Source organism: Micromonospora arborensis, assembly GCF_003205615.1.
GTDB classification, from domain to species: Bacteria; Actinomycetota; Actinomycetes; order Mycobacteriales; family Micromonosporaceae; genus Micromonospora; species Micromonospora arborensis.
Window position 1 is genome coordinate 303170 of the sequence record NZ_PYBV01000011.1, and the last position, 55037, is coordinate 358206.

The following is a 55037-nucleotide window of genomic DNA, read 5'->3' on the forward strand; positions in this document are numbered from 1 at the left end:
CCGCGTTTCTCCGGGTGCGACCGGTGGACGTCCCGGCAAGCCCGGGTCACCGAGGTCCGACCGGCATGCCGGCGGCGCCTCACCTCCGTGGTGTCACAATGCCGCCCGGTCGTCGGCAACGACGGCGGCCGACCGGCCGTGACCAGCGAGAGGAGGTGCCTGCGGTGGACGACATCCTCTTCTCCCGCCGGCGCGCCGAGCGCTTCGCGCAGCTTCTCGACGAGGCCAACGGCGCTCGGCGACACCACGTGCGATCCCGGGTGGACGGTCAACTCGCGCCGCTCGTCGCAGTGGGTCAGCGGCTCAGCGTCGACCCCCCGGCTGTCGAGGTGGACCAGGACTTCCGGACCGGCCTGCGGGCGATGCTGCTCGCAACCGCCGAACGGGAAGGGATGGGCACCGCGCCGGCGGCCAGCGAACCAGCCACCACGACCGCCCGTGGGCGGCTGCTGCCGGCGGTCACCGCCCGCCGGGCCCGAGCCCGGGGCGCGATCCTGGTCGGCATCGCCGCCGGTGCCATCGCCGTGTCCGGCATCTCCGCCGCCAGCGAGAACGCGGTGCCCGGCGACGCGCTGTACGGGATGAAGCGCTCGACCGAACGGGCTCAACTCGCCCTGGCCAGCTCCGACATCAGCCGAGGCCAACTCTTCCTGGACTTCGCCCGGACCAGACTCGGCGAGGCCGCCAAGCTGCGCGGTGACCGGATCGGCTACAGCGCGGTCCTCGACGACATGGACGCCGACACCCGGCAGGGCGTTCGCCTGCTGACCACCGCTGCGGTGCAGCGGGCCGAGTCGGGCAGCCTGGACACGCTCAACAGCTTCGTCACGAGCCAACGCCGGGCGGTCAGCGGCCTGGTGGACGGGAGCACCCGCGCCGACCGGGACCGGACCCAACGGTCGCTGCACCTGCTGGACAGCATCCGGGAACGCTCGGACGAGCTGCGCGAGGCGATCGCCTGCGGCCTTCCGGTGCCGAGCGCCAGCGATGCCCTCGGCCCCGACCCGAGCACCTGTCCCGGGGCTCGCTGACCCCCTATACCGCACGTCCGACCGGACGCGCCTCAGTTCGCTGTGTGCCCGGCCGGTCGACCGTGTGCGGCGGCTACCCTCGCTGGAGGCATCCGTCGTACCGGTGAGAAAGGGAGTCGCGTGGCGCGCAGCCGTAAGGTGACGGTCAGTACCGACGCCGAGGGGCACACCGCCGGCTGGGCGGAGACCGACCTGGCCCCGGCCACCGCCCCCGCACCGGACCCGACGGCCGCGGCGTTCTTCGACGTGGACAACACGATGATGCAGGGCGCGTCGATCTACTGGTTCGCCCGTGGGCTCGCCTCCCGAAACTACTTCACCACCGCCGACCTGGCCCGATTCGCCTGGCAGCAGCTCCGGTTCCGGCTGCTGGCCCGGGAACACGCCGGGGACATGTCCCTGGCCAAGGAGGCCGCGCTGGCCTTCGTCGAGGGCTGGCGGGTCGACGACGTGGAGCGCCTCGCCGAGGAGATCTTCGACGAGATGATGGCTCCCCGGATCTGGGCCGGCACCCACCAGCTCGCGCAACGTCACCTGGACGCCGGCCAGCGGGTCTGGCTGGTCAGTGCCGCCCCGGTGGAGATCGGCCGGGTGATCGCCGCCCGGCTCGGCCTGACCGGTGCCATCGGCACGGTCGCCGAGGTGGTGGACGGGGCGTACACCGGGCGGTTGGTGGGTGATCTGATGCACGGGCCGGCGAAGGCCGAGGCGGTCACTCAACTCGCCGCGGTGGAAGGGCTCGACCTGAGCCGCTGCGCGGCCTACAGCGACTCGGCCAACGACCTGCCGCTGCTCTCCGCCGTGGGCAGGGCGGTGGCCGTCAACCCCGACGGCAACCTGCAGCGCCAGGCCCGCCAGCACGGCTGGGAGGTGCGGGACTTCCGCACCGGCCGTCGGGCGGTCAAGATCGCCGTACCGTCGACCGCGGCAGCCGGGCTGGTCGCCGGCGCGGTCACCGTCGGCCTGGCACTCCAGCGCCGCCGCCGCGCCGGCTGACTCAGCCGCTCAGGGGCCGAACGGGTCGGGCCGCCGCTCCAGCAACGTGTGCAGGGTCTGCTGGATGGTCTCCCGCACCTGGTCGGCGAGGTTGAAGACCACCAACGGGTCGTCCGCCGAGTCGGTCAGGTGGGCGGTGGGGATCGGTGGGCAGAACTCGATCAACCACTTGCTGGGCAGCGGCACCATGCCCAACGGGCCGAGCCACGGGAAGGTCGGCGTGACCGGGAAGTACGGCAGCTTGAGCAGCCGCGCCAGGGGCTTGATGTCGGCGAGCATCGGGTAGATCTCCTCGCCGCCGACGATGGCGACCGGCACGATCGGGGTGCCGGTGCGCAGCGCCGCCGAAACGAACCCGCCGCGCCCGAAGCGTTGCAGCTTGTACCGCTCGGCATAGAGCTTGCCGATGCCCTTGAAACCCTCGGGGAACACACCGACCAGGTCGCCGCCACCGAGCAGCCGCTCGGCATCCGGGTTACAGGCCACCGTGCCGCCGGTCTTGCGGGCGATCTCGGAGACCACCGGCATCCGGAAGACCAGGTCAGCGCCGAGCAGCCGCAGGTACCGGTGGGCGGGATGCTTGTCATGCAACGCCGCCGAGAGGATCAACGCGTCCAGCGCCACCGTCCCGGAGTGGTTGCCGACCACCAGGGCGGGGCCGTCGACGGGCAGGTGCTCGATCCCACTGACCTCGGTACGGAACCAGTCGCGGTAGAGCAGCCGCAGAAGCGGGTGGAAGATGGCGTCGGTCAACTCCGAATCGAAGCCGAACTCGTCGACCTCGTAGTCGCCGGAGAGCCGTCGGCGCAGGAACGCCAGGCCGTTCGCGACCTTACGGTCCCAGTGGTCCCCCGGCTGGTCCGCCACCGCCGGCTCCGCCGGGGGGATCTGCGCCGCCGGTCGATGTCCGTTGCGCCGCGCCGGCTCCGGATCCGGTGCGGGTGACTGCTGCGGTACGTCGAAACGCTCGACCCACTGCGGGTCGCGCCCTTCCACTGGCCCGGTCAAGATGCCCGCTCCCGCACTGCGGCGCGCACCTGCCGGATGCCGTCCAGGACGAGTTGCTCGGCGGCGGCCAACTGCCCGCGCGTGACCACCACCCCACCGTGGTGGGCACGGATGAAGTCCTCGAAGGCTTCGGCGGTGGAGCGGGGCGTGAAGTCGTACTCCTGCTCGAGCCGGGTGGTGTCGACCACCCGGCCGTGCACGAAGAGGTCGACCTGGTCCAGGCCGTAACGGCCGAAGCCCATGGTGCGGGCCAGCGCGGCGGCACCGGAGAGACTCGGCTCCAGCACCGGCACGGCCACTCGACCGGCTCGCCGGATCGCCTGGGACAGCGACAGAACCCCCGGGCCGGCGACGTTGTAGGTGCCGGGATGGTCCTCCACGATCGACCGGTGCAGCACCTCCAACGCATCGTCGAAGTGCAGGAACTGCAGACGGGGGTCCCGACCGAAGACGGTCGGCACGAACGGCTGCGCGAAGTAGCGGGTCAACGTGGTGTCGGCGGTCGAGCCGATGAACGGGGCGAAGCGCAGCACCGTCGCCGTGACGTCGGACCGGCGACGCCGGAAGCCACGGACGTACCCCTCGATGTCGAGGATGTCGCGGCCGAAACCGCCACGCGGCACCTCGCGGGGCTCGGTCTCCTCGGTGAAGACCGCCGGGTCCCGGAACGACACCCCGTACGCGGCGGTCGACGAGCGGACCACGAGCTTGCGCAACCGGGGTGCCCGCTGGCAGGCGGCGAGCACCTGCATGGTGCCGATGACGTTCTGGTCCTTCATGGCGGACCGGCCACCGTGCTGCGGGTCGGCGGAGCTGACCAGGGCGAGGTGCACGACCGCGTCGACGTCCAGGTCGGCGAGGAGGCCACCGAGCGAGCCGGAGTCGACGCGGATCCGTTCGACCCGGTCCAGCAGGTCGGTGAACTCGGTGCCGGAGTCCGGCGCGTCGACTCCGATGACCCGTTCGATGCGCGGGTCGGCGGCCAGTCGGGCCGCCACGTGGGCACCCAGGTAGCGGCCCACCCCGGTGACGAGGACGACCCCCGGAGCACCTGAGGTGCCACCGGGGGTCATCTGACGCACCTACCCCGGCAGGGAGGACCGAGCCGGGACGACCACGGCCTGATCACCTGAGCCTCCGGGGGTCGACAGTTAGGCAAGTGCCGCCGAACGCCGGGCGTTGAGCCCGGCGGCGATCACTTGCCGAGACGGCGACGCTGGACGCGGGTCTTGCGCAGCAGCTTGCGGTGCTTCTTCTTAGCCATGCGCTTACGGCGCTTCTTGACCACCGAGCCCATACGACAGCCTTTCGATACAACGTGCGGGGCGGACCGGATGACACCACGCAGGTGGCGACGGCGACCGCTTGCGGACAACGGACCGGACCAGTCTGGGCGGCGGGGCGCACCGGTGGGGTCTCGGTCGGGCTCCAGGGTAGCCGGAGGGCGTCAGCCGGACCAACGCGCCCCCGTCGATGCCGGTTAGGTGGCACCCGGAGGGCGCTGCGGTGGCTCAGGCGGTCTCTTGAAAAGCACCCCGGAGATATTCGTGCACCGCATGCTCAGGCACCCGGAATGACCGGCCGACCCGGACCGCGGTGAGCTCACCGCTGTGCACCAGGCGATAGACCGTCATCTTCGACACCCGCATGACCGTCGCGACCTCTGCGACGGTCAGGAACCTGACCTCCGACAACCGTCCGTCGGACTGTGACCCGGCCATGGCTCACCAACCCATCCCATGCCCGGCGCGTGCCAACCCGACGGATGCTCCGGGCCGGGCGGCGACGCGCGTGTTACCAGTACGGTAGCGGGGCGGCTGTGACCGGCGCGATCCCTTCGTACAACTGATCATGGTTCTCCGGCCGGTTCACCCGATCCGTGCTTCCGGTATCTCCCCACCTGCGCCCGACGTCCCGGTTGCCGCCACGCTGCCGCTCACCGTCCCGGCCGCGCCGGCGCTGTTCACTCGGCGCGCAGCGCGACCACCGGGTCGAGTCGGCCGGCCCGCTGCGCGGGGACGACCCCGAAGACGATGCCCACCACCGCCGACACGCCGAAGGCGAGTGCCAACGACCACCAGGTGATCGCGGCCGGGATGGGCGACAGCGCGTCGACCAGTAGGGCGGTCCCCACGCCGAGCGCCATCCCGGTGATCCCACCGATCGTGGTGAGCAGCACCGCCTCCAGCAGGAACTGCACCCCGATGTCGCGGGGGCGCGCACCGACGGCTTTGCGCAGCCCGATCTCCCGGGTCCGCTCCCGGACGCTGACCAGCATGATGTTGGAGACCCCGACACCGCCGACGAGCAACGAGATGCCGGCGATGGCGGCCAGTACGCCGGTGAGGACGCCGAGGATGTCGCCGAGCACGCCGAGGATCTGCTGCTGGGTGACCGCGCTGAACTCGGTGTCCGGGTGGCGGCGGGTCAGCTCGGCGACGATCCGCTCGCCCAGCTCCTCGATCCGCTCACGGTCCGGTGCCTTCACCGCGATGCCGTCCACCCGCTGGGTGCCCCAGAGCCGCTGCGCGGCGGTGACCGGCACGTGCACCTCGTCGTCCCGGTCGACGCCGAGGCTCTGCCCGAGTGGCGCGAAGACGCCGATCACCCGGAACCGCACCCCGGCCAGCGCCACCTGCTGGCCGAGCGGGTCCCGGTCGGGGAAGAGCGTGCGGGCCACCGCGTCGCCGAGCACCGCCACCCGCCGACTGGTGTCCACGTCGGTGCCGGTGAGGTAGCGACCGCGGGCCAGCGACCTCGTGAACACCGCCGGGGTGGTCTCCAGCACCCCCTGCACAGTGGTGAAGTCGGAGCGGTTGCCGGCCCGCGCGGTCGCCCCGGAGGCGACGGTGACCGCCACCCGGTCGGGGTCGCCGACCACCCGGCTGACGGCGTCGGCGTCCTTGAGGGTCAACGGCGAGACCACCGGGGCGTTGCCCACCTCGATCCGGCCGGGGACGACCAGCAGCAGGTTGGAGCCGAGGCCCTCGACCTGTTGCTCGACCTTCTGTTTGGTGCCGGTGCCGATGGCTACCAGCAGGACCACCGAGGCCACTCCGATGATCACCCCGAGCATGGTCAGCGCGCTGCGCAACCGGTTGGCCCGCAGGGCGTCCAACGCCACCCGCCACGCCTCGGCGAGCCTCACGCCGTGCCTCCCGGCCGCTCGACCCCGGGTCTGCCCTGGTCGACCTCCCGCGGAAGGCGCCCGGTGGCTCCGGCGGCGCCACCGGAGCCACCGGACGGGTGCCCCGGGCCGCTTCCGGACGCGGACCGGGGCTCCGCGCTGGGAGCGGGGACCAGTGTCGCAGGTCGACCGTGATCGACGGACGGCGGTCGATCATGCCGGTTGTCGCTGTCCGCCACGACCACTCCGTCGCGCATCGTGATCCGGCGCTGGGCCCGGGCCGCCACCTCCTGGTCATGGGTGACCAGCACCAGCGCCACCCCGGACTCCACGTTCAACTGCTCCAACAGCTCCAGCACCGCCGCGCCGGTGACGCTGTCCAGGTTGCCGGTGGGCTCGTCGGCCAGCAGCACCGTCGGTTCGGTGACCAGCGCGCGGGCGATCGCCACCCGCTGCTGCTCACCGCCGGACATCTGGTTGGGCCGGTGGTCCAGGCGGTGCCCCAGGCCGACCCGGCCGAGCATCGCCGCCGCCCGCGTCCGACGCTGCCGAGCCGGCACACCCCGGTAGACCAGCGGCAGCGCCACGTTCTCCACCGCCGACGTACGCGGCAACAGGTGGAACGCCTGGAAGACGAAGCCGATCGTCTCGTTGCGCAGGGTGGCCATCTCCGGCGGGGCGAGGGCGTTGACGTCCCGCCCGCCGATCACCAGCCGGCCACCGGTGGGCCGGTCCAGTCCACCGAGGAGATGCATGAGGGTGGACTTGCCCGAGCCGGACGGGCCGACCAGGGCCACATAGTCCCCCGGTTGCACGAGCAGCGACACCCCGCGCAACGCCTCGACGGACACCCCGTCCAGTTGGTACGTCCGGGACACGTCCACCGCCTCGATCGCCGGTGGTGCGCCGGTCACCGCACCTCCTGGCCGTCGCGCACCTGATCGGTGCCGCGCACCACGATCCGGTCGCCCGGCTGCACGCCGTTGAGGATCTGCACCAGATCCGACCCCTGGACGCCCACGGTGACTGCCGCCCGGCCGGCCTTGCCGTCGCGGACCACCCAGACCGCGTCCCGGCCGTCGGCGGAGAACACCGCCGAGGCGGGGACGGTCACCGCGTCGGCGGCCTCGCGTACCCGCAGGTGCACGATCGCGTTCATGCCCGGCCGGGGGTTGGGGGCCGGCTCGTCCTCGGCCAGCTTTCCGGCGCCCAGTGCGAGGCGTACCCGGTAGGTGACCCCGCCCTGCGCCGAGTTGGTGGGCAGCACGTCCACCGAGCGGACCGTCGCGTCGTAGCTGGCACCGGTGACGGCGTCCAACTCGACGGTGGCGGTCACGCCGGCCTTGACCAGCAGCACGTCGGTCTCGTCCACCTCGGCGAGCAGCCCCAACTGCCCGGTGTCCACCACGGTCAGCACCGGTGTGCCGGCGCTGACCTGGCCGCCGAGCACGACCGCGTCGTCCACTCCGGCGGGCGGCCCGCCCTGGCTGGGGGCCAGCACGGACGGGTCGAGGCCGGCCGCCTGTGCGCCACCGGCCTGCTCCAGCAGCCCCGCGAGGCCCCCCGTCGAACCACCGCCGGCCCGGGTGCCACCCGGCTGCACCACCCCGGCGATCGGGGTGCGCAGGGTCAGCGCGTCGACTGTCGCCTTCGCCAGGTCGTACGCCTGCTGGGCCTGCAACCGTTGCGCCGCGGAGAGCGCGCCGACGGCGGAGTTCAGCCCGCTGAGTCCCCGCTGCACCGCGCGAACGGCCTGATCGGCGCTGCGCGCGGCGGCCGCGTACTGCCGTTGCGCGGACGTCACCTGGGTCAGCAGCGCGTCCCGCAGTTGGGCGTCGGCGATCTTCTCGGCGGCCTTCCGGGCGGCGTCGAACGCCTCGCCGGCCGCCTTGTCGGTACCGCGCCGGCTGCCGGTCAGGTCACCCGTGGAGACACCTCGCCCGGCGCGCTTCGCCGCCTCCAATGCCTGCTTCGCCTGACGAAGCCGCTGCTGAGCCGGGGGCGAGTCGACCACGGCGAGGATCTGACCACGCTTCACCTGCTGTCCAGGCTGGACACGCAGGCTCGTCAAGGTGCCGTCGGCGGGAGCGGTGAGCGTGGCGGCGGCCCGGGCGGTCACCGTCGCCGGCGCGTCGATCACCTCGCTGACCTGGTTACGGGCCGCTGACGCCAGTGCGAGGTCGGGGTCGTCGTCGCCGCACGAGGCGGCGGTGGTGACGGTGAGGACGGCGACGGCGGTCAGGGCGGTGAGCAGGCGGGGCCGCGTGACGCTGGGCGGCCGCGGCGACTGGGGGCGGCGCACCCATCGATGGTACGGCTCACCGCCGCACCGCCCAGGAGTCCGTCAGGCGGTGGCGGCGCGGACGTACGCGACGCACTCGTCGTGCAGCGTCGACCACTGCTCGCCGAACGCCTCCTCGGCGGCCACGTCGAGGGTCTTGCGCTCGTGCACCACGGCCTTGAAGAAGGCGAGCAGCCGCTGTGGCCCGTACCGGTCGACGAGGTGCCGGACAGCCAGGTAGCCGACGCCGTAGCTGCCGCTGACCTGCTCGGCGGAGGCGTCGTCGGCGGGGTTGATGCCCGCCAACTTGCCGTCCCAGTTGCCCCGGACCAGTTTCCGCACCTCGGCGAGCCCCTCGTACCGGTCGACCGCCTGACCGCCGGCGCCGGCGAACTCGGCCAGCCCTTCCACCAGCCACCAGGTGGTCTTGCCCGGGTAGCCGCGCTCGGGCAGTGCGGCCGCGTGGGTCAACTCGTGTCGGAGCAGGTCATCGGTGCCGCTGCTGGTCAGCCCGTCGGCGTTGAGCACCACCTCGTGGTGACCGCCGCCGACGGTCACCGCGTAACCGCCGGTCCATTCCGGTCGCTCGCCGCCGTACCAGCGTTGCCACTCGGTGCGGCCGGCGTAGAAGATCCGGTAGCGATCCGGCGGCGAGCCGGCGACCACGTACCCGTCGGCGACCTTCGCCGCCGCTTCGGCCTGGGCGAGCAGGCCGGGCAGCTTGCCGCGCAGCGCCGGGGTGGTGGCGACGATGGTCCGCGCGCCGATCGCGACGGCCAGGTCGCTGATCTCCCACGGCCGGGTGCCGGTCTCCACCGACTTGGACTCTTCCATCGCGACCAGGCGGGGCTGCTCGCCGTTCTCCCGCCAGCGCGTGCCGATCAGCACCGGGCTGGGCCGGCAGTTCGGTGCGACGAAGCAGTACTGGAAGCGCACGAGCAGTCGCCACTCACCCGGCTTGCCGACGAGCGGCGCGGGCAGACCGCTCGGCTCCGCCCGCCAGACGGTGACCTTGAGCGCGCGCAGCGCGGCGAAGCGGCGGCGCAGGTCGGCCTGAGCGGCGGGCTCCGCGATGGCGAGGAAGCCGGCGCGGTCGCCGCCGAGCAGTGCCGTGCCCTGGCGGTCGAGCTGCGCGGTCATCCGGTCGGCCAGCCGTCGGGCCGCTGCGGTGGCCGGGTCGTCGGTCGTCGAGGCGCCGACCCGGCTGATCGTCGACCGGGCACCGCTCTCCCGGACCACACCGACGACGAGCAACGCCGGCAGGCCGCAGCCCAGCAGCAGGACGACCACCACGAGCACCGTCCACAGCGGCCAGAGCCGCCGTGGTTCGGGCTGCTGCACCCCGTCAGTCACCCGGCGAAGGGTACGACCTGCCGGCCGATCGGGCGAGGCCGGCATGACCCCGACCCACTCCGCGGACCACGGTCAGGGATGCCACTCAGGCCTGGCGGCCGGCGCGACGGAGCAGGATGGTGACGACCGCCCAGACGATGACCAGGGCGAGGCCGAGCCACGGCTGCCCGAGCAGGGCGAGCATCCCGCCGCCCAGCACGAACCAGCCGGCCTGGAAGGCGTGCTTGGCCGGTGGGCGCAGCGGGACCCGGGCACGAGGTGAGCCGAGGACGCCCCAGAGCCCGGCGAGCAGCAGCGGCACACCTACGGCGGCGAGCAGTCGGACGGCGGTGGGCACGTCCAGGGACCAGCCCCACCGAGCGCCGACGGCCAGGACGGCCAACTCCAGCAGGAAGACCAGGAGCAGCCCGAACGCCCGGATCACTGCTGGTCCGCCTGGTCGACGGTGCCGCGAGGGCGGGGCCAGGAGCGGAACGCGACGTCCATGCCAGCGACGAGCTGGTGGTACGAGCGGTCGACGTCGCGGGGCAGGCCGAAGCCGCCGGCGGCCTCGAGGGAGACGAAACCGTGCAACGCGCTGCGGAGGGCCCGGGTCGCGTCCACCGCGTCGTCGTCGGTGAGCCCGTACCCGCGCAGCACCGCAAAGATGGCACCGACCGCGCGCTCGCCCGCCGCGACGTGCTCCGGGTCGGCCGGATCGGGCACCCGCTGGGTGGCCGGGTAGCGACCGGGATGCCGGTGGGCGTAGCCACGGTAGGCGTCGGCCATCGCCCGGAGCGCGTCGCCGCCGGCCCGGCCGACGGCGGCGGTGGTCATCTCCGTGGCCAGCTCGGCGGTGGCCAGAGCGGAGAGCTTCTGGTCCAGCGCGTCCGCTCCTCGCACGTGCTTGTAGAGGCTGGGCAGCGCGACGCCGAGTCGGCTGGCGAGCGCGGCGAGGGTGAGCTGCCGGTAGCCGACCTCGTCGGCCAGCCGGGCCGCCTCCCGCACGACGGTCTGCTGGTTGAGGCCGACCCTAGGCACCGGCGCACACCGACAGAAAGCCGAGCAGTTCGTCGGCGGTGCGCTGCGGCCGGTCGGCGTGTGGGTAGTGGCCGGACTCCTCGATCATCCGCGCTTCGGCGGTGCGGAAGAGCCGGCGGGCGGCCCGCGCCTCGGCGCCCGGGTCGGGAAAATCCGGGTCCTTGACGCCCATCAGCACCAGCACCGGTTGCCGGACCTGCGGGGCGCGGGCGGTCCAGTGTGGCTCGACCGGTGCGATCACGCCACGGACCGCGGCCATCCGGCCGGGCTCGCGCAGGTTGGTCACCATCGACTGGCGGTAGGCCGCGTCGTCGGCGGCCCGGTGCACCGGGAAGAGCGTGTTGTGGAACATCCCGAAGAGTCGGGGGCTGCGCAGCACGGACCACATCGCCATCCGCAGCAGAGGGTTGAGCTTCGGCTGACCGACGAACGCGCCGATCTGCACGATGCCGGTGACCAGCTCGGGCGCGTCGGTGGCGGCGAAGACCACCGCCGCCGCGGCGGACGAGCTGCCGACCAGCACGGCCGGCCCGGCGTCGAGGTCGCGGACCACGGCCAGCAGGTCGGCGCCGACCTCCGCCGGGGCGTACGTCGACCATCCGACGCTGGACTCGCCGTGCCCCCGAACGTCGACCGAGGCGACCCGGTGGCCGGCGGCCACCAGCAGGGGCACGAGGTGCCGGAAGCTCGCCCTGTTCTCACCCATGCCGTGGGCGAGGACGACCAACGGCCCCTCGCCCTGCACCTCGTACGCGATGTGTCCGCCGTCCCGCCGCACCTGGCTAGCTGTCATAGCTTTAAAGCTAGCCATATTAGCCAACGTTGGCAAGTCGGGTACGCGAAACGGGCCGGCGGTGACCCGAGGGGTCGCCGCCGGCCCGTCGACCGAACCGGAGCGGTTACTTCTTGGAGATCAGGGCGCGGCCGAAGAACACCAGGTTGGCCGGGCGCTCGGCGAGACGACGCATCAGGTAGCCGTACCACTCGTCGCCGTACGGGACGTAGGTGCGGACGGTGTAACCCTCGCCGGCCAGGCGGGCCTGCTCCTCGGGGCGGATGCCGTAGAGCATCTGGAACTCGAAACGCTCCGGGCCCCGGTCGAACCAGCGGGCCCGGTCCTCGCCGATGGCGATCATCCGAGGGTCGTGGGTCGCCAGCATCGGGTAGCCGTCGCCGGACATCAGGATGTTCATGCAGCGCACGTAGGACTTGTCCACCTCGCGGGCCGACTGGTACGCCACCGACTCCGGCTCCTTGTAGGCCCCCTTGCACAGCCGCACCCGCGACCCCGCCGAGGAGAGCTCCCGGCAGTCCGACTCGGTCCGGCGCAGATACGCCTGGAGCACCGCGCCGGTCGACGGGAAGTCCTTGCGCAGCCGGCCCAGCACCTCCAGCGTCGAGTCGGTGGTGGTGTGGTCCTCCATGTCCAGAGTGACCGTGGTGCCCGCCGCATCGGCCGCCACACAGATCGCCCGCGCGTTGTCGTACGCCAACTGCTCGTCGAACATCTGACCGAGAGCGGAGAGCTTCACGCTCACCTCGGCGGCCGGGGTGAGCCCCGCACCACCGAGCATCTTCAACAACTTCAGGTATTCGTCGCGCGTGGCGGTGGCCTGCTCGGGAGTGACGGTGTCCTCACCCAGATGGTCGAGGGTGACCGCGAGACCGTCGTCGACGAGCCCGCGGGTCGCGCGCAACGCGTCGTCGGTGGCGGCGCCGGCGACGAACCGGCGAACGACGTCCCGGGTGTACGGGGCAGTCGCGACGAGCCGCTCGACCTGGGATGACCGGGAGGCGGCGAGGATGACGGAACGGAGCATGAGCCGAGCGTAACGCCCCTGCCAGGGCCTCCGCCGAGGGGCGGCCGGGGCACCCCGGACCCCGGGGCGGGGGTGCGGGAGAGCGCCAGCCTGAGCAGCGACGGATACGCGCGCTTCCTACCGCACTACATCGACGCGGCGCGCACCCCATGAGTCGTCTACCGTTGGGGGCGTGAACTTCGACGCGTACGCCCGGACCGGCGTTGACCTGGTCAACGCCCGCCTGGACGACCTCGACGACCTGCGTGCCCTCTTCCCCGACGACAACGCCTGGATGCGCGACGAAGTCGCCGACCGGGACGTCGCGATCTTCCGACGGGCGCAGAAGCGGTTGCGGGACGTCTTCGAGTACGGCACCTCGGGTCGTGACGCTCAGGCGGTCACCGAGCTGAACGCGCTACTCGAGGCGTTCCCGGTGCAGCCGCGCATCTCCGGGCACGACTCCAGCGACTGGCACATGCACGTGACCAGCCGGGGCGCCTCGGTCAGTGCGGAATACCTGGCCGGCGCGGTCTGGGGGCTGTCGGTCTGGCTCTGCGAGTACGGCAGCGCACGGTTCGGGGTCTGCGCCGACGAGCGGTGCGGCAACGTCTACCTGGACACGTCGTCCAACTGCTGCCGGCGGTTCTGCTCGGAGCGCTGCGCCACCCGCTCGCACGTGGCCGCGCACCGGGCCCGCAAACGGGCGGCGGTCGGCGAGCAGGTGACGGTCGCCGCGCAGCCGACCGCGAGCGTCGACTCACTCTCGCCGGTCAGCTGACACCGCCCCGCCCTGTCGCGGGGGCGGGGCAGGTCAGACGTCGACCGGGGACGGCGCGGTCAGGTGCTGACGGGCGAACTCCAGTGCGGCGCGCAGGTCCGCCTCGCGCACCGCGCGGCTCTTCGCGCCCCGGGTCGCGACCTCCACCGCCACCGCCCCGGTGAAGCCGCGCCCGGCCAGCGAGGAGAGCAGCTCACCGCAGGGTTGCGTGCCGCGGCCGGGCACCAGGTGCTCGTCGCGGCCCTCACCGGTGCCGTCGCCGAGGTGCACGTGGGCCAGCCCGGCACCCATCCGGTCGGCCATCGCGAGCGGGTCGCTGTGCGAGGCCGCGCAGTGCGACAGGTCCAGGGTGTACGACGGGTAGCCGGAGTCGGTGGGATCCCAACCCGGCACGTACGGGACGAACCGCCGACCGGCCATCCGCACCGGGTACATGTTCTCCACCGCGAACCGCAGCCCGGTGAATCGCGCCTCGACCGTGGCCAGCCCCTCGGCGAAGTTGCGCGCGTAGTCCCGTTGCCAGGTGAACGGCGGGTGCACCACGACGGTCGGCGCCTCCAGCGTCTCGGCCAGCTCGGCGGCCCTGCGCAGCCGCTCCCACGGGTCCGGGCTCCACACCCGCTGGGTGACCAGCAGGCAGGGTGCGTGCACCGAGAGCACCGGCACGCCGTAGTGCGTGGAGAGGCCGCGCAGCGCGCCCGCGTCCTGGCTGACCACGTCGGTCCAGACCATCACCTCGACGCCGTCGTAGCCGAGTGCCGCAGCCAGTTGGAACGCCGCCGCGGTCGGCTCGGGAAAGACCGACGAGCTGGACAGGAGCACGGGAACGCGGGAAGTCACATCAGTCAGCGTAGCCCGGCAGCGCCGGGGGCATCGTGACGAGCGCCGGCAAATCAGCCGAAACCGCCTGCCCGGTCAGATCGGTTCAAGTTGATCGAGTCGGCGCAGAATGACGCCTTCCCGCAGCGCCCACGGGCAGATGTCCAGCGAGTCCAGATCCAGGCGGCGCATCACCGCCTCGGCGACCACCGCGCCGGCCAGCAGCTGGTGGGCCCGGGCCGAGCTGACCCCCTCCAACTCCATCAACTGGGCCGGTGGGATGTGTCGGATGAAGCCGATGACCTGCCGCAGACCGGGGCGGGTCAGTTTCCGCCGCGCCCAGAGCCCGGCACCGGACGGTGCCGCCCCGGCCAGCCGGGCCAGGGTGCGGAACGTCTTCGAGGTGGCCACCGCGCGACCCCAACCCACCTCGGTCATCTGGTCGACCACCTTGTCCAGCCGACCCTCCACGTACTCCCGCAGCTTGTCGACGGCCTCGGCGGACGGCGGCGCCACGCTGCCCGGGTCGACCCGCAGCCGCTCCCGGGTCAACCGCCCAGCGCCGAGCGGCAGCGAGATCGCGGCGTCCGGGTCCTCGTCGATGCCGGCGGCGATCTCCAGTGAGCCGCCGCCGATGTCGAGCACCAGCAGCCGCCCCGCCGACCAGCCGAACCAACGCCGTACGGCCAGGAACGTCAGCCGCGCCTCGTCGGCGCCGGAGAGCACCGCCAGGCGTACGCCGGTCTCGTCGCGGACCCGGGCCAGCACCTCGGCCGCGTTGGTGGCGTCGCGCACCGCGGACGTGGCGAACGCGATCAGGTCGTCGGCCTCCAGCCCGGTGGCGGCCACCTTGGCCATGCTCACCGCCTTGACCAGGCTGTCCGCGCCGGCTTCGGTCAGCGCACCGTCGGGGCCGATCTGCTCGGCCAGCCGGAGCACCACCTTCTCGGAGTGCGCCGGCCACGGGTGCGCGCCGTGGTGCGCGTCCACCACAAGGAGGTGCACCGTGTTGGAACCGACGTCGAGGACACCCAGTCGCATGGTGAAGACCCTAGGTGCAACATGTTTGCGCGGCTCGCCGGCCCGCGGTCGTCACCGCGCGTACGCTGGTCCGGGTGACGATGGAGCTCCGTGTGCTGGTGGACGACCCGGGCGACCCGCGTAGTCGCGAGGTGCCGTTGGACTTCCCCCGGGAGTGGATCGAGTTCACCGACCCGGCTGACGAGGCGCACCTGATCCGCGCCGACCTGACCTGGCTGCTTTCCCGCTGGACCTGCATCTTCGGCAAGGGCTGCCACGGCATCATCGCCGGGCGGGCCGCTGACGGTTGCTGTTCGCACGGTGCGTTCTTCACCGACTCGGACGACGAGAAGCGGGTCCGCAACGCCGTCAAGCGGCTCAACCCGTCGACCTGGCAGCACTTCCAGCGCGGGTTCAAGAACTGGACCGACGAGGACACCATCGACGGCAAGAACCCGGCCCGCCGCACCGCCACCCAGGGCGCCGACGGTCCGTGTGTGTTCCTCAACGACGCCGACTTCGTCGGCGGCGGGGGCTGCGCGCTGCACGCCCAGGCGTTGCGCGACGGGGTGCACCCGTTGGAATACAAGCCGGACGTCTGCTGGCAGTTGCCGATCCGCCGAGATCAGGACTGGGTCAAGCGGCCGGACAACTCCAAGGTGCTGGTCTCCACGCTGTCCGAGTTCGATCGGCGCGGCTGGGGAGCCGGCGGGCACGACCTGGACTGGTGGTGCACCTCCTCGACGGACGCGCACGTCGGCACCGAACCGATGTACCTGTCGTACGCCCCGGAGCTGACCGCGCTGATCGGCGCTGCCGCGTACGAGCGGCTGGCCGAGTTGTGCGCGGCGCGAACGAAGCAGGGCATGGTCGCCCCGCACCCCGCCGACGAGTCCTGAGCGCCGCTCAGCTCAGGGCTTCGTCGACCAGGGTGCGGGCGCTGCGCCGGGCCGCCTCGGCGATCGCCGGGTCTCCGTCCAGCACACCGCTGGCGAGCCCGCCGTCCAGCAGCAGGGTGAGTTGCCGGGCGAGCAGTTCCGGGTCGGCGGCGCCGGCCTGCCGGGCCAGCTCAGTCACCCAGGCCCGTACCACGGTCTTGTGCTCGACCGTCCGGGCGTGCACCGGGCCACCGGCGGACGATTCGGCGGCGGTGTTGATGAACGCGCAGCCGTGGTAACCCTCCCGGCGGCAGGCGCCGGCCAGAGCGTCGAACATCCCGACCAGCTGGTCGCGCGGCTCGTCGCCGGCATCCCGGGCCGCGGCGCGCAACGCGCCGAACCACGCCTGGTCGACCCGATCGAGGTACGCCAGCACGAGATCGTCCTTGCGCGGAAAGTGCTTGTAGAGCGTCGCCTTGGCCACGCCCGACTCGGCGATCACCGTGTCCACCCCCACGCCGCGCGGCCCGTGCGCGTAGAAGAGCCGGAACGCGGTGTCCAGGATCCGGTCTCGGGCCGAGCCGGCCGGAGTGCGGGGCGCGGGCATCGGTACTCCCTCGATCTGCTGGTGGCGGAACAGATCCTACAGACAGGTCCGTCTACATCCGCTTACTGCGGACCTCCACTGCCAGCCTCCGGTCAACCGCCCACCGTCCAGCGCCACCGACCCACCCTGGGCAGCCCCTGTAGAGCTGCCCCAGAAATGGGGCGATCCTCCGGACGGAGCGAGACGAGTCCGAGCAGGAGAAGCCGAATCCGAGCAGGAGGAGGCGAGTCCGAGCATCAGGAGGCAAGTCCGAGCAGGCGGCACGCGGGCGCCCAGCAGACGGCACCCGCCCCGCAGCAGACGGCACGCGGGCACCCAGCAGACGGCACCCGCCCCGCAGCAGACGGCACGCGGGCACCCAGCAGCCGGCACGCGAGCAGCCAGCAGCCCTTCCGAGGGCCGCGTCGGTTGAGCCGCCCCATATTTGGGGCAGCTCTACAGGCGCAGGAAGACCACCCACCCGCCCGCCCGCCCGCCGGGCAAGCCCCAGCCGGTGACATCGGGCGCGCACGACACCTCTTCAAGGCCATCGATTTCAAGGCCGCCACTAGACAGACCTGTCTGTTAGTCTGCTCGCAATCGGCACGAGCCCACTCGATGTCCCGACGGAGGATCGATCGACATGCGTATCGCAGTTCTCGGCACCGGCTCGGTCGGTCGAGCCATCGCCGCCCGTGCGGCGGAGTTGGGTCACCAGGTGAGCATCGGCACCCGCGACGTCGCGGCCACGCGGGCCGGCGAGTACGCCGCCTGGGCGGCGCAGCACCCCGAGGTCGGCCTGGCAACCCTCGCCGAAGCCGCCAGCGCCGCCGAGCTGGTGGTGAACGCCACCAACGGCAACGGCTCGCTACCCGCGCTGACCTCGGCCGGCGCACCGAACCTGGCCGGCAAGGTTCTGCTCGACATCGCCAACCCGCTCGACTTCGGTGCGGGCTTTCCGCCCACCCTGTCGGTGCACAACACCGACTCCCTCGCCGAACGCATCCAGCGCGAGTTTCCGCGGACCTTGGTGGTCAAGTCACTCAACACGCTCACCGCCGAGCTGATGGTGCATCCGCGTCAGCTCGCCGGCGGTGAGCACAGCGTCTTCGTCTCCGGTGACGACGCGGAGGCCAAGCGGATCGTCACCGGACTGCTCATCAGCTTCGGGCACACCGACGTGATCGACCTCGGTGACCTCTCCACCGCACGGGGCACCGAGATGCTGCTGCCACTCTGGCTACGGCTCTACGGCCGGCTCGACACCGCCATCTTCAACATCAAGGTCGTCCGCTGACCAAGCGCGAACAGCCCGAAGGGGGCCTGCGCCGAACGCAGACCCCCTTCGGGTACGCCGATCACGGCTCGAACTTGTAGCCCAGGCCCCGGACGGTGACGATGAAGCGCGGCGCGGACGGCTCCGGCTCGATCTTGGAACGCAGCCGCTTGACGTGCACGTCCAACGTCTTGGTGTCACCGACATAGTCGGCGCCCCAGACCCGGTCGATGAGCTGGCCACGGGTGAGCACCCGGCCAGCGTTGCGCAGGAGCAGTTCCAGCAGCTCGAATTCCTTCAGCGGCAACTGCACGGCCCCGCCATCGACGGTCACCACGTGCCGTTCGATGTCCATCCGCACCGGCCCGGCGGCCAACGTCGGAGCACCCGTTTCGGCCACCTCCGGGCTCTGCCGGCGCAGCACCGCCCGGATCCGGGCAACCAGTTCCCGCGGCGAGTACGGCTTGGTGACGTAGTCGTCGGCGCCGATCTCCAGCCCGACCACCTTGTCGATCTCGCTGTCCCGGGCGGTGACCATGATGATCGGCACGGCCGACCGCTGTCGCAGTTGCCGGCAGACCTCGGTCCCCGACATCTCTGGCAGCATCAGGTCGAGCAGCACGATGTCGGCGCCGGTCCGGTCGAACTCGGTGAGGGCGTCGGTGCCGGTCGCAGCGACCGAAACCTCGAAGCCCTCCTTACGGAGCATGTACGACAAGGCGTCGGAGAACGACTCCTCGTCCTCGACCACCAGAACGCGGCTCAACGGGGACTTCCTTTCCATTTGCTGTCAGACCTGCCGTAGCCCAGCCGGACCGGACTCGATCCCAACCGGCGGCAGTGTCGCCAGCAGGTCATCCGGGGGGCTGGCAGGCAGCCGGAGGGTGAACGTCGATCCACCACCAAGAGTGCTCGACACCTCGACCCGTCCGCCATGGTTGCTCGCGATGTGTTTCACGATCGCCAGGCCGAGCCCGGTGCCGCCGGTGGCACGCGAACGGGCCTGGTCTGCCCGGTAGAACCGCTCGAAGATGCGGTCCACGTCGGTAGGGGCAATGCCGATGCCCTGGTCAGCGACCGCGATCTCGACGTGCTCGTCGTCACCGCGGAGCGTGACCCGCACAACGGTGTCCTCGCCCGAGTAGTTGATGGCGTTTTCCACGAGATTCGCCACCGCCGTGGCGAGTTGGGAGTCGCTGCCGTACACGGTGAGGCCACGCTCACCGTCGACGCTCACCTCGACACCGCGGGCGGAAGCCGTGGTGCGGGTCCGGTCGACCACCTCGGCGATCACCCAGTCCAGCGCGACCGGCTCGGGTGGCGGCTGCGGTTCGGCGCCCTGCAACCGGGTCAGCTCCAGCAACTCCTGCACCAGCCGGCCCAGCCGGGTCGACTCGTGCTGGATCCGTTCGGCGAACCGGCGGGCGGCCACCAGGTCCTCGGAGAGGTCGGGTGCCGCGGCGTCGGCCGGCTCGGTCGCGTCCAGCAATGCCTCGGCGAGCAGTTGCAGCGCCCCGATCGGGGTCTTCAGCTCGTGGCTCACGTTGGCCACGAAGTCACGTCGTACGCGGGTCAGACGGTGTGACTCGGTCACGTCGACCGCCTCCACCGCGATGAAGCCATTGCCGAGGCCCATGGCCCGCAGGTGCACGCCGAGCGGGTTCTCCCCCGCGCTGTCGCGACCTCGGGGCAGATCCAGTTCGATCTCGCGCCGCACACCGGTGCGTCGTACCTGGCCGGCAAGGGTGCGGATCAGCGGGTGCGCGGCGATCGAGCCGGGGAGACTGCCGGTACGCAGAAGCCCCATCGCACGCGCGGCCGGGTTGATCAGCACGGGCAGGTCGTCGTTGTCCAGTACCACGACACCGGCCCGGAGCGAGTCGATCGTCCGGCGGCCGAGCCCGGCCTGCTGCTCGTCGGCGATCGCGGGCCTCCCCCTGCTCCAGCGGGAGCTCGCGCTCCCCGTCGACGTGGAGCGACCGTCCCGCGCTCGCAGGAACCGGGGCAGCACGAAACCGGCGGCCAGCCCGGCCACCAACGCCACGGCCACCACGACCGCCACTGCCCACTCCACCCGGCGATCGTAGGGTCATTGTTAACCTGGCTACCACACAGACCGGGACGAACCACCCTCACTTTCAGAATTGTTCACCCCCGCGCCTGGCGTCGTTCACCGTGGTTCATCCGGGGTCCGTCCGCGCCCCCTACCGTTGGCGTCGCACCTGCTCAACCCCCCTGCGCCGGCACCCGTCGGCGGCGACCGACCACAGGACGTGATGATGCGCGACGAGTTCCGGGCCGACCTCCAGATCGTCAGCCAACTGCTGGTGGACATGGCGGAGGGCGTCCGCGCCGCCATGCGCCAGGCCACCCGGGCCCTGCTCACCGCCGACCGGCAGGCCGCCGAGACGGTCATCGAGCGGGACGCCGAGATCGACGACCTCTACCGGCACGTCGAGGAGCGGGTCTGTGACCTGCTCGCCCGACAGGCGCCCGTCGCCTCCGACCTCCGAGCAATGATCACCGCGCTGCACGTGGCCGCTGATCTGGAGCGGATGGGCGACCTCGCCGATCACGTGGCGAAGACCGCGCTGCGCCGGCACCCCTCCCCCGCCGTCCCCGCCGAGCTGCGGACGGTCTTCACCGAGATGTCCGAGATCGCCGACCGGATGGCCGTGAAGATCGGCTCCGTGCTGGCGAAGCCCGACGCCGACCTTGCCGGCGAGCTGGACCGGGACGACGACGCCATGGACGAGCTGCACAAGAACCTGTTCGCAGTGCTGCTCGGCGACGACTGGCCGTACGGGGTGGAGACCGCGATCGACGCCACCCTGCTGGGCCGCTTCTACGAGCGCTTCGCCGACCACGCGGTCAACGCCGGCGAGCACGTGATCTTCCTGATCACCGGGGAGAACACGCCCAGCGGCAACTGACCCAGTGCGAAGAAGGGGCCCCTCGTCATCGCTCACGCGCTGACGGGGGGCCCCTTTCAGCAGCTCAGCGGCCCTGGTTCGCCACCGCGGCGGCGGCTTCCTTCGCGGCGGTCGGGTCGAGGTACGTGCCACCCAGGGTGAGCGGGCGCAACTGCGGGTCGAGGTCGTAGCGCAGCGGAATGCCCGTCGGGATGTTCAGCTTGGCGATCGCCTCGTCGGAGATCTGGTCGAGGTGCTTGACCAGGGCGCGCAGCGAGTTGCCGTGCGCGGCCACCAGCACCGTCCGGCCGGCCAGGATGTCCGGCACGATCGAGTCGTACCAGTAGGGCAGCATCCGCTCGACGACGTCCTTGAGGCATTCGGTACGCGGCATCAGCTCGGTCGGCAGCAGCGCGTAGCGGGGGTCGCCGACCTGCGACCACTCGTCGTTGTCGTCGATCGGCGGCGGCGGGGTGTCGTACGACCGGCGCCAGAGCATGAACTGCTCCTCGCCGTACTCGTCGAGGGTCTGCTTCTTGTTCTTGCCCTGCAGGGCGCCGTAGTGCCGCTCATTGAGCCGCCACGACCGGCGCACCGCGATCCAGTGCCGGTCGGCGGCGTTCAGCGCCAGCTCGGCGGTGCGGATCGCACGGCGCATCACACTGGTGTGCACGACGTCCGGCAGCAGGCTGTGCTCGCGCAGCAGCTCGCCACCGCGCCGCGCCTCGCCCTCGCCCTTTTCGGTCAGGTCGACGTCCACCCAGCCGGTGAAGAGGTTCTTGGCATTCCAGTCGCTCTCACCGTGCCGCAGCAGGACCAGCGTCCCGACGGTGGGCCCTTCGCTCGCAGTCATGCGGATCATCCTGCCTCAACCGCCCCTGGGACACGCGGGCGGCCGTCGTGACGACCACCACGTGAAAATGCGGGTGACCAGCGGATCCGCCCCCGGCTAGGGTTGTAAGGCACGACAGTCATATCAGTCATTACTTTCAAGCGGGGCGCCAGAATGCGGACGATGCGGAGTTGGTTCCGGGACACCACCGGCGGCCTGCCGACCACCTTCTGGTACCTGTGGTCGGGCACCCTGATCAACAGGCTCGGCTCGTTCGTCCTCGTCTTCCTCGCCATCTACCTGACCCAGGAGCGCGGCTTCTCGGCCTCCCAGGCCGGCCTGGTGATCGGCCTGTGGGGCGTCGGTGGGGCGTTCGGCACCACCGCCGGCGGCACCCTCGCGGACCGGTGGGGTCGCCGACCGACGCTGCTCACCGCACACGTGGGCGCGGCCGCCATGATGCTCGCGCTCGGGCTGGCCCGGGACCTCTGGGCGGTGGCGCTGGGCGCCCTGCTGCTCGGCATGTTCGCCGAGGCGGCCCGGCCCGCGTTCGGGGCGATGATGATCGACGTGGTGCCGGCGAAGGACCGGCTGCGCGCCTTCTCGCTCAACTACTGGGCAATCAACCTGGGCTTCGCCTGTGCCGCCGTCCTCGCCGGCCTCGCCGCACAGGCCGACTACCTGCTGCTGTTCGTGGTCGACGCCGGCACCATGCTGGTAACCGCGCTGATCATCTTCACCCGAGTACCGGAGACCCGGCAGGCCGGTCCTGCCAGCACCGCCGCGGCGAGTGCCCCACGCGGTGCCCTGCGCACGATCCTCACCGACCGCGTCTACCTCGGCTTCGTGGCCCTCAACCTGTTCTCCGCGCTGGTCTTCCTCCAGCACATCTCGATGCTGCCGATCGCCATGGGCGACGACGGCCTGAGCCCAGCCACCTACGGCACGGTCATCGCGCTCAACGGCATCCTCATCGTGGTCGGCCAACTCTTCGTGCCCCGACTGATCAGGGGTCGGAGCCGCTCACACGTGCTCGCGCTGGCGGCCGTGGTGATGGGTGTCGGGTTCGGGCTGACCGCGTTCGCCGGCACCGCCTGGTTCTACGGGCTGACCGTGCTGATCTGGACCGTCGGCGAGATGCTGAACTCGCCGTCCAACTCCACGCTGATCGCCGAACTCTCCCCGGCCGAGTTGCGCGGTCGCTACCAGGGCGTGTTCTCCCTCTCCTGGCAGATCGCCGGAGCCAGCGCACCGATCCTCGGCGGCGTGATCCGCGAACACGCCGGCAACGACACACTCTGGTACGGCTGCGCCGCGCTCGGCGTCCTGACCGCGGTGGCCCACCTGGTGTCGGGGCCGGCCCGGGAGCGGCGTGCCGTCGCGCTGCGCCGCTCCGGCGAAGCGCTGACACCGGTCAGCGCCAACCGGGGGCCCCAGCCCGCCGAGGCGGCCGCCTGACGACAGGCCCGAAGATCAGGAACCGACTGGCGCAGCGGGGCCCCGACTTCCTACCGTGCAGAGGAAACGGTTAGGAAACCGAACTGTCGGGAGGTCGGGTGCACGCCCTGCGGCGCTGGTGGCACGACACCGCCGGCGGTCTCCCCGCCACCTTCTGGTACCTCTGGGCCGGCCTGCTGATCAACCGGGCCGGCGCGTTCGCCATGCTGTTCCTCTCGCTGTACCTCACCGACGTACGCGGAGCAAGCGTTGGGCTGGCCGGCACGGTGGTCGGCGCGTACGGAGCCGGCGGGGCAGCCGGTGTGCTGCTCGGCGGGGTGCTGGCCGACCGCTGGGGCCGCCGGGCAACCCTCCTCGCCGCGCACCTGGTCACGGCCGGCCTGATGGTGACGCTCGCCTTCAGCCGGCCGCTGCTCCTGATCGCGGTGCTCTCCGCGCTGATCGGCGTGGTCCACTCGATGCCCAGCCCGGCCTTCGTCGCGGCGATCGTCGACGTGGTGCCCGCCGAACGACGCTCACGCGCGTTCAACCTCCAGTTCTGGGCGTTCAACCTGGGGATGGCGGTCGCCTCGCTGCTGGCCGGGGTGCTAGCCGAGGCGAGCTTCACCGCGCTGTTCCTGGTCGACGCCGGCGCCACACTGACCGCCGCCGCCGTGATCGGCTGGAAGGTGCCGGAGACCCTACGCGCGGCCACGCCGACCATCGAGCTTCAGCCGGCGGCACACTCGGTGCCGGAGCCCACCCGTCCCCGCCGACCGGGGCTGCACACCGCGCTCACCGACCGCACCTTCCTGGTCTTCGTCGGGCTCACCTTCGTGCTGGCCGTGCTCACCATGCAGACCTCGACGATCATGCCGCTGGCGATGAGCGCGGACGGGCTGGGCCCATCGGCGTACGGGTCGGTGGTGGCGCTCGGCGGCGCACTGATCGTTGTCGGGCAACTGTTCGTGCCCCGGCTGATCGACCGGCACCGCAAGGACGTCGTGCTGGCCGCCTCCACCGCGCTGCTCGCGATCGGCTTCGGCGTACTCGCCGTCGCCGACGAGTTGGCCGTCTACCTCGGCGCGGCAGCCGTCTGGACGGTCGGCTCGATGCTCGCCGCCCCGCCGAACGCGCAGATCAACGCCGATCTGGCACCGCCCCAGCTACGCGCGCGGTACCAGTCGGTCTTCTACCTGACGTTCCCGGCTGCGGCGTTCGTCGCCCCCACCCTCGGCGGGGTGAGCCTGCAACACCTCGGCGACCGGCACTGGCTGATCGTGGGTGGGCTGGGCCTGGTGGCCGCGATCGGGCATCTGCTCGCCGGACCACCCCGGGAGCGACACGTGGCCGCGCTCCGCCGGGCCGACGAGCAGAAACCGACAACCCGCGCCGAGGACCGTGCGCCAATCACATAAAGGCGCTCTGCTCGACATTTTCAGCAATGTTTTACGCAAAGCGCCCACCACGTCCCTAAGGTCGTGGTGGGCGCTCGCCGGTGGGGCCGGCGGCGGCGGGCAACACTCACCCCCGTAAGCATCGCCCGCTCAGCCGCCGGTCCAAACAGGTGGGTACCGTCCCCCAACGGTAAATCCACCCGTCCCCTCGCGCCTCGCCTGGTGCGCGGATCTGATCGATCCGCCGCTCCCCCGAACGTTTCCAAGCGCGGCGCGGTGCAATAAAGCTAGTTCGCCCGGATTCTGGATTCAACCCAGAACGCTGTCTCGCCGGTCACAACTGGCGAGTATCCGCTACTCCGGCCTCGCTGTTTGGCAACAGCCGCGTACCCGTCGTCCATTCCCGCAAACACCTCAACCGTCTTCCCGATCGGGTGACTCGGTCCGGAAGAAGTTGCTCTGCCGGCCATCACGCAGCTGTTCCTGATAAATCAGGTTCAGCCGGCGCAGGTCAAAGGTGTAAAACCAGTCATCCCAGGTGATCTCGCGAATTCGGCTGCTTTCCCGATATCCGGGAATGTTGAAGGTCAGAACCCCCGCCCGGCCGTCCCGCTCGGTGCCGGCGATGGTCGCCGGCTTCGCCCCACGCTCCCGGGCCCAACGCTGAATCACCTCATGATTCGCCGTAATCAGGCTCCGCCCCGGACGCTCCGGCCGATCCGACACCGACGAGATCACCTGCGAGCTGCGGACCGACCGTCCGGTTCCCCGTCCAGTCCGGATCCCAACAGCACCCGCGCCACTGCCGGCCGACGGTGGTGCCGTGCGCTTGGCGGGCACCGCACGCTTCGCCGCGGTGCGTTTGGCGGGCGCCGCACGCTTCGCCGCTGGGCGCGCGGGTGCCTTCTTGGCCGGAGCCTTCCGCGCAGGTCCGGTACGGGCGGTCGTCGACTTGGCCGCCGCCGTCGTCCTGCGCGCGGCGGTCGACCTGGTCGCGGGCGCCGTCTTGCGCGCCGCCGTCGACTTCCGCACGGCTGTCGCCTTCTTCGCCGCAGCCGTCTTCTTCGCCGCGGTCGCTCTCGTCGCCGCTGTCGTCTTCTTTGCCGCTGTCGTCTTCTTGGCGGCGGTCGTTCTCTTGGCTGCGGTCGTCTTCTTAGCTGCGGTCGTCTTCTTGGCGGCGGCCCGCTTCGCGGGGGCGCTCTTGTTCGCCGGTGCGACCTTCGCGCGGCTCGGTGCCGCCCTCGACGCCGACTTCTTCGTCGCGGAGGCCCGGCCGGCCGATGCCCTGGTGCCGGTGGCCCGACCAGCCGGTCCGGTGCTGCGCCGGCCCGCGCCACCGGCATCGGAACGTAGCGAGCGCACCAACTGTTTCACCAGGTCGGGCTTGCGCAGCGCGGAGATCCCGGAGACCCCGCGTTTACGCAACTGCCCGCGGATGTCGTCCACCCGCATCCGGGAAATCTCCGACTCGGAGATCCCGGGGGTACCCGGCGTCTGGTTGCCAGCCTGTCGTTTGGTCCTGGTCGCAGTCCCGCCGCGACCTGAGCTGTTCCGCTGAGCCATGGGACGCTCACGCTCCTCGACACTCCGTCCTCGGCGCGCGGGGGTCCCTTGCCGCACCGCGCGGTGCGGCATACCCGTCAGGAGCAGTCCGAACCACCGTCAGCTCGCCATGATCGTGCTGGATCAAGGATCCAGTGGCATCCCCGCGTCGCCGAGGCCACTACTTCCAGGTTCGAGCGCGATCTTTGCGTCGGGGCGCGAGGCGCGCGAGGCGCGAGGCACGCGAGGCGCGAGGCACGCGAGGCGCGAGGCACGCGAGGCGCGAGGCACGCGAGGCGCGAGGCACGCGAGGCGCGGGGAGCGAGGCGCGCGGGGAGCAAGGCGCGCGGGGAGCAAGGCGCGCGGGGACGGGCGCAGCCGGGGGTCAGGCTGGGTCGGGGCCGGGGCCGGAGGGCTCGAAGAGATGGGTGAACGCGGCCAGGTTGGCGGTCGACTCGCCACGCTTGACCCGCCACTCGTACTCGCGTCGGATCGAACTGCCGAAGCCGATCTCCAGCATCGTGTCGAACGACTCGTCGGCGTACGTGAGGACGGCACCGAGCAGGCGGTCCAACTCGTCGGCGTCCACGCCGGCCGGGTTGACGCGCCCGGTCAGGTACACGTCGCCGACCGCGTCGGTGGAGAAGGAGACGCCGTACATGCGGGCGTTGCGCTGCAACAGCCAGGCCCACAACTCCTCACGGCGCTCGTCCGGTTGGCGCATCACGAACGCCTCGACCCGCAGCGCGTGGTCGCCGACGATCAGGTTGCAGACCGTCTTGAGCTTGTGGGTGCCCGGCAGGGTCACCGCGTACGAGTTGGGGCCTGTCGCCTCCCAGGCCAGGTCCCGCTCGGCACAGACCGACTCGATCAGGGTGGCAAGATCGCTCTTCGGGCTCACCGGGCCCACTCTACGACCGACCCGGCCGGCGCACCGGTCGGCGACCGACGCCACCGGCCACCAGGTCACTAAGCCACCGGCCGCCAAGCCACCAGGCCACCGGCCACCGGCCACCGGCCACCGGCCACCGGGGACCGGCCACCGGGGACCAGGCCACCACGCCACCGGACGCTGCCGGCGACCGGGCGGCCGACGCCCCTGGTTACCAGGAGCAGGAGAGGGCAGGATCACCCGCGAGGTCGGCGGCGAGCCGGGCGCGGTGCGCGGCGATCGCTTCGCCGTAGACGCCGAGCAGACCGGCGACCGTACGGTCCCAGGAGAAGTGCTGGGCGTGCTGCTCGGCGCCCCGGGCGAGTACCGCCCGGAAGGCCTCGTCCGGCAGCAGCCGGCCCAGTGCCCTGGCCCAGTCGACCGGGTCGTGCCCGTCGATCAGTACGCCGCTCACGTGATCCCGCACGGCGGTGACCAGCCCTCCGACGGCGGCGGCCAGTACGGGCGTACCGCAGGCCTGTGCCTCCAGGGCGACCAGCCCGAACGATTCGTTGTGTGACGGCACCGCGACCAGATCGGCCGCTCGGTACAGGGCGGGCAGGTCGTCCCCGGTGACCGGTGCCAGGAACCGCACCCCGTCGCTGACCCCGAGCCTGGCGGCCAGCTCGATCAGCGCGGTCGGCCGGTCCAGCCCACTGCCGCTGGGGCCGCCGCAGATCACCACGGTCACCTGGGCGGCCAGCGCCGGGTCGCGCTCCCGCAGGGCGGCAACGGCGCGGATCAGCACGTCGGGAGCTTTGAGCGGTTGGATCCGGCCGACGAAGGCGACGACGTACCCGTCGGTCGGCAGCCCCAGCCGGAGGCGAGCCTCGCGGGTCGCCGCGGACCGGTCTCCCGGTGCGGGCCGGAACCGACGCAGGTCGACGCCCGGTTGCACCACGGAGACCCGGGCCGGGTCGGCGTCGTACCGATCGAGGAGGTCGCTGGCTTCGACCCGGGTGTTGGCGACCAGCCGGTCCGCCTCGGCGACCACCTGCTCCTCGCCGATCACCCGGGCCTTGGGCTCCGGCCGGTCGCCGGCGGCGAGCTGGGCGTTCTTGACCTTTGCCAGGGTGTGCGCGGTGTGCACCAGCGGCACCCCCCAACGCTCCTTGGCCAGCCAACCGACCTGGCCGGAGAGCCAGTAGTGGGAGTGGATCAGGTCGTAGTGCCCGGGCGGGCGGGACGCCTCGGCGCGCAGCACCCCGGCGGTGAAGGCGCACAGCTGGCCGGGCAGCTCTTCCTTGGTGAGACCCTCCAGCGGGCCGGAGGTGATGTGCCGGACCTGCACGCCGGGTGCCATTTCGACGACCGGGGGCAGGTCGCCGGAGGTGGCTCGGGTGAAGATCTCCACCTCGACGTTGGCCTCGGCGAGTCGCCGGGCGACCTCGAGGATGTAGACGTTCATGCCGCCGGCGTCGCCCGTTCCGGGCTGGTGCAGGGGCGAGGTGTGCACCGACAGGGTGGCGATGCGGCGAGGCCGGGGCCACGGTCGGGCACCTCGCTGACGCCCGACACCGGTGTGCATTTCCGCCACGTCCGCTCCTTTGTCACGGTTAATGCCGTCTCGCACGACCGGCGCTTCTCGGTCAACCTCCACGCCGGATGTCATCTTCCCCATCGGGCTTCGGAAATTCTCCGGCGCGGCCCCCAGGGGTGACGGACCTCATCACCGCATGCCCGTCGATGGCGGCCCGACGCCCGGTCGGACCGGGTTGCGTGGTCGGGGGGAGAATGTCGGGATGACCCCTGTCGCCATCGTCACCGGAGCGTCCAGCGGGATCGGCGCGGCCACCGCCCGCCGACTCGCCGCCGAGGGCTTCCACGTGCTCGCCGCCGCCCGCCGCGCCGAGCGGCTCGCTGACCTGGTCGCCGAAATCACCGCCGCTGGCGGGCAGGCCACTGCGGTGACCTGCGACATCACGTCGGACGAATCGGTAGCCGGGTTGGCCGAGGCCGCCGCCCAGGCTCCCGGGCCGGTCACCCTGCTGGTCAACAACGCTGGCGGAGCGCGTGGGCTGGACCCGGTGGAGTCCGGCTCGGTCGCCGACTGGCAGTGGATGTACGACGTCAACGTGCTCGGCACACTGCGGGTCACCCAGGCGCTGCTGCCGGCCCTGGAGGCGTCCGGCTCCGGCACGATCGTGGTGGTCTCCTCCACCGCCGGCCTGACCGTCTACGAGGGCGGGGGCGGCTACACCGCGGCAAAGCACGCACAGACCGCCATCGCCGGGACGCTCCGCCTGGAGCTGTGCGGCCGGCCCCTGCGGGTGATCGAGATCGACCCGGGCATGGTGAAGACCGACGAGTTCGGGCTGGTCCGTTTCGAGGGTGACGCGGAACGGGCAGCCGCTGTCTACGCCGGAGTGCCGGGGCCGCTGGTAGCCGAGGACGTAGCCGACTGCATCGCCTGGTGCGCCACCCGCCCCGAGCACGTCAACATCGACCGGCTGGTGGTCCGGCCGCGGGCGCAGGCCGCCCAGCACAAGGTGCACCGGGTCTAGGTCTGCGAGCCCGCAGTCGCGCACGGAGACCGGCAGTCGGTCGTCGACCGGGAGGGGCGGTATGAGCGGCGCGGCACGGCACCGGCCGCTCGGCGTGGTCACGAGGGGCACGACCAACCCGAACCGGCTCCGCCGGGTGGACAACTGGATCGTCGCCACCTGCGCCGACCGGCTGTTGGCCGCGGCCGACCCCCTGGTGGTCGACCTCGGCTACGGCGCCACCCCGGTGACCGCGGTGGAGCTACGCGCCCGGCTGGCGGCGGGGGTACGTCCCGACGTACGGCTGGTCGGGTTGGAGATCGACCCGGCCCGGGTGGCCGCCGCGGCACCGGCCGCCGACCCGCCCGGCCTGACGTTCGCCCGAGGCGGGTTCGAGCTGGCCGGGCTTCGGCCGGTGCTGGTCCGCGCGTTCAACGTGCTTCGACAGTACGACGAGAGGGAGGTGCCCGACGCCTGGCGGACGATGACCGCCGCGCTCGCTCCGGGTGGGGTGCTCGTCGAGGGCACGTGCGACGAGTTGGGCCGGCTCGCCAGTTGGCTGCTGATCGACGCCGACGGCCCTCGAACGCTGACCCTGGCCGCGAAGCTCACCACCCTGGGTAGCCCCGCCGAGTTGGCCGAGCGGCTGCCCAAGGCGCTGATCCATCGCAACGTCCCCGGCGAACCGATCCACGAGCTGATCCGCGCGCTCGACGACGCCTGGCAGGCCTCCGCGCCCTACGCCACCTTCGGCCCCCGGCAACGCTGGCTGAGCGCGGTAACCCGTCTCCGCGAAACCGGCTGGCCCATCCTGGGCGGCCCGAACCGCTGGCGCCAAGGCGAGCTGACTCTCCCCTGGCCAGCCGCGCCGCGCGGCGTCTGAACCCCGCCGACCAAGATCAATGATGGGCGTTTTCGCCCGCTAATTCCTTTTTAATCACCAGCACAACTCCGTGATCGACCAGATCTAGAGGGTGCAGTTGATGAGGACTGGTTCGGGGTGGAGGGTTACGCCGAAGCGGGCGTGCACCGTGTCGCGGATGTCGCGGGCCAGGGCCAGCAGGTCGGCGGTGCGGGCTCTGCCGGTGTGGTTGGTGAGGGCCAGGGTGTGCTTGCTGGAGATGGTCACCCCGCCCGCACCGGCGTGGCCCTTGGTGAAGCCAGCCTTGTCGATCAGCCAGGCCGCGCTCACCTTGACCAGGCCGTCGACCCCCGGCCAGGCGGGCGGATCGCCCAGCTCGGCGGCACGCTCCAGCAGCAGCTCGTACGTCGACTGGTCCAGCACCGGGTTGGTGAAGAAGGAGCCGACCGACCGAGTGTCCGGGTCGCTGGCGTCGAGCACCATGCCCTTGCCCGCGCGCAGCCGCAGCACCGCGGCTCGGGCATCGGCCAGCGGCACCTGGTCGCCCACCTCGACACCGAGCACACGGGCCAGTTCGGCGTAACGCACCGGGCCGGAGATCGGGGACCGGGCGAGCCGGAAGTCGACGGCGAGCACCACCCAACGGTCCCGGTACTTGAAGATGCTGCCCCGGTAGGCGAACCCGCACTCGGCGGCGGGGATGACGTAGCGGGTGCCCTCGGCCCGGTCGTACACCTCGACGCCGCTGATCGTCTCGGCGACCTCCTGGCCGTACGCGCCGACGTTCTGGATCGGGGTGGCGCCGGTCGAGCCGGGGATGCCGGAGAGGCACTCCAGGCCCGCCCAGCCGTTGGCGACCGTGGCGGCGACGAGGTCGTCCCACGGCTCGCCGGCGTCGACCCGTACGGTGACCGACCCGGCGTCCTCGGCGAGGACGCGCAGGCCACGAGAGCGCACCAGGACGACGGTGCCGGGGAAGCCGGAGTCGCCGATCACCACGTTGCTGCCGCCGGCCAGGATCAGTAGGGGCTCCTCCGCGGCCCGAACCGCCCGAACGATCTCGTCAGCGCTGCCGGCGGCCACGATCCGCTCGGCCGACCCACCCATCCGCAGAGTGGTGTAGCTGGCCAGTGGACCAGGGATGGCACGATCGGCTTCGGTTGTCGGCTGGGCGGAGGCGTCTGGCACGCCCTTCACCTTAGGCTGAGTAATAGCCGTGGCACCCACTGGTCGCCCGGCACCCCCGGGAGGATGGCGATGAGCAGACTGCAGGGCAGCAAGGATTTCTGGATCGGGGCGCTCCGGGCGGAGGGTCCGGCTTTCGCGGCGGCGGTGGCCGAGGCGCCGCCGGAGACACCGGTTCTGTCCTGTCCGGGCTGGACGGTCAACGACCTCACACTGCATCTCGCTCGGATCTACCACTGGGTTTCGTCGTTCGCCGGCTCCGGACTGACCACCCGGCCGGAGCGCCAGGACCAGGCCGAGGCGGAAGCGGGGGTGAGCGCGCTGCAGCTGTGGCGCCAGGGGTACGACCAGCTGATGACCGTCTTCGACGGGCTCGATCCGGAGGCATCGGCGTGGAACTGGGCTCCGCAGCCGAAGAAGGCCGGTTTCTGGCCGCGTCGAATGGCGCACGAGACGGCGGTGCACCGCTGGGACGCCCAGCTCGCCATCGCGGCCGGCGAGCCGGTGGAGGCGAAGCTCGCGGCCGACGGGGTGAGCGAGGTGCTGGACACCTTCCTGCCCGCGGGTCGGCGGCGTACGCCGGGCGAGTGGCACGGGGTGGTGCAGCTCACCGCCACCGACGCGGCCCAGGAGTGGTATCTGCGGCTGCGTGGTGAGGGGGTGGCGCTGCTCGACACCGCGACGATCTTCGACCACGACGACCACCACGCCCGGGCACAGGTCAGCGGCACCGCGAGCGACCTGTTGTTGGCGCTCTGGGGTCGAGTGAGCTTCGAGACGCTGGACGTCGCCGGCGATCGCGCTCTGCTGGACGGCCTACGTACCCGCTGATCGGCTCTGGCATGACGAGGGCGCCATCCCGCCGGGGTGGCGTCCTCGATCGCGTCGGGGTTCGCGGCGACAGGCGTTAGAGAGCGCTCTCTTGACACAACGTGGAGTCGCCCACCACCCTGACGGGAGAGCGCTGGACGCACCAGGCCAACCCTGATCACCGAGGCAATCTCCCGGGGCGTGGACCTGGGCGCTCATCTCGTATGGTCAGTCCTGGACAACGTCGAACAGGCGGAGGGTTACCGCAAGCGGTTCGGGATCGCGCACGTCGACTACCTGACCCAGCGGCGCACACCAGGGGCCAGCGCCCGGTAGGACCAGGAAACGGTTCCCCGGAACGGGCCGCGACGAGCGGGGGGAAGGCGCGATGAGGACGGCGCAGCGACCGACGCTCGAAGCGGTGGCGGCGCGGGCCGGGGTGTCCCGGGCCACCGTGTCCCGTGTGGTCAACGGCTCCACCACCGTCGCCGAACCGATCCGCGAGGCAGTCACCCGGGCGGTCGCCGAACTGGGGTACGTCCCCAATCTCGCCGCCCGTAGCCTGGTCACCCAACGCACCGACTCGATCGCCCTGGTCATGCCGGAGGCGGCCACCCGGGTCTTCTCCGACGACCAGGTCTTCCCCGGCATCATCCGCGGTGTCAGCCAGGAGCTGGAAGCCGCCGACAAACAACTCGTGCTGATGCTCGCCGGTTCACCGGCAGGCCACCATCGGGTCGAGCGGTACACCACCGGCCGGCACGTCGACGGGGTGCTCTTCGCCTCGCTGCACGGCGCCGACCCGCTGCCCGGCACCCTGGCCCGGCTCGGCATCCCGGTGGTGGTCAGCGGTCGGCCGCTCGGCGACGCGCCCGTGCCGTACGTCGACGTCGACCACGTCGGCGGGGTGACCGCCGCCGTACGACACATGATCGACAGTGGTCGTCGGCGGATCGCCACCATCGCTGGTCCACAGGACATGGTCGCCGGGATCGAACGGCTCCGCGGCTACCGCGCCACGGTCGCCGACGCGGGGCTGCCCGAGCTGATCGCCGTCGGCGACTTCACCCGCGAGTCCGGCTCGGCGGCGATGCGCCGACTGCTCATCGAGCACCCCGAACTGGACGGCGTCTTCGCCGCCTCCGACCTGATGGCGCACGCGGCCCTGCGTACGCTGCGCGAGGCCGGCCGGCGGGTGCCGGAGGATGTCGCGGTGGTCGGCTTCGACGACATCGAGACCGCCGCGTACACCGAGCCGCCGCTGACCACCGTTCGGCAGCCGATCGTGGAGCTGGGCCGGCGGATGACCCGGCAACTGCTCCGGCTGGCCGCCGGGGAAACCATCGAACAGGCGGTCATGCTCCCCACCGAGCTGATCCGCCGAGCCTCCGCCTGACCGCCGCCGACAGTCAGGACACCCTACGGACGCAATTCGGGCCGTCCCCCCTCAGGGGACGGCCCGAACCTTCCGACCCTAGTGTCCGGCCGGCGGATCAATCTCCGGCTGGTGCGGCTCCAGGCGGCAGAAACCCACAAGTTCGCCCTCAGCAAACTGCGCCTTCATTGCCCGTCCCGTTTCAAGTGTCTGACGTTCACCAGTCTGTCCCAGTCAGGCCGAGTCGAGATCTGCCACACGGTTAATGCGTCGCTGCTGCAGGCGATCGTCGTTAGCCTCGCCTGCATGCCGGATCCCGTCGCGCTGCTGCACGTCCCCGCCCTCTCCGATGCCGCCGAGTACGCGTACGCGGCCATCGTCGATCCACCCGCCCGGCTGGTCGCGTCCGGCACCCTGCTCGGGGTGGCCGTGCTCGGCTACACCGACCAACTCGTCGAGGTCGAGGCCGTCGCCGCCGTCCGGACGGGAGCCTGACATGCGGATTCGTGAAGCGCAGCCGGACGATGCCCCGGCCGTGGTGGCCCTGCGGGCGATGGTCTACCCGTACCTGGTGCGCGGGGTCGAGTCGACCCGGAAGATGATCGCCGAACCGCCACCCGTCGAGGGGTGGATCGCCCTCGTGGCCGAGGTCGACGCTCAGGTGGTCGGCTGGGCGTCGGCGCAGCCCGCCCGTTGGACCTCCACACCAAACTTCGGCGACATCGCCATGCTGCACGTGCACCCGGAGCACCGGCGGCGCGGCATCGGCACCGCACTGCTGAGCACCGCGACCGACCACCTCAGGCCACTGGGGATCCGGAAGATACGGACCTGGGCGCAGCCGGAGGCGCTGCCCTTCGCCCGCCGGCACGGCTACGAACCCACCCGGGAGATGCGCTACTCGGCGCTCGACCTGGACCCGGCACCCGCACTGCCGGAGCCACCCCCGGGCGTACGACTGCGCCCGATCGCCGACCTGGACCCGCACCTGCTGTACGTGGCGGACGTGGCCGCGGCGGCCGACGAACCGGGTGACGTGCCGGTCGACACGATCAGCTACGAGAGCTGGCAGTACGACGTGTGGGACAACCTCGGCCTGGACAAGTCTGCGAGCACCGCCGTCGAGGTCGACGGGCAGATCATTGCCTTCAGCCTGGTCAAGCGGGACGGCGACCGAATGTGGTCGGACTTCACCGGCACCATCCCGGCGCACCGGGGGCGCGGGTTGGCCCGGCTGGTCAAGACGGCCGCGCTGCACCGGGCCGCCGCCAACGGCGTACGCGTCGCGTACACCTCGAACGACGAGGCGAACGCGCCGATGCTGGCGATCAACGCCCGACTGGGCTACCGACCGATCGCATCCCAGTGGACCTGTCTGACCGATCTGACCTGATCCGGGGCACCCTCGAGACGAGAGTGGACACGCTCCTCAACGGGCCGCGGGCCGGGCGGTCGGGATCGGAGCGTCGTGCCAGCTCAGCCCCGTCGTCTGGACGAAGAGCGTCCGCCGGACGACCGCCTCGCCCTTCGGGCTCAGCTCGTAGCCCTGTCGGCGGTCTGTTTGATCGTTACGTGGAGCACTTCGAGTCCCTGTGGGACGACGCACGGGCGGCGTCGCCGCCGGGCGGCGTCGCTCCGGTAAGCGATATACCGCAGAGGCATGAATATGACACTCAGGTATACGGCTCACCAGCGACACTCCCACCCGGCAGGGCCTACGCGACAGGGCGGTCGAAGATCTGACGTGCGGTGGCGTGGGTGTCGGTGCCGAAGAGCACCAGCCGTGCCTCGGCGACAGTCGCCGGGGTGGCCGAGCGCAGCACCGACAACGCCTGACGGACCGCGTCGTCGATCGGCCAGCCGTAGATGCCGGCGGAGATCAGCGGGAAGGCCACGGTGTTCGCGCCCAACGCGTCGGCCACCCGGAGACTGTTGGCGTAGCAGTCGCGCAGCAGCGCCGAACGGTCCTCGCTGCCCGACCAGACCGGTCCGACGGTGTGGATCACCCAGCGGGCTGGCAGTTCACCGGCCGTGGTCGCCACTGCCTGGCCGGTGGGCAGGCCCTTGCCGTAGTGGGACGCCCGCAGCGCCCGGCACTCCGCCAGGATGGCCGGGCCGCCACGCCGGTGGATGGCGCCGTCGACCCCGCCACCGCCGAGCAGGGACGAGTTCGCGGCGTTCACGATGGCGTCCACCTGCTGGGTGGTGATGTCCCCCTCGACCAGGGTGATCTCCATGTCAGCTCCCCTCGATCGGTTGGCCCAACGATCGGCGGGCCAGCAGGGTGGCACCGGCCACCGCGGCCGGCATGATCAGCACCGCACCGAGTGGGATGAGGAAGCAGAGGAAGACCGCCACCCCGAAGCCGAGTGCCGCGGGCCGGTCGGCCTTCAGGATCGTCCGGCGCTGCGGCAGCCGCATTCCGCGCCGGTAGAACGGCGCCCCGACCAGTTCCACGGCGAGGAACCAGCCACCCACCGCAGCCCCGATCACCGGGACGACCGTCTGGCCGACCACCGGGATGAAGCCGGCGAGGAACAGCGGGATGCCGACCAGCGCGGTGAGGGCCACCAGCCGTACCGAGTCGGCGAGGCTGCGCCGCAACGACGACCAGAAGGGCACGTCCACCGCGTCCGGCGTGCCGCCGTACCGCTGCTCGACCTGCTCGGAGATCTTCTCGTAGAACGGGTCGCCGATGACCAGGGTCACCGCGGTGAAGGTGAGCACTCCGAGCAGGCCGCCGAGCCCCAGGAAGGCCAGCCCGGCGATCACCCGGACCAGGCTGCGGGCGGTGGTCGACCAGTCGTCGGCGAAGGGGGTGACCAGCGCGGCGAGGTCGTCCACGAAGTACACCAGGGTGGCGAGAGCGGCCAGGAAGAGCGCGCCCGAGATCAGCGCCGGCACGACGCCGAGCAGCATCATCCCCGGGCTGCGGACGTAGAGGCCGAGCCCCCGCAGGAGCAGGCCCGCCCCGGCGAAGAAGCGTCCGACGACCCCGGTCACCGGGCTGGCGATTCTGCTGACATCCACGATCGAGCAGCCTAACGAGCGGTGATCGATTCCGCCGGGCGGAGTCCGCTAGCAGCGACTCTCGTCGTACACATCAACCGGTTGACGGACGGCGGCGGTCCACCGGCGACGCCATTGATCATCGCCGACCGGCCGATTCGCCGCCGGCTCACCCCGACAACCCTTGAGGGGGTACGAGACCAGCGGCGGAAGGCGGCACGATGCCGGTCATCGAGGTGACCCACCTGAAGAAGCGGTACGGCGATCTGGTGGCGGTGGACGACGTCTCGTTCACCGTGGAGGCGGGAGAGATCTTCGGCGTCCTCGGCCCGAACGGCGCCGGCAAGACCACCACCGTCGAGTGTGTCGCCGGGCTACGCGTCCCCGACGGGGGCGGGGTGTCGGTCCTCGGGCTCGACCCGCGCCGGGACGCGGCCCAGCTTCGGCAGCGGGTCGGGGTGCAACTCCAGGAGAGTCAGCTGCCGGACCGGCTCCGGGTGGCCGAGGCACTGGAGTTGTACGCCTCGTTCTACCGCAACCCGGCGGACCCGGCCGCGCTGATCGACAAGCTGGGTCTCGGTGAGAAGCGGAACACCCCGTACAAGAATCTCTCCGGCGGTCAGAAGCAGCGGCTCTCCATCGCGCTGGCCCTGGTGGGCAACCCGGAGATCGCCATCCTCGACGAGCTGACCACCGGGCTGGACCCGCAGGCCCGCCGGGACACCTGGGGCCTCATCGAACAGGTCCGCGACAGCGGGGTGACGATCGTGCTGGTCACCCACTTCATGGAGGAGGCCGAGCGGCTCTGTGACCGGGTCGCGGTGATCGACCGGGGCCGCGTCGTCGCGCTGGACAGCCCCGCGGGCCTGGTGTCGACGGTGGCGCCGGAGCAACGAATCCGGTTCCGGCCGTCGGCCCCGATCGACGACCGGCTCCTCACCGACCTGCCTGAGGTCACCGACGTGCACCGCACCGGCAGCCAGGTGGTGGTCACCGGCACCGGCGAGGTGCTGCACGCGGTCACCTCGGTGCTGGCCCGGCACCAGATCGTCGCCGCGGACCTGCGGCTGGAGCAGTCCACCCTCGACGACGCGTTCGTCGAGCTGACCGGCCGCCGGCCCGCCAACTGAGAGAAGGAGACACCATGCACGGCTTCCGCCAGATCCTGCGGATCGAGGCGCGGCTCTACCTGCGGGACCGGCCGACGCTGCTCTCCACCATCGGGGTGCCCACCCTGATCCTGACGGTGCTCGGGTTGATCCCCGCGCTCCGCGAGCCGGACCCGAAGTTCGACGGGCAGACCTTCGTCAGCTACTTCGCACCGTCGCTGCTGGTGGTCAGCCTTGTCGTTGTCGGGGTGAACACCCTGCCGGCCGTGTTGGCCACCTACCGGGAACGCGGCGTGCTGCGCCGGCTGGCGACCACCCCGGCGCACCCGGCCGCTCTGCTCGCCGCCCAACTGGTGCTGGCCCTGGCCGGGATCCTGGCCAGCGCGCTGCTGCTCATCGTCGTCGCCCGGCTGGCTTTCGGGGTGCCGCTGCCCCGGCACCCGCTCGGTTTCACCGTGGCGTTCGTGCTCGGTACGGCGGCGCTGCTGGCGCTCGGCCTGCTGGTCGCCGCCGTGGCCCGGACGACGAAGGCGGCCCAGGCCCTGGCCGCACCGTTGTTCATGGTCACCATGTTCTTCGGCGGGGCCTACCTCCCCCGGTTCCTGCTTCCGGACTTCGTGGCGCGGATCGGTGACTACACGCCGCCCGGTGTGCAGGCACTACTCGACGCCTGGACCGGCACGTCGCCGCAGCCGTTGCACCTGGCGATAATGGCGGTGATCGCCGTGGCGGCCGGCGCCAGCGCGGCGAAACTGTTCCGCTGGGAGTGAGCGGAGATGCGATGACCGACAGCGGTGGGCACGACCATCTGACCAGTTGGCGCGAGCGCGAGGCGAGCCTCTATCGCGTGTTCCCCTATGGCGGGCTGGCCCTGGGCACCGTGTTGGCCCTCGTCGCACCGGCACCCCGGGCCCTCGCCACCGCGCCCACCCTCGCCATCGCCCTGGCGGCCGGGTGCTGGGTCGCCTGGTTCATCACCCTGCACCCCGGCTGGCAGAGCCGGCGCGGGCTGATGACGGTCTACTACGCCGGGCTGCTCGCGTTCGCGGCCGTGCTGGTGGCCGCCAATCCGTGGTACGGCTTTTTCGCCTGGGTCGGATACACGCACGCCTTTCCGGTGCTACGCACTCGCTGGCGGATCGCCGGTGTGGTCACCACGGCCACCCTGGTCGCCACATCGCAGGGCGGCGGTCTGTCGGTGGTGACGTCGCACCTGCCGCTCTGGCTGGTGCTGGTGCTCTTCAACCTGGTGGTGGCCGGCTCGTTGAGCTGGTTCGCGATGGTCGCCGAGCAGGAGGACGCCAGGCGCAAGCGGTTGATGGCGGAACTCGGCGAGGCCAACCGCCAACTCACCGAGACGGTCCGGGAGAACGCCGGACTGCACGCCCAACTACTCAACCAGGCCCGGGAGGCCGGTGTGTTGGACGAGCGGCAACGAATGGCGCGGGAGATCCACGACACCCTGGCGCAGGGGTTGACCGGCATCATCACCCAACTGGAGGCGGCCGAGCAGACCCGTGACCGGTCCGCCGACTGGCGCCGGCACGTCGACAACGCGCTCGCCCTGGCCCGGGAGAGCCTCACCGAGGCCCGCCGCTCGGTGCGGGCCGTCCGTCCGGAGACGTTGGAGACGGCCCGACTGCCGGACGCCCTCGTCGAGCTGGGCGGGCGCTGGTCGGCTCTCAACGGGGTACGGGCCGACGTGGCCACCACCGGCACGCCCCGTCCGCTGCACCCGGAGGTCGAGGTGACCCTGCTCCGGGCGGCCCAGGAGGCGCTGGCCAACGTGGCCCGGCACGCGGCCGCGTCGCGGGTCGGGTTGACCCTGTCGTACATGACGGACCGGGTCACGCTGGACGTTCGCGACGACGGGACGGGCTTCGACGTCACCGGCCAGCCGGTGCCCCGCGAGCCGGGCGGCGGGTACGGGCTGACCGCCATGCGGCAGCGGGTGACCCAGGTTGGCGGCGAGGTGGCCGTCGAGTCCGAACCGGGCAGTGGGACCGCCATCTCGGCGTCCGTCCCCGCGCTACCCGGAGGTGCCGGGTGACCGCCCCGGTCCGGCTGCTGATCGTCGACGACCATCCGGTGGTGCGTGACGGCCTGCGCGGGATGTTCACCGGCGACCCGGGGTTCGAGGTGGTGGGCGAGGCGGCGGACGGCTCGGAGGCGTTGACCCTGGTCGCGACGCTGCGGCCGGACGTGGTGCTGATGGATCTGCGGATGCCCGGTATGGACGGGGTGACCGCCATCGGCCGGCTGGCCCGATCCGGCAGCGCGGCCCGGGTGCTGGTGCTCACCACGTACGACACGGATGCCGATGTGCTGCCGGCGATCGAGGCCGGCGCCACCGGGTACCTGCTCAAGGATGCGCCCCGGGAGGACCTGGTCCGGGCGGTCCGGGCGGCAGCCCGAGGTGAGTCGGTGCTCGCGCCGAGCGTCGCCGGTCGACTGATGGGCCGGCTGCGTGCTCCCGTCGAGGAGCCGCTCAGCCAACGGGAGCTGGAGGTGCTCACCCTGGTCGCCCGGGGTGCCTCCAACCGGGAGGCGGCGAGTCAACTGTTCATCAGCGAGGCCACCGTCAAGACGCACCTGCTGCACCTCTACGCCAAGCTCGGGGTCAACGACCGGGCCGCCGCGGTGGCCACCGCGTACGACAGAGGGCTGCTGACCCCCGGCGGGCGGTGAGCGGGGCCGGGCAGGATGGGCGGGTGCGCGCGTCCCGACTGATCTCGCTGTTGTTGCTGCTCCAAACGCGCGGTTCGATGACCGCGAGCGAGTTGGCGGGTGAGCTGGAGGTCTCCGAGCGGACCGTCTACCGGGACGTGCTGGCGCTCTCCGCCGCCGGGGTGCCGGTCTACGCCGACCGGGGCCGGGCCGGCGGGTACCGCCTGCTCGGCGGCTACCGGACCCGGTTGACCGGGCTGACCCGGGACGAGGCCGAGGCGCTCTTCCTCGCCGGGTTACCCGGCCCGGCCGGCGACATGGGGCTCGCCGACGCGGTCGCCGCCGCCGAGTTGAAGGTGCTCGCCGCGCTGCCGCCGGCCCTGCGCGACGCCCCGGCCCGCGCCGGGCAGCGGTTCCACCTGGACGTCCCGGGCTGGTTCCGGGAGACCGCGCCCCCACCGTGGCTCACCGAGCTGGCGCGGGCGATCTGGCGGGACCGGGTGGTGGAGTTGCGCTACCGGCGCGGCGACCGGGAGGTGACCCGCCGGGTCGAGCCGTACGGTCTGGTCCTCAAGAGCGCGGTCTGGTATTTGGTCGGCCGGGTCGGCGACGACACCCGCACCTACCGGGTGGACCGGGTGACCGGGGTCGAGGTGGGCGAGGAGAGCTTCGACCGCGACGGGGACTTCGACCTGGCCGGGCACTGGCGCGAGCAGGCCGGGTCGTTCCTGCGAACCATGCTGCGGGCCGAGGTCGCCGTCCGGCTGAGCCCCGCCGGCCTGCGCCAGCTCCGGCACCTGGTCGATGCCCCCCACGTGTACGACGAGGTGGTCGCCGCCGCCGGTGCGCCCGACGGGCTGGGCTGGGTGGTGGCCCGGTTGCCCGTCGAGTCCGTCGAGGTGGCGTACCACCAACTGCTGGGCCTCGGCCCCGAGGTGGAGGTGCTCGACCCACCCGAGCTGCGGCAGTTGTTCACCGAGGCGGCCGACCGCCTCGGCGCGCTCTACCGGTAGCCGGTCACGTCCGCCGGCTTGCCGGCGTCGACCACCTCGGTGATGTAGCGGAAGCCCTCGGGTTGGCTGCCGTCGAGGTCGGTGAACCCGTACACCTTGGACAGCGTGCCAGCATCGACGGACTCGCCGTTCCAGCGGGCCTTCTCCTCGTCGGCGGCGAGTGCGGCCACCGCGCGGCCGACGAACGCCGGGGTCTCCGAGATGAGGAAGTTCGGGTCGGTGGCGGCGCCGTCGCGCCAGTTCTCCTCGGTCACGCCGAAGTGCTCCAGCATCGCCTCCGAGCGGATCCACCCCGGGGTGAGCGCCACGGCCGTGCAACCGTGCGGCTTCAGCTCGTGCGCCTGACTGAAGGCGAGCCGGTTGACCGAGACCTTGGCCAGGTCGTAGAAGACCGAGAGCCGGTAGTTCTCGTCGTTGTACGCCTTGGTGCCGTCACCCATCTCCACCACCAGACCACCGGGCTTGCGGATCAGCAGCGGCAGCGCGAAGTGGCTGGTGATGATGTGCGTGTCGACGGCCAGCCGCAGGGTGCGGAACCCGGCGTCCAGCGGCTGCTCCCAGACCGGCTTCTCCCAGGTGACCAGCGGATCGCCACCCCAGATGTCGTTGACCAACACGTCGAGTCGGCCCTGCTCCGCGTCGATCCGGGCGACCAGGTCGCGGACCTGCTCGGGCACCAGGTGATCGACCCGGACGGCGATACCGGTGCCACCGGCGGCGGTGACCAGCTCGGCGGTCTCCTCGATGGTCTCCGGCCGGTTCATCTCGGAGCGGCCGGCGCTGCTGCTGCGGCCGGTGGCGTACACGGTGGCACCGGCGGCGCCGAGCTGGACGGCGATCTGCCGACCCGCGCCCCGGGTTGCACCGGCGACGAGCGCGATCTTTCCTACGAGCGGTTGTGTCATACCTGCGAGGTTGTCAGCGATACCTGACAACCGGCGTCCGAATTCCCGGACCGCTCTGGCGAACCGCAGGGAGACCTTGGCGCTCCCTGTAGAGCTGCCCCACGAACGGGGCAGCACGCGACTTCCGCACCGCGCCCCATATTTGGGGCAGCTCTACAGGGCCACTGCAGGCATCCCGCTGTCCGGCGTCCTCTACATGTCGAGCGGCCCGCGAGTCTTTGGGCTCCGAACCGTCCCCTCAATCCACGATGCGGACGCGGACCCGGCGATTGGCCCGGCCCTTGCTCTCCACCTTGACCACCTGCACCTTGCCGATCTGCGCGGTGGACGCGACGTGGGTGCCGCCGTCGGCTTGCACGTCCAGACCGACGATGTCGACGATCCGGACCTCCTGCTCGTCCGGCGGGATCAGGTTGGACTGGGTGCGGATGATGTCCGGCAGGGCCAGCGCCTCGCTGCGCGGCAGCACCCGGGTCGCGACCGAGCGGTCGGCGGCCACCTCGGCGTTGACCAACTCCTCGATCCGGCTCTTGAAGTCCGGGGGCACCTCAGGCAGGTTGAAGTCCATCCGGGCCTCGCCCGGTTCCATGTTTCCACCGGTCACGAGCGCGCCGAAGTCGCGGAACACCACACCGCAGAGCACGTGCAGCCCGGAGTGCGTACGCATCAGCCGGGTGCGGCGCTCGTCCTCCAGCGCGCCGACGACCTCGGTGCCGACCGGCGGCAACGGGTCACCCTCGGCGGGGATCAGGTACGGGTCGTCGCCCTTGCGGGTGCCGACGATCCGCGTCTGCACGCCCTGCCACAGCAGCACGCCGTGGTCCGGTGGTTGGCCGCCGCCGCCCGGGTAGAACGCCGAGCGGTCCAGCACGATGCCCTGTTCCGGGTCGGCGTGCAGGACCGTACAGGTCCACTCGCGCAGGGTCGGGTCGGCGAGGTCGAGCCGGTGCGTACGGCCATGTCGTGTGACGCCCATGACAGGGCACGTTACCCGTTGAGGAAGCCGGAAATGCGGTCCCGCAGGTCGGCGCGTTCGGTCCAGAGGACACCGGGCCGGTCGTACACGTGCAGGGTGGCCTGGGGCAGCGCGGCGGCGAGCCGCTCGGCGACCTCGACCGGGTGCAGGTCGTCGCCCGCGCAGCCGATCACCAGCGCCGGAGCGGTGACCGCCGCCAGGTCGCTGATCTCCGGCAGCGACGTCTGCTCCGCCAGTGCGGCCAGGCCTTCGGCCAAACCGTCGCGGAGCAGTTGGTCGAGCCGCTGCCGCAGGTACGCCCAGCCCGCCGGGGTGTTGCGCACCGCCGCGGGCATCTCCAGTGAGACGACATCCGCGACCGCCGAGGCGTCCCCGCTCTCCACCGCCTCGAGCAGGTCCGTGATCCGTTCGCGGGCGACCGGACCGCGCGGCTCGTCGAGCACCGCCGGCAGGAAGAAGACCAGCTTGTCGAAGCGCTCCGGGCTCTCCGCGAGCAGTCGGCTGAGTGCGCCCGCGCCGAGGCTCGCACCGAACGCCCGGCTGGCTCCGCCGAGGTCCGCGATCGCGCGCAGATCCCGGGCCAGGTCCAGGTAGTTCCACGGCCCGTCCGGTGCGTCGGAACGGCCGTGCCCACGGAACTGGAAGAAGACCTTGCGGCCGGTCACTCCGCTGCCGAACGGGCGGGTGGTGGCGATGCCGTTGCCCAGCCCGTGCGCGAAGACGGTGACCGGATCACCGGTGCCGGTGACCAGCCGCTCCAGCCGCACGCCGTGCGGCGTGGTGACCAACTCGGTCTCCGGCTCCGGCAACGCCGGCCGACCGGTACGCGGCCCACCCGGGCCGGGCCCCCAGGTGCGGGGCCCGCTGTCCGGTGGGGGTGGCCAGCGGAAACCTCTCACCAGAACCCTTTGCCGTCGCTCAGGTCACGCAGACCGACCCGGACGTCGAGGAGGTAGATCAGACCGGCGGCGATGCCGATCAGTCCGAAGAGGCTGATCGGACCGAAGCCGAGCAGAGTCAGCACGAGACAGACGGCGAGGATGGCGATCCAGCCGCCCTTCGGAAGGGTGCCAATGGCGGGGAAAGCGTCGGAGCGCTGGGTGATCGCGTGCACCAGGGCGACGCCCTGGACGATCAGCGCGAAGACGAGCAGGATCAGCTCGATCACGTAGCGGACTTCGAACGCGAAGATCGGCGCGGCGTTGGCCATGCCGGCAAGCTTATGTCGAGGACCCCGGCTACGTCCGACAAGGACGCCGCCGGGGCCGTCGACATCACGAACTACTCGGCCGCCGGGCGGGTCCGCTTGGTGGCCCGGGGCAGCTTCGCCGACGGCGTCGCGGCCGGCTTGGCGGCCTTCGGCGCACGGGCGGCCTTCTTGACGGCGGCCGGCTTGGCCTCGGCGATCTCGGCCACGTCGGCCGGGGTCGGCACGTCGGCCGGGGCCGCAGCGGCCGGGGTGGTGGTGGCGGCCGGAGTGGTGGTGGCGGCCGGGGTGGTGGTCGGCGTCACCGCCTGGGTCGCCTCGATGTCGGCGTTGACCGTCTCGGCGGCCTCCAGCACACCGGCGCCGACGACCCGCTCACCGCGGGCGACCAGAGCGCCGTACGCGGCGAAAGCACGCTCCTGCGCGGCCTGGGCGCTCGCGAACACCATGACGGCGTTGCGGGTCGCGGCAGCGCGCAGCTTGTCAAGGTCGGCGACCTCGCGCAGCTTGGCCAGGTCGGCAGCCTCGCGGAGCTTGCTCAGGTCGGCCGACTCGCGCAGCTTGCTCAGGTCGGCCGACTCGCGGAGCTTGGCCAGGTCCAGCTCGCGCAGGGTGCCAGCGGTCTCATTGGCGGTACGCAGCGTCTCGGTGGCCTTCTGACGCAGCTCGAAGCCGGTCAACACGGCCCGACCGCCCAAGTCGGCGACGACCCGGGTGCCGAGGACGCCGACCACGGCCGGCAGCTTGCGCAAGTGCTCGATGGCCAGCTCACCGGCGCCGGCGGCGGCGTAGATCGGGGCGGGGATCCGGTTGGTCTTCGGCTCGCTCATGACGTCTCCTCTTCGGCCGCCTCGGCGGCCTTCCGGACCGCCGGACCGGCGGCCTTCTTCTCGGGGGTGCTGGTGCTGCTCGGGGCGGGAGCGGTGCCCGCCTCGGTGACGGCAACCGACTCGAGCACGGCCTCGGTCGGTGTGCCGCCCGCGGTGGTGGGGCCGGTGGCGGCCAGATTGGCCACGTCGGCGGGCTGGTCGGCGACGTCGGTCGGGGTGGTCGGGGTGGCCGCCCCGGCCGTGCCGGTGCCCTCGGCGTCGGCCTGGGCCTCGGCCAGCCGGGTGTTCTCCCGGCGGAACGTCTCGTAGATCTGGCTGAGTGACTGCTTCTGGGCCATCGTCAGGTCGGCGTCCACGGCGATGGCGGCGAGCACACCGTGACCCTCTTTGTCGTCGAGCAGCCCGGCGCGCAGGTACATCGCCGGGGTGGAGACCCGCAGCGCGCTCGCCAGTTGCTGGAGCACCTCGGCGCTGGGCTTGCGCAGGCCGCGTTCGATCTGACTGAGGTACGGGTTGCTGACCCCCGCCTGCTCGGCGAGCTGCCTCAGCGAGATCTTGGCGTTGCGCCGCAGATCGCGGATGAACCCGCCGACATCGGGAAGGTCCTTCGGTGTGGCCATGACGCGACGCTAACCCGCCGCGCTAGCTCTTGCAAGCAAAACGCTAGCCATAGTTAGCAAGGTCTCAACGTCCTGTTTGCGTGCCGCTCCTTCGATCCGTACCGTCCGGCCGTGCACATGATCACAGTCAATGGAGCAAGCATCGCGTACGACGAGGCCGGCACCGGTTCGCCCGTCGTACTGCTGCACGCCGGCATCACCGACCGGCGGATGTGGCGCGGACAGCTCGACGCGCTCGCCACCCGGCACCGGGTGATCGTTCCGGACCTTCGCGGCTACGGAGACTCGGAGCTGCCCCCGACGCCGTTCACGCACCACGACGACGTGGTCGGGCTGTTGGACGCGCTCGGCCTGCCCCGGGCCGCCCTGGTCGGCTGCTCCTTCGGTGGGTCGGTCGCCGTCGACACCGCGCTGGCCCACCCCGACCGGGTGAGCGCGCTCGCGCTGTTCGACACGGCGGTCTCCGGCAACGAGTGGTCCGATGAGGCGAACGACCTCTGGGACGAACTGGTCGGTGAGGTCGACCCCGACGACTTCGTCGCCGCTGCGGCCGGCGAGGTGCGGTTCTGGGTGGTCGGCCCGGGCCGCCAGCCGGAGGACGTGGACCCCGAGCTGATCGCGTTCGCGCAGGAGATGGACCAGCGCGCGCTCGCCGCCGAACTGGCGCTCGGCGCGATCGAAGTGGGCGAGCTGACGCCGCCGGCAATCGATCGCCTCGGCGAGCTGAGGGTGCCTGTCCTGGTCACCGCCGGGGCCGCGGACGTGCCGGACATCATTCGGCTCGCCGACCGGATCGCCGCCGAGGTCCCCGGCGCGGTACGACTGCCCGACGTCCCCGGCGCCGCGCACCTGCTGCCGCTGGAGCGTCCGGAGCCGGTCAACGCCGCCCTGCTCGACTTCCTGAACTGACCGCGCGCGGCGCCCGTGCCGCCTCCGCCCACAGCCCGCCGGAGGCGGCAAGGCGCGCTCGGCCCGACGCGCCACGTCCCGCGCCCGGCCAGGCGGCAGCCCGACGAGGCCGGCACCACGAGGCCCGCACCCCGGCCAGGCCCCGCACCCCGACAAGGCCCCGCACCCCGGCCAGGCCCGCACCCCGACAAGGCCCGGCACCCCGGCCAGGCCCGCACCCCGACAAGGCCCGGCACCCCGGCGAGGCCGGCAACCCGACGAGCGGTATACCTCAGAGGCATAAACATGACTCTGAGGTATACCGCTCAACAGGGAATTGGCCTCCGCGTCAGGAGGTCGGGCCCACCGTTCGGTGCAGTGGTGGTGTCACCAGAGCGGGCGGACCGCGCCGACCGGAACGCCGCCGCCGAACAGCGGCACCTCCGCGTACTCGGTCAGCACCGGGGCGTCCACGCCGAGCCGGCGCAGAGCTGAGACCAGCACCGGCATCCGGGCGCGGTCGGCGCCGTCGTCGATCTTCAGGGCTACGGCGCCGACGCCCGGCAGCGCCACCGCGATCACACCCTCGGCACCGACCTTGGCCAGCAGATCCGGCACACCACGCATGAGCCGGGTGTCGTCCGCCTGGGTGCCACCGACGATCTCCGGGTGCGCGCGCATGGCGTCGGCCACGGCGCGGGGCGCCGAGCCGGGCTCGGCGTCGACCAGTCGGAGGTACGCCCCGGCGAGGCCGGTCAGCGACACGGCGAGCACCGGGGCACCGCAGCCGTCCACGCCCACCGCCGCCGCCTGCTCGCCGGTGAACTCCTCGATGGCCGCCCGCAACCCCTGCTGCAGCGGGTGCTCCGGCCGCCAGTAGCCCTCCAGCGGCCAACCGGCGGCCTCGCAGGTCAACAACATTCCGCTGTGCTTGCCGGAGCAGTTCATCTGCACCCTGGTGGGCCCGCCACCGGCGCGCAGCACCGCCTCCCGGGCCGCAGCGCCCACCGGCAGGTCGGGCGGGCAGTGCAGCGCCGCAGCGTCCAGCCCGGCACTCTGCAACAACGCACCGACCCGGGCCAGGTGGAAGTCCTCACCCGCGTGGCTCGCCGACACCAACGCCAGGTCGGCCGGGTCGGTCAACGCCAGGCCGGCACGGAGCATCCCGATCGCCTGCATCGGCTTGCTGGCCGAACGGGGAAAGACCGGCGAGGTCACGTCCCCGGCGGAGGCCACCGGCACACCGGCGGCGTCCAGCACCACCACTGAGCCGCGGTGCGCGCCCTCCACGAACCCGGACCGGACCACCTCGGCGAGTGGAGCGCCGCCCTCGTACGTCTTCGTCACGCGCTGGACGGTACCGACGGTCCGGGGGTGCCCGACAGCGGGGTGACCAGGAGGTCCTCCGCTCGGGTGACAGGGGCGCGGGACAGAGCCGGCCTTACAGGCCGAGCAGCTCGCGGGCCTCGGTGGTGGTCAGCGGCGGGCGCTGCGCGAGCTGGGCGAAACCGACCGCGCGGGCGACCAGTTGCATGTTGGACTCCACCGGGCGGCCCTTCGCGTACGTCACGGTGTCCTCCATGCCGACCCGCAGGTGCCCGCCCGTCGACAGCGCGGCCAGCAGCACCGCGATGGTGCTGCGGCCGACACCGGTTGCCGAGAAGGTCGTGCCCTCGGGCAGGTCCCGCAGCATCCGGTGGGCCGCGACGAGCGTCTCGGTGTTGCCCGGCATACCGCCCGGCACACCCATCACGAAGTCGACGTGCACGTGCCCGCCGGCCGGAAGCCCGTACTTGCCGAGCAACCGCTGCAACGCGGACAGGTGGCCGAGGTCGAAGATCTCGTACTCCGGCACGATCCCGCGTTCCTGCATCCGGGTGTGCAGGTCGACGATGAACTCCCAGCGGTTGAGGAAGACGTCGTCGCCGAAGTTGACCGTGCCCATGGTGCAGGAGGCCATGTCCGGCCGGGCGTCGAGCACGGCGAGCCGGGCGGCCTCCGGGTCGGTCACCGCGCCACCGGAGGAGAGCTGCACGATCAGGTCGGTGCTCTCCCGAAGGGCCGCCACCGTGTCGGCGAGGCGCACCGGGTCGAGGGTGGGCCGCGCCTCATCGTCGCGGATGTGGACGTGGATCACGGCTGCGCCGAGCGCCTCGCACTCCTTGGCGGTGAGCAGTAGCTCGTCGAGGGTCACCGGCAGCGCCGGCACCTCCGCCTTGGCCGACTCCGCGCCGGTCGGGGCCACCGTGATCAACGTCCCTGTCGTCATGCCGGCGATCCTAGACGGCCCGCTCAGGACGGGTCGATCGCCGCCGCGGTCTCCCCGATCATCAACGCCGCGTCGTCCGGGACGTTGCGCTTCAACACCGCGAGGGCGACCTGACCCAGCTCGTGGTGCAGCACCGCGGTGCCGACGAAGCCGACCGCCCGACCATCGAGAGTCACCGGCGTACCGGCCGTCGGCGGCTGATCGGTGGTCACACCGTCCAGGTGCAGCAGCACCAGGCGACGCGGCGGACGGCCCATGTTGTGCACCCGGGCCACCGTCTCCTGCCCCCGGTAGCAACCCTTGTCGAGATGCACCGCCGGGGCGATCAGGTCGACCTCGGCCGGGATGGTCCGGTGGTCGGTGTCCACCCCGACCCGGGGCTGCCGGGCGGCCACCCGGATCGCCTCGTACGCCCAGAGCCCCGCGACCGGCACGCCGGCGCCGCGCACTTCCGCCACCACCTGCTCCATCGCCGACCGGGGCACCAGCAGGTCCACCCCGAGCGGACCACGTCGGGCCCAGCCGCCGATCGGCAGCGGTCGCACGTCGTACCGAACGCTCGCCCGGGGTGGCACGGCACCGTGGGCGAACTTCGGACCCGGCACCGCGACCACGTCCGGCGCGGCGAGCCCGGTCACGCCGAGCGTGCCCAGCGCGTCCATGGCCGCCGGACCGACCAGCGACAGCAGCGCCCGTTCGGCGGTCGCGTCGCGCGGATCGACCTTGCTGAAGAACCGCATCTTCTGCAGGTAGGTCAGGAGACCCTCGGTCGCTCCCGGCTCGGTGTCGAGCCAGGCGGTCTCGCCGTCCTCCGCGACCAGGGCGTGCTGCTCGACGTGGCCGTGCGGGGACAGCACCAGCAGTTCGGTGCCCTCATTGGCGGCCAGCGTGGTCAGGTGCTGTGAGGTGATCGTGTGCAGCCAACCGGCCCGCTCTTCCCCGGGCACCGCGATGACTCCTCGGTGGGACCGGTCGACCAGGCCGACCTCGGTGTCGAGGGTGCGCTGCTCGCGCAGCGGGTCGCCGTAGTGCGCGGCCACCCCCCGCACCCCGGCCGCGACGTGCGCCGGATCCGGCTGGTCGCGGCTCGCCTCGTCGATGCTCTCGACGGCTACCGCACCCGCGATGTCGATCATTTGTGGTCCCCGTTCTCGCAGCGTACGCAGACGCCGAAGAGTGACACGTGCCCGATATCCACCCGGAACCCCCGCTGCGCGGCCAACTCGTCGGCGAGCGGGCGGAGCAGCTCCGGATCGATCTCGTCGATCGCTCCGCATTCCCGGCAGACCAGGTGGACGTGTTGGTGCTCACCCGCCGCGTGGTAGGTCGGCGAGCCGTGCGACAGGTGCGTGTGCGTAACCAGACCGAGCCGTTCCAGCAGCTCAAGCGTGCGGTAGATGGTGGTGATGTTGACGCCGGCGGCGACCTCCCGGACGGCGGTGTGCACCTGCTCCGGGCTGGCGTGCCCCAGATCGAGCACCGCCTGGAGGATGAGCTGCCGCTGGGCCGTCAGCCGCAGCCCACGGGCCCGCAGCATTTCCGCGAGGGAGGATTCGGACACCGTCCGATCATAGTTCGGCCACCATGCCGGTCCGCGCACCGCGACTAACCGCCGCTACGCTCGGCGGTCATGGTGATGCCGCCCGTCGGAAAGATCGCGGCCGACCCGACCGCGCGGATCGTCGTCCTCGGGCGCGGCCCGGTGCCCGCCGGAGATCCCGTGCTCCGCGGTGACGACCTCGGCGTGCTCCGCGGCGACGGCCTCTTCGAAACCATGCACCTGCGTCAGGGCCGGCCGTGGCTGCGCGACGAACACCTGGCCCGTCTGGTCGCGGCGGCCGGTGCCGTCGAGCTGGCCCTGCCACCCACCGCCGCGCTCATCGACCTACTCGACGAGGTACGCGAAGGCTGGCCAGCGCAGGTGGAGGGGGCACTTCGGCTGGTCTGCACACGGGGCCCGGAAGCCGGCGGCCCGCCGACGGTCTACGCCACCCTGGCCGGGGTGCCGGCGTCCTCCCGGGCGGCCCGGCGGAACGGGATCAGCGTGGCCACGTTGCCGCTGGGGGTGCCTGCCGACGCCCGCAACGGGCTGAGCTGGCTGCCGGCCGGGATCAAATCCACGTCGTACGCGGTCAACAGCGCTGCCCGCCGCTGGGCTGACCGGGCCGGCGTGGACGACGTGCTCTGGATCTCCTCCGACGGCTACGCCCTGGAAGGCCCCTGGGCCAACGTGGTGTGGCTCACCGACGGCACGCTCTGCACGGTGCCGGCCGCCACCACCGGGATCCTCGCCGGCACCACCGTGGCCTGGCTACTCGCCCACGCCGCCGATCTGGGCCTCAGTCCCGCCGAGCGGATGGTCACCACGGCCGACCTGCACGCGGCGGACGGCGTGTGGTTCACCTCATCGGTACGCGGGGCCGCCGAGGTCCACACGCTGGACGGGGTGCGTCGGGCCCGCTGCCCCCGCACCCCCGCCCTGCAGACCCTGCTGGGTTTCCCCGTCTAGTCAGCCGCCGACCCGGACGAGCCGGGCGGAGAGGTGCGGGCTCAGACCGTGCCCCATGGCGGCCATCTCCTGGGCGTAGAGCAGCGCGCCCTCGACGATGCCGAAGAGCCGGTGCCCGCCGGTGACCTCCTTGGCGGTCGGAGTCCGGATCACCGCGTCGGTGGCGAACTCGACCTGGGTGCCGGTGCGCTTGCCCAGGTGCAGCTCCATCACCCCGGACGGGGTGGTCAGCAGCGCCTCCAGCTCATCGGTTGCCCGGCCGTCCACCAGCACCGGCCGCCACCAGCCGACCTCACGACCGGCCGGACGGACCGGCTTGCTCTGCTCGTCGAGGATCCAGGCACGGGACTCGTAGTGCAGGAACGGCCGGCCGTCGTGGCTGATCCGGATCTCCTGCGCGTAGTCGAAATCCTCGATGGTGGGGAAACCGCCCTTGCCCCGGCCACGCCAGAGGCCGATGTAGGGCAGCAGCGCATCCAGCGCGGGGTGCAGCTTCGGCCCGACCCGCAGGTCGTGACTCTCCTCGAACGGGTACTCCTCGACCGGCGGCGCGTTCAGCCACGGCGGCTGCAGCGGATTGTCGCTCACAGGGCCACCTTCGTTCGCGACTGCGGGGCTCGCAGGCCCGGCTCACTCCTCGCGCTCACCAACGTCCTCTCGAAATGCGTACGGCCAGGTAGACGAGGCCACCGGCGAGCCCGCCCAGGCCAGCGACCAGCAGGCTGACAAACCCGATCTCGGTAACCATCCCGACCATCCTATGCTGGGCCACATGGCCCGCACTCTCGTCGTCAAGGCCACCGCGGGGGCGGACGCCCCGGAGCGGTGTGCGCAGGCATTCACGGTCGCCGCGACGGCTGTCGCGGCCGGAGTGGACGTGTCGCTCTGGCTGACCGGTGAGTCCACCTGGTTCGCGCTGCCCGGTCGCGCCCAGCAGTTCGAGCTGCCGCACTCGGCGCCGCTCGCCGAGTTGTTGCACGTCATCCTGACCAGCGGCCGGGTGACCGCCTGCACGCAGTGCGCGGCCCGACGGGAGATCGGCCCGGACGACGTACTGCCCGGTGTTCGGATCGCGGGCGCCGCGGTCTTCGTCGAGGAGGCGATGGCGGAGGGCGCGCAGGCGCTGGTCTACTGACCATTCGGCGCGGTCGGTCGATTCGAGCGGAGTGCCGATACCGACCCGACATCTCGGACAGCTGCCTACGATTCGGATGTGACCGAGGCGACGAAGAGGTTCTTCGACTCACTGCCGTCGCGCGCCCCGGATCTCCTGGGCGGTCTGACCGACGGAACCCTCCAGATCGACCTCGGCAGTGACCACCAGACCGAGCACTGGCTGGTCCGGATGCGACCCGGGTCGGTGCAGATCAGCCGCGAGCGCGGGCCGGCCGACGCCATCTGGTACAGCAGCGCGGCCCTCTTCGACCGACTGATCACCGGTGAGGCCCAGGGTGTCGCGGCGGTGCTGCGCAACGAGAGCACGTTCAGCGGGAACGTGGTGCTCTTCCTCGCCTTCCGCCGATTCTTCCCGAACCCGCCCGGCACCCGCGACCCCCGCGAAACGGCCCGCCGAGCAGCCGGACGACCGGTGTGAAGGAACTCGTCAGCATCCTGGACGGCAACACCTTCCTGGTCAGCGACCGGCGGGGGGACATCGAGCCGTCCTACGACTTCCCCACCGGGTTGTTCTCCTTCGACACCCGATTCCTGTCCAGTTGGGTGCTCACCCTCGACGGCGAGCGGCTGCACGCCCTCTCCGTCGACGACACCGAGTCGTACCGCACCAAGTTCTTCCTCGCACCCGGTGAACCCACGCACTACCTGGACGCGAAGGCATCGGTGATCCGCAGCCGGGCGATCGTGGGCAGCTTCGCGGAGGAGCTGACCGTGCTGAACCACACCGGCGCGGAGGTCGAGTGCACCGTCCGGATCGAGATCGGCGCCGACTTCGCCGACCTGTTCGAGATCAAGCACCCTCAGCAGAAGCGCGGCCGAACGACGGTCTCGGTCTCCGCGGACGAGTTGCGGCTGACCTACCGCCGGGAGGCGTTCCACCGGGAGACGGTGGTCAGGACCAGTGCGCCGGCGCAGGTCGACGCCACCGGGATGACCTTCCGGATCCGGATCGCCCGCAACAGCAAGTGGACCACCCGGCTGCACGTGTCCAGCGTCGTCTACGGGGCGCGTGGTGAGGACATCCGGGCCACCCTCCCGTACGGGGGCAGCCGCAGCGCCGACGAGATCCGGGCCGAGCAGCAGGAGCTGATCGACCGGGCGCCGAAGCTCGGCTGCGACTGCCAGCCGCTGGCCGGGGCGTACCGGCGCAGCCTCAACGACCTGGCCGCCCTACGTTACGAGTCGATCGCCCTGGGCGTACGGCTGATCGCCGCAGGGCTGCCCTGGTTCATGACGCTGTTCGGCCGGGACAGCATCATCACCTCGTTGCAGGTGCTGCCGTTCCTGCCGGAGCTGGTCCCACCGACAATCCTGATGCTGGCCGGACTGCAGGGGCACCGGGTGGACGACTTCCGGGACGAGGAGCCCGGCAAGATCCTGCACGAGCTGCGGTACGGGGAGACCGCCGGTTTCGAGGAGCAGCCACACTCGCCGTACTACGGGTCGGCCGACTCGACGCCACTGTTCATCATCCTGATCGACGAGTACGAACGCTGGACCGGCGACGCCGCGCTGGTGCGCCGGTTGGAGCCGCAGGTTCGCGCGGCGTTGGAGTGGATCGACACCTACGGCGACCTGCTCGGCACCGGCTACCTCTGGTACCAGACCCGCAACCCGGAGACCGGTCTGCAGAACCAGTGCTGGAAGGACTCGTGGGACGGCATCTCGTACGCCGACGGGCAACTGCCCAGCTTCCCCCGGGCGACCTGCGAACTGCAGGGCTACGCGTACGACGCGAAGGTGCGGGCCGCCCGGCTGGCCCGGACCTTCTGGAACGACCCGGAGTACGCCGACAAACTGGAGCGGGAGGCCGCCGATCTCAAACATCGGTTCGACCGCGACTTCTGGATCGCCGACCGCGGGTACTACGCGCTCGCACTTGATGCCGACGGCCGGCAGGTGGACGCGCTGACCTCGAACATCGGGCACCTGCTGTGGAGCGGCATCGTGGACGAGTCCCGTGCCGCCAATGTCGTCGAACACCTGCTCGGGCCACGCCTGTTCTCCGGATGGGGAGTGCGGACGCTCGCCGAGGACGAGGGGCGGTACAACCCGATCGGCTACCACGTCGGCACCGTCTGGCCGTTCGACAACTCGATCATCGCGTGGGGTTTGTGG

The 55037-nt window shown here is 71.7% G+C and carries 59 protein-coding genes and 2 pseudogenes (1 of these 61 cut by a window edge); 25 read left to right on the forward strand and 36 right to left on the reverse strand.

All coding sequences use genetic code 11. The features are described 5' to 3' along the window. Positions 1 to 155: 155 nt before the first annotated feature. Together C7C45_RS09370 and C7C45_RS09375 are read left to right on the forward strand one after the other, a co-directional pair. Complete coding sequence (locus C7C45_RS09370) at positions 156 to 1031, forward strand: DUF5667 domain-containing protein (RefSeq protein ID WP_208641109.1); 876 nt, start codon at positions 156 to 158, stop codon at positions 1029 to 1031. Between the two features lie 90 nt (positions 1032 to 1121). Next, positions 1122 to 2027 (forward strand): HAD family hydrolase, encoded by a 906-nt coding sequence (locus tag C7C45_RS09375; protein ID WP_208641115.1) that lies wholly within the window; start codon positions 1122 to 1124, stop codon positions 2025 to 2027. Positions 2028 to 2036: 9 nt separating this feature from the next. On the opposite strand, the gene C7C45_RS09380 is transcribed toward C7C45_RS09375, so the two are convergent. From C7C45_RS09380 to C7C45_RS09435, 12 genes are all read right to left on the reverse strand, one after another. Further along, the gene (locus tag C7C45_RS09380) at positions 2037 to 2915 is read right to left on the reverse strand and encodes a lysophospholipid acyltransferase family protein (RefSeq protein ID WP_110563300.1); all 879 of its coding nucleotides are present in this window, start codon (positions 2913 to 2915) and stop codon (positions 2037 to 2039) included. A 116-nt stretch (positions 2916 to 3031) separates the two neighbouring features. Then, positions 3032 to 4108 carry an NAD-dependent epimerase/dehydratase family protein gene (locus C7C45_RS09385; protein WP_110563299.1) on the reverse strand — a complete coding sequence of 359 codons (1077 nt, stop codon included), beginning with the start codon at positions 4106 to 4108 and terminating at the stop codon, positions 3032 to 3034. Between the two features lie 122 nt (positions 4109 to 4230). Then, on the reverse strand, positions 4231 to 4332 hold the full coding sequence (locus C7C45_RS09390) for a 30S ribosomal protein bS22 (protein ID WP_007465623.1): 102 nt from the start codon (positions 4330 to 4332) through the stop codon (positions 4231 to 4233). A 214-nt stretch (positions 4333 to 4546) separates the two neighbouring features. Further along, positions 4547 to 4756, reverse strand: coding sequence for a helix-turn-helix domain-containing protein (locus tag C7C45_RS09395; protein ID WP_110563213.1), 210 nt, complete (start codon positions 4754 to 4756; stop codon positions 4547 to 4549). Positions 4757 to 4998: 242 nt separating this feature from the next. Then, complete coding sequence (locus tag C7C45_RS09400; protein WP_110563214.1) at positions 4999 to 6183, reverse strand: ABC transporter permease; 1185 nt, start codon at positions 6181 to 6183, stop codon at positions 4999 to 5001. Beyond that, the gene (locus C7C45_RS09405; RefSeq protein WP_110563215.1) at positions 6180 to 7076 is read right to left on the reverse strand and encodes an ABC transporter ATP-binding protein; all 897 of its coding nucleotides are present in this window, start codon (positions 7074 to 7076) and stop codon (positions 6180 to 6182) included. The genes C7C45_RS09400 and C7C45_RS09405 overlap by 4 nt, the downstream gene beginning before the upstream one ends. Continuing rightward, a complete protein-coding gene (locus tag C7C45_RS09410) occupies positions 7073 to 8464 on the reverse strand; it encodes an efflux RND transporter periplasmic adaptor subunit (RefSeq protein ID WP_110563216.1) in 1392 nt (463 codons plus the stop codon). The genes C7C45_RS09405 and C7C45_RS09410 overlap by 4 nt, the downstream gene beginning before the upstream one ends. Positions 8465 to 8506: 42 nt before the next feature. Next, on the reverse strand, positions 8507 to 9796 hold the full coding sequence (locus C7C45_RS09415; protein ID WP_110563217.1) for a hypothetical protein: 1290 nt from the start codon (positions 9794 to 9796) through the stop codon (positions 8507 to 8509). Positions 9797 to 9881: 85 nt separating this feature from the next. Further along, positions 9882 to 10220, reverse strand: coding sequence for a YrdB family protein (locus C7C45_RS09420; RefSeq protein ID WP_167454685.1), 339 nt, complete (start codon positions 10218 to 10220; stop codon positions 9882 to 9884). Continuing rightward, positions 10217 to 10816 (reverse strand): TetR/AcrR family transcriptional regulator, encoded by a 600-nt coding sequence (locus C7C45_RS09425; protein WP_110563219.1) that lies wholly within the window; start codon positions 10814 to 10816, stop codon positions 10217 to 10219. The genes C7C45_RS09420 and C7C45_RS09425 overlap by 4 nt, the downstream gene beginning before the upstream one ends. Further along, positions 10809 to 11609: an alpha/beta fold hydrolase gene (locus C7C45_RS09430; protein WP_110563220.1), complete on the reverse strand. Its 801-nt coding sequence runs from the start codon at positions 11607 to 11609 to the stop codon at positions 10809 to 10811. The genes C7C45_RS09425 and C7C45_RS09430 overlap by 8 nt, the downstream gene beginning before the upstream one ends. Positions 11610 to 11715: 106 nt before the next feature. After that, a complete protein-coding gene (locus C7C45_RS09435; protein WP_110563221.1) occupies positions 11716 to 12636 on the reverse strand; it encodes a proline dehydrogenase family protein in 921 nt (306 codons plus the stop codon). Between the two features lie 172 nt (positions 12637 to 12808). Here C7C45_RS09435 and C7C45_RS09440 point away from each other — a divergent pair, with 172 nt between their 5' ends. Beyond that, positions 12809 to 13396 carry a CGNR zinc finger domain-containing protein gene (locus C7C45_RS09440; RefSeq protein WP_110563222.1) on the forward strand — a complete coding sequence of 196 codons (588 nt, stop codon included), beginning with the start codon at positions 12809 to 12811 and terminating at the stop codon, positions 13394 to 13396. A 33-nt stretch (positions 13397 to 13429) separates the two neighbouring features. Here C7C45_RS09440 and C7C45_RS09445 read toward each other — a convergent pair whose 3' ends face one another. Then, the gene (locus tag C7C45_RS09445; RefSeq protein WP_110563223.1) at positions 13430 to 14236 is read right to left on the reverse strand and encodes a sugar phosphate isomerase/epimerase family protein; all 807 of its coding nucleotides are present in this window, start codon (positions 14234 to 14236) and stop codon (positions 13430 to 13432) included. 75 nt (positions 14237 to 14311) lie between these two features. Next, complete coding sequence (locus tag C7C45_RS09450) at positions 14312 to 15256, reverse strand: Ppx/GppA phosphatase family protein (RefSeq protein ID WP_110563224.1); 945 nt, start codon at positions 15254 to 15256, stop codon at positions 14312 to 14314. Between the two features lie 80 nt (positions 15257 to 15336). Between C7C45_RS09450 and C7C45_RS09455 the strand changes: the two genes are divergently transcribed. Beyond that, entirely contained in the window at positions 15337 to 16134 is a 798-nt protein-coding gene (locus C7C45_RS09455) for a DUF3109 family protein (protein ID WP_110563301.1), read from the forward strand. 7 nt (positions 16135 to 16141) lie between these two features. Here the strand turns inward: C7C45_RS09455 and C7C45_RS09460 are convergent, their stop codons facing one another. Then, positions 16142 to 16720 (reverse strand): TetR/AcrR family transcriptional regulator, encoded by a 579-nt coding sequence (locus C7C45_RS09460; RefSeq protein WP_110563225.1) that lies wholly within the window; start codon positions 16718 to 16720, stop codon positions 16142 to 16144. Positions 16721 to 17342: 622 nt separating this feature from the next. Between C7C45_RS09460 and C7C45_RS09465 the strand changes: the two genes are divergently transcribed. Then, entirely contained in the window at positions 17343 to 17996 is a 654-nt protein-coding gene (locus tag C7C45_RS09465) for an NADPH-dependent F420 reductase (protein WP_110563226.1), read from the forward strand. 61 nt (positions 17997 to 18057) lie between these two features. Here the strand turns inward: C7C45_RS09465 and C7C45_RS09470 are convergent, their stop codons facing one another. Next, positions 18058 to 18741, reverse strand: a complete 684-nt coding sequence (locus C7C45_RS09470) for a response regulator transcription factor (RefSeq protein ID WP_110563227.1) — start codon at positions 18739 to 18741, stop codon at positions 18058 to 18060. Between the two features lie 24 nt (positions 18742 to 18765). Continuing rightward, complete coding sequence (locus C7C45_RS09475) at positions 18766 to 20049, reverse strand: sensor histidine kinase (RefSeq protein ID WP_110563228.1); 1284 nt, start codon at positions 20047 to 20049, stop codon at positions 18766 to 18768. Between the two features lie 205 nt (positions 20050 to 20254). Between C7C45_RS09475 and phoU the strand changes: the two genes are divergently transcribed. Continuing rightward, positions 20255 to 20908, forward strand: a complete 654-nt coding sequence (gene phoU / locus C7C45_RS09480; protein ID WP_110563302.1) for a phosphate signaling complex protein PhoU — start codon at positions 20255 to 20257, stop codon at positions 20906 to 20908. A gap of 64 nt (positions 20909 to 20972) precedes the next feature. On the opposite strand, the gene C7C45_RS09485 is transcribed toward phoU, so the two are convergent. Beyond that, a complete protein-coding gene (locus C7C45_RS09485) occupies positions 20973 to 21740 on the reverse strand; it encodes a phosphoglyceromutase (protein ID WP_110563229.1) in 768 nt (255 codons plus the stop codon). Between the two features lie 153 nt (positions 21741 to 21893). Here C7C45_RS09485 and C7C45_RS09490 point away from each other — a divergent pair, with 153 nt between their 5' ends. Continuing rightward, positions 21894 to 23177: an MDR family MFS transporter gene (locus C7C45_RS09490; protein WP_110563230.1), complete on the forward strand. Its 1284-nt coding sequence runs from the start codon at positions 21894 to 21896 to the stop codon at positions 23175 to 23177. Positions 23178 to 23275: 98 nt separating this feature from the next. Continuing rightward, positions 23276 to 24574, forward strand: a complete 1299-nt coding sequence (locus C7C45_RS09495; protein ID WP_110563231.1) for an MDR family MFS transporter — start codon at positions 23276 to 23278, stop codon at positions 24572 to 24574. Between the two features lie 393 nt (positions 24575 to 24967). On the opposite strand, the gene C7C45_RS35815 is transcribed toward C7C45_RS09495, so the two are convergent. The 3 genes from C7C45_RS35815 to mshA all read right to left on the reverse strand — a co-directional run bounded on the left by C7C45_RS35815 (position 24968) and on the right by mshA (position 28563). Continuing rightward, a complete protein-coding gene (locus C7C45_RS35815; RefSeq protein WP_425271125.1) occupies positions 24968 to 25585 on the reverse strand; it encodes a hypothetical protein in 618 nt (205 codons plus the stop codon). 895 nt (positions 25586 to 26480) lie between these two features. Beyond that, a complete protein-coding gene (locus tag C7C45_RS09505) occupies positions 26481 to 26996 on the reverse strand; it encodes a type III secretion system chaperone family protein (RefSeq protein WP_110563303.1) in 516 nt (171 codons plus the stop codon). A 202-nt stretch (positions 26997 to 27198) separates the two neighbouring features. Then, positions 27199 to 28563 (reverse strand): D-inositol-3-phosphate glycosyltransferase, encoded by a 1365-nt coding sequence (gene mshA / locus C7C45_RS09510; RefSeq protein ID WP_110563233.1) that lies wholly within the window; start codon positions 28561 to 28563, stop codon positions 27199 to 27201. A 205-nt stretch (positions 28564 to 28768) separates the two neighbouring features. On the opposite strand from mshA, the gene C7C45_RS09515 reads away from it, so the two are divergent. Both C7C45_RS09515 and C7C45_RS09520 read left to right on the forward strand, forming a co-directional pair. Then, complete coding sequence (locus C7C45_RS09515; protein ID WP_110563234.1) at positions 28769 to 29530, forward strand: SDR family oxidoreductase; 762 nt, start codon at positions 28769 to 28771, stop codon at positions 29528 to 29530. 61 nt (positions 29531 to 29591) lie between these two features. Continuing rightward, positions 29592 to 30392: a class I SAM-dependent methyltransferase gene (locus C7C45_RS09520; protein WP_110563235.1), complete on the forward strand. Its 801-nt coding sequence runs from the start codon at positions 29592 to 29594 to the stop codon at positions 30390 to 30392. 84 nt (positions 30393 to 30476) lie between these two features. On the opposite strand, the gene C7C45_RS09525 is transcribed toward C7C45_RS09520, so the two are convergent. Then, positions 30477 to 31559, reverse strand: a complete 1083-nt coding sequence (locus C7C45_RS09525; RefSeq protein ID WP_208641110.1) for a UDP-N-acetylmuramate dehydrogenase — start codon at positions 31557 to 31559, stop codon at positions 30477 to 30479. Positions 31560 to 31628: 69 nt separating this feature from the next. On the opposite strand from C7C45_RS09525, the gene C7C45_RS09530 reads away from it, so the two are divergent. From C7C45_RS09530 to C7C45_RS09550, 5 genes and pseudogenes are all read left to right on the forward strand, one after another. Beyond that, positions 31629 to 32387, forward strand: coding sequence for a maleylpyruvate isomerase family mycothiol-dependent enzyme (locus C7C45_RS09530; protein WP_110563237.1), 759 nt, complete (start codon positions 31629 to 31631; stop codon positions 32385 to 32387). Positions 32388 to 32552: 165 nt separating this feature from the next. After that, positions 32553 to 32702 (forward strand): annotated as a pseudogene (locus tag C7C45_RS09535) (family 1 glycosylhydrolase); the annotation flags it as partial. 52 nt (positions 32703 to 32754) lie between these two features. After that, complete coding sequence (locus C7C45_RS09540; RefSeq protein WP_110563238.1) at positions 32755 to 33762, forward strand: LacI family DNA-binding transcriptional regulator; 1008 nt, start codon at positions 32755 to 32757, stop codon at positions 33760 to 33762. A gap of 390 nt (positions 33763 to 34152) precedes the next feature. Beyond that, a pseudogene (locus tag C7C45_RS34910) lies at positions 34153 to 34236 on the forward strand (RidA family protein); the annotation flags it as partial. 1 nt (position 34237) lies between these two features. Continuing rightward, positions 34238 to 35134 (forward strand): GNAT family N-acetyltransferase, encoded by an 897-nt coding sequence (locus C7C45_RS09550; protein WP_110563239.1) that lies wholly within the window; start codon positions 34238 to 34240, stop codon positions 35132 to 35134. 322 nt (positions 35135 to 35456) lie between these two features. Here C7C45_RS09550 and C7C45_RS09555 read toward each other — a convergent pair whose 3' ends face one another. Beyond that, positions 35457 to 35978: an O-acetyl-ADP-ribose deacetylase gene (locus tag C7C45_RS09555; protein WP_110563240.1), complete on the reverse strand. Its 522-nt coding sequence runs from the start codon at positions 35976 to 35978 to the stop codon at positions 35457 to 35459. Position 35979: 1 nt separating this feature from the next. After that, positions 35980 to 36771, reverse strand: coding sequence for an EI24 domain-containing protein (locus C7C45_RS09560; protein ID WP_110563241.1), 792 nt, complete (start codon positions 36769 to 36771; stop codon positions 35980 to 35982). A 200-nt stretch (positions 36772 to 36971) separates the two neighbouring features. Between C7C45_RS09560 and C7C45_RS09565 the strand changes: the two genes are divergently transcribed. The 5 genes from C7C45_RS09565 to C7C45_RS09585 are packed head-to-tail and all read left to right on the forward strand — an operon-like array spanning position 36972 to position 41539. Next, a complete protein-coding gene (locus tag C7C45_RS09565) occupies positions 36972 to 37880 on the forward strand; it encodes an ABC transporter ATP-binding protein (RefSeq protein WP_110563242.1) in 909 nt (302 codons plus the stop codon). A 14-nt stretch (positions 37881 to 37894) separates the two neighbouring features. Then, positions 37895 to 38629 (forward strand): ABC transporter permease, encoded by a 735-nt coding sequence (locus C7C45_RS09570; RefSeq protein ID WP_110563243.1) that lies wholly within the window; start codon positions 37895 to 37897, stop codon positions 38627 to 38629. Positions 38630 to 38640: 11 nt separating this feature from the next. Continuing rightward, entirely contained in the window at positions 38641 to 39909 is a 1269-nt protein-coding gene (locus tag C7C45_RS09575) for a sensor histidine kinase (protein WP_167454686.1), read from the forward strand. Then, positions 39906 to 40547: a response regulator gene (locus tag C7C45_RS09580; RefSeq protein WP_110563245.1), complete on the forward strand. Its 642-nt coding sequence runs from the start codon at positions 39906 to 39908 to the stop codon at positions 40545 to 40547. The genes C7C45_RS09575 and C7C45_RS09580 overlap by 4 nt, the downstream gene beginning before the upstream one ends. A gap of 23 nt (positions 40548 to 40570) precedes the next feature. Beyond that, positions 40571 to 41539, forward strand: a complete 969-nt coding sequence (locus C7C45_RS09585) for a helix-turn-helix transcriptional regulator (RefSeq protein WP_110563305.1) — start codon at positions 40571 to 40573, stop codon at positions 41537 to 41539. Here the strand turns inward: C7C45_RS09585 and C7C45_RS09590 are convergent. The 6 genes from C7C45_RS09590 to C7C45_RS09615 all read right to left on the reverse strand — a co-directional run bounded on the left by C7C45_RS09590 (position 41530) and on the right by C7C45_RS09615 (position 46077). Continuing rightward, positions 41530 to 42444: an SDR family oxidoreductase gene (locus C7C45_RS09590; RefSeq protein ID WP_110563246.1), complete on the reverse strand. Its 915-nt coding sequence runs from the start codon at positions 42442 to 42444 to the stop codon at positions 41530 to 41532. The genes C7C45_RS09585 and C7C45_RS09590 overlap by 10 nt on opposite strands. 238 nt (positions 42445 to 42682) lie before the next feature. Beyond that, positions 42683 to 43420, reverse strand: a complete 738-nt coding sequence (locus tag C7C45_RS09595; RefSeq protein ID WP_110563247.1) for an alanyl-tRNA editing protein — start codon at positions 43418 to 43420, stop codon at positions 42683 to 42685. Positions 43421 to 43431: 11 nt separating this feature from the next. After that, positions 43432 to 44319 carry an alpha/beta fold hydrolase gene (locus tag C7C45_RS09600; protein ID WP_110563248.1) on the reverse strand — a complete coding sequence of 296 codons (888 nt, stop codon included), beginning with the start codon at positions 44317 to 44319 and terminating at the stop codon, positions 43432 to 43434. Next, positions 44316 to 44630, reverse strand: a complete 315-nt coding sequence (locus C7C45_RS09605) for a DUF2516 family protein (protein ID WP_088950380.1) — start codon at positions 44628 to 44630, stop codon at positions 44316 to 44318. Before C7C45_RS09605 ends, C7C45_RS09600 begins: the two co-directional genes overlap by 4 nt. A gap of 71 nt (positions 44631 to 44701) precedes the next feature. Next, positions 44702 to 45457 (reverse strand): hypothetical protein, encoded by a 756-nt coding sequence (locus C7C45_RS09610; RefSeq protein WP_110563249.1) that lies wholly within the window; start codon positions 45455 to 45457, stop codon positions 44702 to 44704. After that, entirely contained in the window at positions 45454 to 46077 is a 624-nt protein-coding gene (locus tag C7C45_RS09615; RefSeq protein WP_110563250.1) for a helix-turn-helix domain-containing protein, read from the reverse strand. Before C7C45_RS09615 ends, C7C45_RS09610 begins: the two co-directional genes overlap by 4 nt. 117 nt (positions 46078 to 46194) lie before the next feature. Here C7C45_RS09615 and C7C45_RS09620 point away from each other — a divergent pair, with 117 nt between their 5' ends. Next, complete coding sequence (locus C7C45_RS09620) at positions 46195 to 46986, forward strand: alpha/beta fold hydrolase (RefSeq protein ID WP_110563251.1); 792 nt, start codon at positions 46195 to 46197, stop codon at positions 46984 to 46986. A gap of 366 nt (positions 46987 to 47352) precedes the next feature. On the opposite strand, the gene C7C45_RS09625 is transcribed toward C7C45_RS09620, so the two are convergent. The 4 genes from C7C45_RS09625 to C7C45_RS09640 form a co-directional block, all read right to left on the reverse strand. Next, complete coding sequence (locus C7C45_RS09625; protein WP_110563252.1) at positions 47353 to 48312, reverse strand: asparaginase; 960 nt, start codon at positions 48310 to 48312, stop codon at positions 47353 to 47355. 94 nt (positions 48313 to 48406) lie between these two features. Further along, on the reverse strand, positions 48407 to 49234 hold the full coding sequence (locus C7C45_RS09630) for a beta-keto acid cleavage family enzyme (protein WP_110563253.1): 828 nt from the start codon (positions 49232 to 49234) through the stop codon (positions 48407 to 48409). A gap of 23 nt (positions 49235 to 49257) precedes the next feature. Then, positions 49258 to 50370: a CAF17-like 4Fe-4S cluster assembly/insertion protein YgfZ gene (gene ygfZ / locus C7C45_RS09635; RefSeq protein WP_110563254.1), complete on the reverse strand. Its 1113-nt coding sequence runs from the start codon at positions 50368 to 50370 to the stop codon at positions 49258 to 49260. Further along, the gene (locus C7C45_RS09640; protein WP_110563255.1) at positions 50367 to 50795 is read right to left on the reverse strand and encodes a Fur family transcriptional regulator; all 429 of its coding nucleotides are present in this window, start codon (positions 50793 to 50795) and stop codon (positions 50367 to 50369) included. Before C7C45_RS09640 ends, ygfZ begins: the two co-directional genes overlap by 4 nt. A gap of 69 nt (positions 50796 to 50864) precedes the next feature. Here C7C45_RS09640 and C7C45_RS09645 point away from each other — a divergent pair, with 69 nt between their 5' ends. After that, positions 50865 to 51743 carry an aminotransferase class IV gene (locus C7C45_RS09645; RefSeq protein ID WP_244200306.1) on the forward strand — a complete coding sequence of 293 codons (879 nt, stop codon included), beginning with the start codon at positions 50865 to 50867 and terminating at the stop codon, positions 51741 to 51743. Here C7C45_RS09645 and C7C45_RS09650 read toward each other — a convergent pair whose 3' ends face one another. Together C7C45_RS09650 and mtfM are read right to left on the reverse strand one after the other, a co-directional pair. Beyond that, positions 51744 to 52331, reverse strand: a complete 588-nt coding sequence (locus tag C7C45_RS09650) for a heme-binding beta-barrel domain-containing protein (protein WP_110563256.1) — start codon at positions 52329 to 52331, stop codon at positions 51744 to 51746. A gap of 55 nt (positions 52332 to 52386) precedes the next feature. Then, on the reverse strand, positions 52387 to 52491 hold the full coding sequence (mtfM, locus tag C7C45_RS35510; RefSeq protein ID WP_030327764.1) for a small membrane protein MtfM: 105 nt from the start codon (positions 52489 to 52491) through the stop codon (positions 52387 to 52389). A 12-nt stretch (positions 52492 to 52503) separates the two neighbouring features. On the opposite strand from mtfM, the gene C7C45_RS09655 reads away from it, so the two are divergent. The 3 genes from C7C45_RS09655 to C7C45_RS09665 form a co-directional block, all read left to right on the forward strand. Next, positions 52504 to 52878 carry a DsrE family protein gene (locus tag C7C45_RS09655; protein WP_030490116.1) on the forward strand — a complete coding sequence of 125 codons (375 nt, stop codon included), beginning with the start codon at positions 52504 to 52506 and terminating at the stop codon, positions 52876 to 52878. A gap of 78 nt (positions 52879 to 52956) precedes the next feature. Further along, positions 52957 to 53337: an SCP2 sterol-binding domain-containing protein gene (locus C7C45_RS09660; RefSeq protein WP_110563257.1), complete on the forward strand. Its 381-nt coding sequence runs from the start codon at positions 52957 to 52959 to the stop codon at positions 53335 to 53337. Continuing rightward, positions 53334 to 55037, forward strand: the 5' portion of a protein-coding gene (locus C7C45_RS09665; protein WP_110563258.1) for an amylo-alpha-1,6-glucosidase. Its footprint extends 351 nt past the window's final position; 1704 of the gene's 2055 nt are visible here — the first part of the coding sequence; it begins with the start codon at positions 53334 to 53336; the stop codon falls past the right edge of the window. Before C7C45_RS09660 ends, C7C45_RS09665 begins: the two co-directional genes overlap by 4 nt.

Bases quoted from the DNA above. Each gene is read 5' to 3' on its own strand.
- C7C45_RS09385 (WP_110563299.1), bottom strand. From the start codon at position 4,108: ATGACCCCCGGTGGCACCTCAGGTGCTCCGGGGGTCGTCCTCGTCACC.
- C7C45_RS09390 (WP_007465623.1), bottom strand. From the start codon at position 4,332: ATGGGCTCGGTGGTCAAGAAGCGCCGTAAGCGCATGGCTAAGAAGAAG.
- C7C45_RS09395 (WP_110563213.1), bottom strand. From the start codon at position 4,756: ATGGCCGGGTCACAGTCCGACGGACGGTTGTCGGAGGTCAGGTTCCTG.
- C7C45_RS09430 (WP_110563220.1), bottom strand. From the start codon at position 11,609: ATGACAGCTAGCCAGGTGCGGCGGGACGGCGGACACATCGCGTACGAG.
- C7C45_RS09435 (WP_110563221.1), bottom strand. From the start codon at position 12,636: ATGCTCCGTTCCGTCATCCTCGCCGCCTCCCGGTCATCCCAGGTCGAG.
- C7C45_RS09450 (WP_110563224.1), bottom strand. From the start codon at position 15,256: ATGCGACTGGGTGTCCTCGACGTCGGTTCCAACACGGTGCACCTCCTT.
- C7C45_RS09455 (WP_110563301.1), top strand. From the start codon at position 15,337: ATGGAGCTCCGTGTGCTGGTGGACGACCCGGGCGACCCGCGTAGTCGC.
- C7C45_RS09460 (WP_110563225.1), bottom strand. From the start codon at position 16,720: ATGCCCGCGCCCCGCACTCCGGCCGGCTCGGCCCGAGACCGGATCCTG.
- C7C45_RS09465 (WP_110563226.1), top strand. From the start codon at position 17,343: ATGCGTATCGCAGTTCTCGGCACCGGCTCGGTCGGTCGAGCCATCGCC.
- phoU (WP_110563302.1), top strand. From the start codon at position 20,255: ATGCGCGACGAGTTCCGGGCCGACCTCCAGATCGTCAGCCAACTGCTG.
- C7C45_RS09485 (WP_110563229.1), bottom strand. From the start codon at position 21,740: ATGACTGCGAGCGAAGGGCCCACCGTCGGGACGCTGGTCCTGCTGCGG.
- C7C45_RS09490 (WP_110563230.1), top strand. From the start codon at position 21,894: ATGCGGACGATGCGGAGTTGGTTCCGGGACACCACCGGCGGCCTGCCG.
- C7C45_RS09515 (WP_110563234.1), top strand. From the start codon at position 28,769: ATGACCCCTGTCGCCATCGTCACCGGAGCGTCCAGCGGGATCGGCGCG.
- C7C45_RS09520 (WP_110563235.1), top strand. From the start codon at position 29,592: ATGAGCGGCGCGGCACGGCACCGGCCGCTCGGCGTGGTCACGAGGGGC.
- C7C45_RS09530 (WP_110563237.1), top strand. From the start codon at position 31,629: ATGAGCAGACTGCAGGGCAGCAAGGATTTCTGGATCGGGGCGCTCCGG.
- C7C45_RS09540 (WP_110563238.1), top strand. From the start codon at position 32,755: ATGAGGACGGCGCAGCGACCGACGCTCGAAGCGGTGGCGGCGCGGGCC.
- C7C45_RS09550 (WP_110563239.1), top strand. From the start codon at position 34,238: ATGCGGATTCGTGAAGCGCAGCCGGACGATGCCCCGGCCGTGGTGGCC.
- C7C45_RS09555 (WP_110563240.1), bottom strand. From the start codon at position 35,978: ATGGAGATCACCCTGGTCGAGGGGGACATCACCACCCAGCAGGTGGAC.
- C7C45_RS09565 (WP_110563242.1), top strand. From the start codon at position 36,972: ATGCCGGTCATCGAGGTGACCCACCTGAAGAAGCGGTACGGCGATCTG.
- C7C45_RS09570 (WP_110563243.1), top strand. From the start codon at position 37,895: ATGCACGGCTTCCGCCAGATCCTGCGGATCGAGGCGCGGCTCTACCTG.
- C7C45_RS09575 (WP_167454686.1), top strand. From the start codon at position 38,641: ATGACCGACAGCGGTGGGCACGACCATCTGACCAGTTGGCGCGAGCGC.
- C7C45_RS09590 (WP_110563246.1), bottom strand. From the start codon at position 42,444: ATGACACAACCGCTCGTAGGAAAGATCGCGCTCGTCGCCGGTGCAACC.
- C7C45_RS09595 (WP_110563247.1), bottom strand. From the start codon at position 43,420: ATGGGCGTCACACGACATGGCCGTACGCACCGGCTCGACCTCGCCGAC.
- C7C45_RS09605 (WP_088950380.1), bottom strand. From the start codon at position 44,630: ATGGCCAACGCCGCGCCGATCTTCGCGTTCGAAGTCCGCTACGTGATC.
- C7C45_RS09610 (WP_110563249.1), bottom strand. From the start codon at position 45,457: ATGAGCGAGCCGAAGACCAACCGGATCCCCGCCCCGATCTACGCCGCC.
- C7C45_RS09615 (WP_110563250.1), bottom strand. From the start codon at position 46,077: ATGGCCACACCGAAGGACCTTCCCGATGTCGGCGGGTTCATCCGCGAT.
- C7C45_RS09620 (WP_110563251.1), top strand. From the start codon at position 46,195: ATGATCACAGTCAATGGAGCAAGCATCGCGTACGACGAGGCCGGCACC.
- C7C45_RS09630 (WP_110563253.1), bottom strand. From the start codon at position 49,234: ATGACGACAGGGACGTTGATCACGGTGGCCCCGACCGGCGCGGAGTCG.
- ygfZ (WP_110563254.1), bottom strand. From the start codon at position 50,370: ATGATCGACATCGCGGGTGCGGTAGCCGTCGAGAGCATCGACGAGGCG.
- C7C45_RS09645 (WP_244200306.1), top strand. From the start codon at position 50,865: ATGGTGATGCCGCCCGTCGGAAAGATCGCGGCCGACCCGACCGCGCGG.
- mtfM (WP_030327764.1), bottom strand. From the start codon at position 52,491: ATGGTTACCGAGATCGGGTTTGTCAGCCTGCTGGTCGCTGGCCTGGGC.
- C7C45_RS09655 (WP_030490116.1), top strand. From the start codon at position 52,504: ATGCTGGGCCACATGGCCCGCACTCTCGTCGTCAAGGCCACCGCGGGG.